The 57,127-nt window shown below is 72.2% G+C and carries 45 protein-coding genes and 13 pseudogenes (2 of these 58 only partly in view); 32 read left to right on the top strand and 26 right to left on the bottom strand.

The window, feature by feature from the left end:
- The 4 genes from DA06_RS07910 to DA06_RS07895 all read right to left on the bottom strand — a co-directional run.
- Positions 1 to 778: the 5' portion of a tripartite tricarboxylate transporter permease gene (locus tag DA06_RS07910; RefSeq protein ID WP_043498886.1), read on the bottom strand. Its footprint begins 740 nt before the window's first position; only the first 778 of its 1,518 coding nucleotides appear in the window; the start codon lies at positions 776 to 778; its stop codon lies beyond the left edge, outside the window.
- Positions 775 to 1,194 carry a tripartite tricarboxylate transporter TctB family protein gene (locus tag DA06_RS07905; protein WP_052436505.1) on the bottom strand — a complete coding sequence of 140 codons (420 nt, stop codon included), beginning with the start codon at positions 1,192 to 1,194 and terminating at the stop codon, positions 775 to 777. Before DA06_RS07905 ends, DA06_RS07910 begins: the two co-directional genes overlap by 4 nt.
- A 192-nt stretch (positions 1,195 to 1,386) precedes the next feature.
- Positions 1,387 to 2,373 (bottom strand): tripartite tricarboxylate transporter substrate binding protein, encoded by a 987-nt coding sequence (locus tag DA06_RS07900; RefSeq protein ID WP_043498884.1) that lies wholly within the window; start codon positions 2,371 to 2,373, stop codon positions 1,387 to 1,389.
- A 64-nt stretch (positions 2,374 to 2,437) separates the two neighbouring features.
- The gene (locus DA06_RS07895; protein ID WP_043498882.1) at positions 2,438 to 3,127 is read right to left on the bottom strand and encodes a GntR family transcriptional regulator; all 690 of its coding nucleotides are present in this window, start codon (positions 3,125 to 3,127) and stop codon (positions 2,438 to 2,440) included.
- A 158-nt stretch (positions 3,128 to 3,285) separates the two neighbouring features.
- Between DA06_RS07895 and DA06_RS07890 the strand changes: the two genes are divergently transcribed.
- From DA06_RS07890 to DA06_RS07840, 11 genes and pseudogenes are all read left to right on the top strand, one after another.
- On the top strand, positions 3,286 to 3,726 hold the full coding sequence (locus DA06_RS07890; protein ID WP_052436504.1) for an aldolase/citrate lyase family protein: 441 nt from the start codon (positions 3,286 to 3,288) through the stop codon (positions 3,724 to 3,726).
- Positions 3,726 to 4,103 (top strand): aldolase/citrate lyase family protein, encoded by a 378-nt coding sequence (locus DA06_RS07885; RefSeq protein ID WP_418607333.1) that lies wholly within the window; start codon positions 3,726 to 3,728, stop codon positions 4,101 to 4,103. Before DA06_RS07890 ends, DA06_RS07885 begins: the two co-directional genes overlap by 1 nt.
- Positions 4,104 to 4,141: 38 nt before the next feature.
- Positions 4,142 to 5,023 (top strand): annotated as a pseudogene (locus DA06_RS07880) (dihydroxyacetone kinase subunit DhaK); the annotation flags it as partial.
- A gap of 202 nt (positions 5,024 to 5,225) precedes the next feature.
- Complete coding sequence (locus tag DA06_RS07875; RefSeq protein ID WP_418607921.1) at positions 5,226 to 5,879, top strand: GNAT family N-acetyltransferase; 654 nt, start codon at positions 5,226 to 5,228, stop codon at positions 5,877 to 5,879.
- A 1,408-nt stretch (positions 5,880 to 7,287) separates the two neighbouring features.
- A pseudogene (locus DA06_RS07870) lies at positions 7,288 to 10,551 on the top strand (hydantoinase B/oxoprolinase family protein); the annotation flags it as partial.
- Positions 10,552 to 10,663: 112 nt separating this feature from the next.
- On the top strand, positions 10,664 to 10,795 hold the full coding sequence (locus DA06_RS07865) for a hypothetical protein (protein WP_418607919.1): 132 nt from the start codon (positions 10,664 to 10,666) through the stop codon (positions 10,793 to 10,795).
- A gap of 641 nt (positions 10,796 to 11,436) precedes the next feature.
- A complete protein-coding gene (locus tag DA06_RS07860) occupies positions 11,437 to 12,198 on the top strand; it encodes an ATP-binding protein (RefSeq protein ID WP_418607331.1) in 762 nt (253 codons plus the stop codon).
- An 18-nt stretch (positions 12,199 to 12,216) separates the two neighbouring features.
- Positions 12,217 to 13,323, top strand: a complete 1,107-nt coding sequence (locus tag DA06_RS07855) for a hypothetical protein (RefSeq protein WP_418607330.1) — start codon at positions 12,217 to 12,219, stop codon at positions 13,321 to 13,323.
- Positions 13,324 to 14,472: 1,149 nt separating this feature from the next.
- Complete coding sequence (locus DA06_RS07850) at positions 14,473 to 15,240, top strand: hypothetical protein (RefSeq protein WP_418607328.1); 768 nt, start codon at positions 14,473 to 14,475, stop codon at positions 15,238 to 15,240.
- A 9-nt stretch (positions 15,241 to 15,249) separates the two neighbouring features.
- Positions 15,250 to 16,308 (top strand): annotated as a pseudogene (gene nhaA / locus DA06_RS07845) (Na+/H+ antiporter NhaA); the annotation flags it as partial.
- Between the two features lie 16 nt (positions 16,309 to 16,324).
- Positions 16,325 to 16,639, top strand: a complete 315-nt coding sequence (locus DA06_RS07840; RefSeq protein WP_418607917.1) for a Na+/H+ antiporter NhaA — start codon at positions 16,325 to 16,327, stop codon at positions 16,637 to 16,639.
- On the opposite strand, the gene DA06_RS07835 is transcribed toward DA06_RS07840, so the two are convergent.
- From DA06_RS07835 to DA06_RS07815, 5 genes and pseudogenes are all read right to left on the bottom strand, one after another.
- On the bottom strand, positions 16,615 to 17,358 hold the full coding sequence (locus DA06_RS07835; protein ID WP_043498867.1) for a succinate dehydrogenase/fumarate reductase iron-sulfur subunit: 744 nt from the start codon (positions 17,356 to 17,358) through the stop codon (positions 16,615 to 16,617). The two genes, DA06_RS07840 and DA06_RS07835, sit on opposite strands and share 25 nt — an antisense overlap.
- Positions 17,355 to 19,338: pseudogene (locus tag DA06_RS07830) on the bottom strand (fumarate reductase/succinate dehydrogenase flavoprotein subunit). The gene DA06_RS07835 and the pseudogene DA06_RS07830 overlap by 4 nt, the downstream one beginning before the upstream one ends.
- Before the next feature lie 11 nt (positions 19,339 to 19,349).
- A complete protein-coding gene (locus DA06_RS07825) occupies positions 19,350 to 20,045 on the bottom strand; it encodes a succinate dehydrogenase cytochrome b subunit (protein WP_418607326.1) in 696 nt (231 codons plus the stop codon).
- A 204-nt stretch (positions 20,046 to 20,249) separates the two neighbouring features.
- A complete protein-coding gene (locus DA06_RS07820; RefSeq protein ID WP_418607325.1) occupies positions 20,250 to 20,687 on the bottom strand; it encodes a sulfurtransferase in 438 nt (145 codons plus the stop codon).
- Between the two features lie 94 nt (positions 20,688 to 20,781).
- Positions 20,782 to 21,585 carry a histidine phosphatase family protein gene (locus DA06_RS07815; RefSeq protein ID WP_052436501.1) on the bottom strand — a complete coding sequence of 268 codons (804 nt, stop codon included), beginning with the start codon at positions 21,583 to 21,585 and terminating at the stop codon, positions 20,782 to 20,784.
- 193 nt (positions 21,586 to 21,778) lie between these two features.
- Between DA06_RS07815 and DA06_RS07810 the strand changes: the two genes are divergently transcribed.
- Complete coding sequence (locus DA06_RS07810; protein WP_052436500.1) at positions 21,779 to 23,407, top strand: phytase; 1,629 nt, start codon at positions 21,779 to 21,781, stop codon at positions 23,405 to 23,407.
- 72 nt (positions 23,408 to 23,479) lie between these two features.
- Here the strand turns inward: DA06_RS07810 and DA06_RS07805 are convergent.
- Positions 23,480 to 25,887: pseudogene (locus tag DA06_RS07805) on the bottom strand (sodium-translocating pyrophosphatase).
- A 138-nt stretch (positions 25,888 to 26,025) separates the two neighbouring features.
- Complete coding sequence (locus DA06_RS07800; RefSeq protein WP_418607324.1) at positions 26,026 to 26,388, bottom strand: STAS domain-containing protein; 363 nt, start codon at positions 26,386 to 26,388, stop codon at positions 26,026 to 26,028.
- A gap of 191 nt (positions 26,389 to 26,579) precedes the next feature.
- Here DA06_RS07800 and DA06_RS07795 point away from each other — a divergent pair.
- The 8 genes and pseudogenes from DA06_RS07795 to sucD all read left to right on the top strand — a co-directional run.
- A pseudogene (locus DA06_RS07795) lies at positions 26,580 to 28,658 on the top strand (UvrD-helicase domain-containing protein); the annotation flags it as partial.
- A gap of 77 nt (positions 28,659 to 28,735) precedes the next feature.
- Positions 28,736 to 29,227, top strand: a complete 492-nt coding sequence (locus DA06_RS07790) for a hypothetical protein (protein ID WP_418607915.1) — start codon at positions 28,736 to 28,738, stop codon at positions 29,225 to 29,227.
- A 1,887-nt stretch (positions 29,228 to 31,114) separates the two neighbouring features.
- Positions 31,115 to 31,174 (top strand): annotated as a pseudogene (locus DA06_RS07785) (hypothetical protein); the annotation flags it as partial.
- A gap of 54 nt (positions 31,175 to 31,228) precedes the next feature.
- Complete coding sequence (locus DA06_RS07780) at positions 31,229 to 31,723, top strand: sensor histidine kinase (RefSeq protein WP_052436497.1); 495 nt, start codon at positions 31,229 to 31,231, stop codon at positions 31,721 to 31,723.
- A complete protein-coding gene (locus DA06_RS07775) occupies positions 31,720 to 32,373 on the top strand; it encodes a response regulator (protein ID WP_043498849.1) in 654 nt (217 codons plus the stop codon). The genes DA06_RS07780 and DA06_RS07775 overlap by 4 nt, the downstream gene beginning before the upstream one ends.
- A 126-nt stretch (positions 32,374 to 32,499) precedes the next feature.
- Positions 32,500 to 33,573 (top strand): annotated as a pseudogene (locus tag DA06_RS07770) (acyltransferase family protein); the annotation flags it as partial.
- A 1,242-nt stretch (positions 33,574 to 34,815) separates the two neighbouring features.
- Positions 34,816 to 35,982: pseudogene (sucC, locus tag DA06_RS07765) on the top strand (ADP-forming succinate--CoA ligase subunit beta).
- Between the two features lie 17 nt (positions 35,983 to 35,999).
- A pseudogene (gene sucD, locus DA06_RS07760) lies at positions 36,000 to 36,919 on the top strand (succinate--CoA ligase subunit alpha).
- Positions 36,920 to 37,028: 109 nt separating this feature from the next.
- On the opposite strand, the gene ppgK reads toward sucD, so the two are convergent.
- Positions 37,029 to 37,796, bottom strand: coding sequence for a polyphosphate--glucose phosphotransferase (gene ppgK / locus DA06_RS07755; protein WP_043498840.1), 768 nt, complete (start codon positions 37,794 to 37,796; stop codon positions 37,029 to 37,031).
- Between the two features lie 61 nt (positions 37,797 to 37,857).
- On the bottom strand, positions 37,858 to 38,673 hold the full coding sequence (map, locus tag DA06_RS07750; RefSeq protein ID WP_418607913.1) for a type I methionyl aminopeptidase: 816 nt from the start codon (positions 38,671 to 38,673) through the stop codon (positions 37,858 to 37,860).
- A 98-nt stretch (positions 38,674 to 38,771) separates the two neighbouring features.
- Between map and DA06_RS07745 the strand changes: the two genes are divergently transcribed.
- Complete coding sequence (locus tag DA06_RS07745) at positions 38,772 to 38,960, top strand: hypothetical protein (protein WP_043498844.1); 189 nt, start codon at positions 38,772 to 38,774, stop codon at positions 38,958 to 38,960.
- Between the two features lie 13 nt (positions 38,961 to 38,973).
- Here the strand turns inward: DA06_RS07745 and panB are convergent, their stop codons facing one another.
- On the bottom strand, positions 38,974 to 39,885 hold the full coding sequence (gene panB, locus DA06_RS07740) for a 3-methyl-2-oxobutanoate hydroxymethyltransferase (RefSeq protein ID WP_418607321.1): 912 nt from the start codon (positions 39,883 to 39,885) through the stop codon (positions 38,974 to 38,976).
- A 188-nt stretch (positions 39,886 to 40,073) separates the two neighbouring features.
- On the opposite strand from panB, the gene glnA reads away from it, so the two are divergent.
- Positions 40,074 to 41,411 carry a type I glutamate--ammonia ligase gene (gene glnA, locus DA06_RS07735; RefSeq protein WP_043498838.1) on the top strand — a complete coding sequence of 446 codons (1,338 nt, stop codon included), beginning with the start codon at positions 40,074 to 40,076 and terminating at the stop codon, positions 41,409 to 41,411.
- On the opposite strand, the gene DA06_RS07730 is transcribed toward glnA, so the two are convergent.
- The 4 genes and pseudogenes from DA06_RS07730 to DA06_RS07715 form a co-directional block, all read right to left on the bottom strand.
- Positions 41,395 to 41,748 carry a hypothetical protein gene (locus tag DA06_RS07730; protein ID WP_418607319.1) on the bottom strand — a complete coding sequence of 118 codons (354 nt, stop codon included), beginning with the start codon at positions 41,746 to 41,748 and terminating at the stop codon, positions 41,395 to 41,397. The genes glnA and DA06_RS07730 overlap by 17 nt on opposite strands.
- 182 nt (positions 41,749 to 41,930) lie before the next feature.
- Positions 41,931 to 42,674 carry a pseudouridine synthase gene (locus DA06_RS07725; protein ID WP_043498832.1) on the bottom strand — a complete coding sequence of 248 codons (744 nt, stop codon included), beginning with the start codon at positions 42,672 to 42,674 and terminating at the stop codon, positions 41,931 to 41,933.
- Positions 42,671 to 43,279, bottom strand: a complete 609-nt coding sequence (scpB, locus tag DA06_RS07720; RefSeq protein WP_043498833.1) for an SMC-Scp complex subunit ScpB — start codon at positions 43,277 to 43,279, stop codon at positions 42,671 to 42,673. The genes DA06_RS07725 and scpB overlap by 4 nt, the downstream gene beginning before the upstream one ends.
- A gap of 186 nt (positions 43,280 to 43,465) precedes the next feature.
- A pseudogene (locus DA06_RS07715) lies at positions 43,466 to 43,597 on the bottom strand (segregation/condensation protein A); the annotation flags it as partial.
- Between the two features lie 22 nt (positions 43,598 to 43,619).
- On the opposite strand from DA06_RS07715, the gene DA06_RS07710 reads away from it, so the two are divergent.
- Entirely contained in the window at positions 43,620 to 44,348 is a 729-nt protein-coding gene (locus tag DA06_RS07710) for an FGGY-family carbohydrate kinase (protein WP_418607317.1), read from the top strand.
- Positions 44,349 to 44,594: 246 nt separating this feature from the next.
- On the opposite strand, the gene DA06_RS07705 is transcribed toward DA06_RS07710, so the two are convergent.
- The gene (locus tag DA06_RS07705) at positions 44,595 to 45,263 is read right to left on the bottom strand and encodes a potassium channel family protein (RefSeq protein WP_418607315.1); all 669 of its coding nucleotides are present in this window, start codon (positions 45,261 to 45,263) and stop codon (positions 44,595 to 44,597) included.
- A 20-nt stretch (positions 45,264 to 45,283) separates the two neighbouring features.
- Positions 45,284 to 46,667, bottom strand: a pseudogene (locus DA06_RS07700) (TrkH family potassium uptake protein).
- 157 nt (positions 46,668 to 46,824) lie between these two features.
- On the opposite strand from DA06_RS07700, the gene DA06_RS07695 reads away from it, so the two are divergent.
- The 4 genes from DA06_RS07695 (at position 46,825) to DA06_RS07680 (ending at position 48,606) form a co-directional block, all read left to right on the top strand.
- Positions 46,825 to 47,187 carry a hypothetical protein gene (locus DA06_RS07695; RefSeq protein WP_418607313.1) on the top strand — a complete coding sequence of 121 codons (363 nt, stop codon included), beginning with the start codon at positions 46,825 to 46,827 and terminating at the stop codon, positions 47,185 to 47,187.
- Positions 47,103 to 47,993 (top strand): acetoin utilization protein AcuC, encoded by an 891-nt coding sequence (locus tag DA06_RS07690; protein ID WP_418607311.1) that lies wholly within the window; start codon positions 47,103 to 47,105, stop codon positions 47,991 to 47,993. The genes DA06_RS07695 and DA06_RS07690 overlap by 85 nt, the downstream gene beginning before the upstream one ends.
- 159 nt (positions 47,994 to 48,152) lie before the next feature.
- Positions 48,153 to 48,368 (top strand): helix-turn-helix domain-containing protein, encoded by a 216-nt coding sequence (locus tag DA06_RS07685; RefSeq protein ID WP_043498826.1) that lies wholly within the window; start codon positions 48,153 to 48,155, stop codon positions 48,366 to 48,368.
- Positions 48,369 to 48,507: 139 nt separating this feature from the next.
- Entirely contained in the window at positions 48,508 to 48,606 is a 99-nt protein-coding gene (locus DA06_RS07680; protein WP_005504750.1) for a 30S ribosomal protein bS22, read from the top strand.
- 154 nt (positions 48,607 to 48,760) lie between these two features.
- Here the strand turns inward: DA06_RS07680 and DA06_RS07675 are convergent, their stop codons facing one another.
- Complete coding sequence (locus DA06_RS07675) at positions 48,761 to 49,702, bottom strand: HAD family hydrolase (RefSeq protein ID WP_418607304.1); 942 nt, start codon at positions 49,700 to 49,702, stop codon at positions 48,761 to 48,763.
- A 317-nt stretch (positions 49,703 to 50,019) separates the two neighbouring features.
- On the opposite strand from DA06_RS07675, the gene groL reads away from it, so the two are divergent.
- Complete coding sequence (gene groL, locus DA06_RS07670; protein ID WP_043498818.1) at positions 50,020 to 51,645, top strand: chaperonin GroEL; 1,626 nt, start codon at positions 50,020 to 50,022, stop codon at positions 51,643 to 51,645.
- 337 nt (positions 51,646 to 51,982) lie between these two features.
- On the opposite strand, the gene DA06_RS07665 is transcribed toward groL, so the two are convergent.
- A complete protein-coding gene (locus tag DA06_RS07665) occupies positions 51,983 to 52,120 on the bottom strand; it encodes a hypothetical protein (RefSeq protein ID WP_418607302.1) in 138 nt (45 codons plus the stop codon).
- Positions 52,121 to 52,174: 54 nt separating this feature from the next.
- Here DA06_RS07665 and DA06_RS07660 point away from each other — a divergent pair, with 54 nt between their 5' ends.
- From DA06_RS07660 to DA06_RS07650, 3 genes and pseudogenes are all read left to right on the top strand, one after another.
- Entirely contained in the window at positions 52,175 to 53,179 is a 1,005-nt protein-coding gene (locus DA06_RS07660) for a sensor histidine kinase (protein ID WP_418607301.1), read from the top strand.
- Entirely contained in the window at positions 53,104 to 53,382 is a 279-nt protein-coding gene (locus tag DA06_RS07655; RefSeq protein WP_418607300.1) for an ATP-binding protein, read from the top strand. Before DA06_RS07660 ends, DA06_RS07655 begins: the two co-directional genes overlap by 76 nt.
- Positions 53,379 to 53,993, top strand: a pseudogene (locus DA06_RS07650) (response regulator transcription factor); the annotation flags it as partial. The gene DA06_RS07655 and the pseudogene DA06_RS07650, both read left to right, overlap by 4 nt.
- Before the next feature lie 177 nt (positions 53,994 to 54,170).
- On the opposite strand, the gene DA06_RS07645 reads toward DA06_RS07650, so the two are convergent.
- From DA06_RS07645 to DA06_RS07630, 4 genes are all read right to left on the bottom strand, one after another.
- Positions 54,171 to 54,452 carry a DUF1876 domain-containing protein gene (locus tag DA06_RS07645; protein WP_043498815.1) on the bottom strand — a complete coding sequence of 94 codons (282 nt, stop codon included), beginning with the start codon at positions 54,450 to 54,452 and terminating at the stop codon, positions 54,171 to 54,173.
- Between the two features lie 140 nt (positions 54,453 to 54,592).
- Complete coding sequence (locus DA06_RS07640) at positions 54,593 to 55,561, bottom strand: DUF4031 domain-containing protein (RefSeq protein WP_043498813.1); 969 nt, start codon at positions 55,559 to 55,561, stop codon at positions 54,593 to 54,595.
- A 72-nt stretch (positions 55,562 to 55,633) separates the two neighbouring features.
- Positions 55,634 to 55,924 (bottom strand): WXG100 family type VII secretion target, encoded by a 291-nt coding sequence (locus tag DA06_RS07635; protein ID WP_043498811.1) that lies wholly within the window; start codon positions 55,922 to 55,924, stop codon positions 55,634 to 55,636.
- 192 nt (positions 55,925 to 56,116) lie between these two features.
- Positions 56,117 to 56,248, bottom strand: a complete 132-nt coding sequence (locus tag DA06_RS07630; RefSeq protein ID WP_418607298.1) for a hypothetical protein — start codon at positions 56,246 to 56,248, stop codon at positions 56,117 to 56,119.
- Between the two features lie 315 nt (positions 56,249 to 56,563).
- On the opposite strand from DA06_RS07630, the gene DA06_RS07625 reads away from it, so the two are divergent.
- A protein-coding gene (locus tag DA06_RS07625; protein WP_418607910.1) for a phosphopantothenoylcysteine decarboxylase crosses the window boundary here: on the top strand, positions 56,564 to 57,127 show its 5' portion. The gene runs 129 nt beyond the window's last position; 564 of the gene's 693 nt are visible here — the first part of the coding sequence; the start codon lies at positions 56,564 to 56,566; the stop codon falls past the right edge of the window.

The raw sequence follows: 57,127 nt of genomic DNA, 5'->3' as shown, positions 1-57,127 counted from the left end.
TCATGCCGATGACGCTGCTGACTCCGAACGGCCTGGCCATCTGCCGGTACTCGGAGCGGTTCGGCCACCACCGGCCCAGACTGGAGATGGGCTTGACGTGGTGCTCCCGATGGGTGAGCAGCTGGTCGAAGAGCTCGGCGATGCCGAAGAGCCCGATGATGACGGCGATGAACGGCAGGCCGGAGTTGAGATCGTTGATCCCGAAGACGAATCGCGAGTCCCCGGTGATCGGGTCCCGGCCGACCGTGGCGATCGCGAGGCCCGCGATGCCGGCGAGCACGCCCTTGATGATCGACTTGGAGGAGATCGAGATCATGATCGTCAGGCCGAACACCACGAGGGCGAACATCTCGGCGGGACCGAACTCCAGGGCGATCTGCGCGACCGGGCGGGCCGCGACGAGGAACAGCGCCATCGACAGCAGGATGCCGCCCGTGGTCACCATGGACGAGCTCACCAGGGCGAGGCCCGCCTTGCCCTGCTTCGCGAGCGGGTACCCGTCGAGCGTTGTCGCGATGGCGGCGGGCGTGCCCGGCGTGTTGACGAGGATGGACGGGATCCGGTCGCCGTAGTTGGCCCCCACGTAGATGGTGAGCAGCACGGCGAGGCCCTGCACCGGCTCCAGGGTGAGGGTGAAGCCGGAGGCGAGGGCGACGGCCATCGAGCCGGTGACTCCCGGGAACGCCCCGACGAGGGTCCCGATGAGGAGGCCGGCGAGCAGGCAGACGGCGACGGTCGGGTCGAGCAGGGCCCCAAGGCCCTCGGCGACGGCGTTCACAGCGGCACCTTCAGAAGTGTGTGGAAGAGCAGATAGATGCCGGCGGTCATCAGGACGGGGAAGAGCACGAGCGTCTTCCATCCCCGGCCGCCGAAGACGTAGGTGGCCACGACGAGGAAGACCGGGGTGGCCACGAGGAAGCCGATGACCGGCCACAGCAGCACGAAGGCGATCGAGAGGCCGACGGCGATACCCACCCGCAACCAGCCCTGACGGGTGGCCGCCTCGAGGTCGTCCCGGTTGAACGGCGGGCGGAGGATCGCGACGACCAGCAGCAGCACACCCAGGGCGAGCCCGGCGGCGCCGAGCAGCTCGGGCCACCAGCGCGGGTCGATGCCGCCGGTCTCGTTGCGGACCTCGATGCGCGCGCCAGGAGGAGGAGTGCGCCCGAGCCGAGGACGGCGACCGCCGCGCACACGATCTCCAGGCGGCGCGACGGCCGGGCGAGCACGGCGTGGTCGCCCTCGGCGGTGTCGACCGCCTCGGCGGCGTCGTGCGCCAGCAGCTCGTCGGCCGGGGGAACCCGGTCGACGTGGGGAACGGGCGCGGGGAGGCCCCGTCCGGCTTTCCGGACGGGGCCGTCGGCGCACCCTTGCGGGAACGGATCATCAGCGGGCTCCGAGGATCTCTCCGAAGCGCTCGTACTCGGAGTTCACGAAGTCGGTGAACTCGGCCGAGTCGCGGTAGACGGGCAGGTTGCCGGCGTTGGTGATGGTCTCGGTGAAGCTGTCGGAGTTCGCCGCCTCCTCGATGGACGACTCGAGGGTCTCGCGGACGTCGTCCGGCAGCCCGGCCGGCGCGTAGATACCGCCCCAGCCGCCGAACTCGAGGTCGTAGCCGGCCTCGGCCGCGGTGGGGACGTCGGGCATGTCGGGGTGGCGCTCGTCGTGGAAGACGGCGAGCGGACGCACCTGTCCCTCGTTGTAGGCCGTGAGGGTCTCGCCCGCACCGCCGACGGCGGCGTCCACCTGGCCGCCGATCGCCGCGGCGAGCGCGGGAGCGCCGCCGTCGAACGGGACGGACGCGAGCTGGGCGCCCGTCTCGTCGGCGAGCCCGAACGCGGCCGCCTCCCAGATGGAGCCCGCGCCGGAGTTCGCGACGGAGAGCTCCTCGGACTTGGCCGCCTCGATGAAGTCCTCGAGCGTCTCGTACGGGCTGTCGACCGGGACGGACAGGACGCCCGGTGCCAGCATGATCTGGCCGAGGAAGTCGTAGTTCGCGGGGTCGACGTCGAAGTTCTGGTGGCCGAGCATGGAGATCTCGACGGGGACAAAGCCGATGGTGTAGCCGTCCGGCTCCTGCTCGGCGACGTACTGCATCGCCGTGGAGCCCGAGGCACCGGGGCGGTTCTCCACGATGATGGAGGTGTCCAGGATCGGCTCGAGCTCGGAGACGAGGGCGCGGGAGCTGAGGTCGGAGCCACCGCCCGCGGCGGCCTGGACGATGAAGTTGATGTCCTTCTCCGGGTAGCCGGACGCCGCACCGGTCTCCCCGCCGGCCGCGGTGTCGCCGTCGGTCGTTCCACCGCCGGAGCAGGCGGCGAGGACGAGGGCGAGGGACGAGGCCAGGCCGATCGTGGCGAGCTTGGTCTTCATGAGGGGGCAACTCCTTCGTTGGTATTCCAGGGGTACTACGGGGAACGGAGATCCTGAGTGGGGATCAGGAGCGGGCGACGAACTGCTCGTACGCCGTGAGCATCCGCCGGTGCGAGCCGTCGATGTGCTCGCGCAGCAGCGCGCCGGCCGCCGCCTCGTCGCCGGAGGCGATGCGCTCGAGGAGACGGACGTGGTCCTCGTAGATCGGGGTGAGGTCCCGGTCGGAGGCGTTGGTCACCGACAGCATGTCGGCGAAGGTCGGGCGGTACTGCTGCCAGATGCTCTCCAGCCGCCGGTGCCCGGAGAGGGCGTAGAACAGCGAGTGGAAGTCGAGATCGGCCTCCGCGAACCGGGTTGCGTCATTCTCGGCGGCGGCCGCCCTCATCCGGTCGACGACGGCATGCACCGAGGAGAGGTCGAGGCCCGGCCGCCGCATGCACAGGCGGACGACCTCGGTCTCGAGGATGTGGCGGAGCAGGTACAGCTCGTCGATGTCGTCGTTTGTCAGGCCGATGACGAACACACCGCGGCGGCGCGACTCGACAAGGCCCTCGGCGCGAAGCTGACGCAGCGCGTCACGGACCGGACCGCGGCTGACGTCGAAGGTCTCCGAGAGTTCCGCCTCCACGAGGTGCGTACCCGCGGGCAGCTCGCCCACGATGATCAGCCGGCGCAGGTGGTCGACGATGTGGTGGCCGAGGGCCGTGGGGCGGGCCGTCGTGACGGCGGAGCGCCAGCTGTGATCGGTCGTCATTGCTCGTTCACCTCCTTGTGCAAACGTTTACTGGTTAACCGTCGACGGTTAACGTAGGGTCTGGATCACATACTTGGCAAGTGCCTCTCGCGGACGTCTGCGTTCCTGGCGAGACGCACGCCGACCGCGACGCGTGGAAGAGTCCTCGAGGGAGAGCGATGTCAGAGGTCAGAACCGGACTGCGCGCCAGGCTGGCGGAGCGGCGCACCACGTACGGGGTGTGGAGCGCGCTCGACGACCCGGCGAGCGCGGAGATCGTCGCGAGAGCAGGCTTCGACCTCGTCTGCGTCGACCTGCAGCACGGCTTCGCGGACCTCGGCTCGCTGCCGCGCCTGCTGCACGCCGTCCACGCGGCGGGGAGCGCCAGCCTCGTGCGGGTCGCCTGGAACGCCCCCGACCAGATCATGCGCGCGCTCGACCTGGGGGCGGACGGTGTCCTCGTGCCGATGGTCGACGACGCCGAGCAGGCTCGCCGGGGCGGTCGCCGCCTGCCGGTACGCGCCCGCCGGATCGCGCTCGTGGGGGACCGCTGTGGGGCGACGTGCGCCGCGGCGCGCCAGAACCGGCCGCCGGCGACTCCGGCGCCGCCTGCGTCGTGATGGTCGAGACGGCCGCCGGGCTGGCCAACGTCGAGGAGATCGCGGCCGTCCCCGGCCTCGACGCCGTGTACGTCGGTCCCAACGACCTCGCCCTCGGCCTCGGGCGGGCCCGCACGGAGAACCTCGGCGCGCCGGAGTTCGACGAGATCGTCGGGCGAGTGGTCCACGCCGCACGGGCTGCGGGGATCGCCGCAGGGCTGGACTGCGCGGGCACCGACCTCGCGCGCCGCTGGACACGCCGCGGGGTGGATCTGACGATCTGCGCCCGCGACTCGGTCCTTCTGCGGGAGGCTGTAGACACCGCCGCGCGGCGGCTCCGTGCGGAGTCGGCCGACGACGTTCACACTGTGACTGCGAAGGAGCACACGATCCCGTGAAGAAGATCATCAACGACCCCGCCAGCTTCGTCGACGAGATGGTCGACGGCCTCCTGCTGGCCCACGGCGACGAGTTGCGGCCGGCCTCCGAGGACCGCCGCGCCCTCGTGCGCTCCGACGCGGGCACCGGCGGCAGGGTCGGCATCGTGACCGGCGGCGGTTCCGGCCACCTGCCCTTCTTCCTCGGCTACGTCGGCCGCGGGCTGGCCTCCGGCGTCGCCGTGGGCAACGTGTTCTCCTCCCCGTCGCCCGACCAGATCTACGCGGCGACCGCGGCCTCCGACGACGGCGCCGGCGTGCTGTACCTGTACGGCAACTACGGCGGCGACGTCTACAACTTCGACATCGCCGCCGACCTCGCGGCGGGGGAGGGTATCCGCACCACCACGGTGCTGGGCACCGACGACATCCTCTCGGCGCCGGCCGAGCGCGCCGACACCCGCCGCGGCGTCGCCGGGCTCATCCTCGCCTACAAGACCGCCGGCGCGGCCGCCGAGCGCGGCGACGACCTCGACGCCGTCACGGAGTTCGCCCGCCGCACCGTGGCCCGCACGCGCACCATGGGCGTGGGCCTGGCGCCGACGATCCTGCCCGCCGCCGGGGAACCGACCTTCACGCTCGCCGAGGGCGAGATGGAGATCGGGATCGGGATCCACGGCGAGCCGGGCCACCACCGCGGTCCGCTGGAGACCGCGGACCAGATCACCGACCGGTTCCTCGACGAGCTGCTCAAGGAGCTCGAGCTCGCCGAGGGCGAGCGGGTGGCCGTGCTGGTCAACGGGCTCGGCGCCACCCCGCTCGAGGAGCTCTACCTGATCTACCGGCGCACCCACCAGGTGCTGGCCGAGCGGGGCGTGTCCATCCACCGCCGCTACATCGGCGAGTACGCCACCAGCCTCGAGATGGCGGGCGCCTCGCTCTCCATCCTCCACCTCGACGACGAGCTCGCCGAGCTGATCGACGCCCCCGCGCGGTCCCCGTTCTTCAGCCAGGGAACCGTCGAGCCCGCCGTCGGCCCGGCCGCACCCGCCGCCTCCTCGCGCCGCCGGGTCCCGGCCGGCGGTGCGCGCTCACCTTGGCTGGGCCGCGGGCGCCGGGCGCCACGCGCTAGCGTGAGGCCCCATGGGAGATGCCGGCGATGCGACTCACGGAAGACCGGCACGGACGACGGCGTCGCCGGCCGGGGACGGGAGGTCGCCGATGAGCTTCGAGACCCACCCCGTGACCCCGGACCGCTTCGAGGACTTCGCCGACGTCATCAACCCCAACCGCCGGGAGAACCACTGCTGGTGCCTCTCGCACCGGCTGCGGGCCAAGGACATCGAGGAGCTCGGCGGCGGCGATCGCGAGCGGGCTATGCGGGCCCTGTGCGAGAGGGAGAACCCGCCCGGCGTGGTGGCCTACCTCGACGGCATCCCGGTCGGCTGGTGCAACGTCGGGCCGCGGGCGGAGATCCCGCGCCTGGCGGGTTCCAAGCTGATCCGCCCGGTCGACGACGTGCCGGTGTGGAGCATCATCTGCGTCGTCGTCCGCGGCGGGCACCGGAAGAAGGGCGTCACCGGGCACCTCATCGAGGCTGCGGCTCGGTACGCCTCCTCCCGCGGGGCACCGGCGGTCGAGGCCTACCCGGTCGACCCGCCCGGCCGCATGGACACGACGATGGCGTTCGTCGGCACGCGGGCGATGTTCGAGAGGGCGGGGTTCCGGGTCGTCGGGACCACCGACGCCGTGGCGAGCAGGATGCCGCGCATCGTGATGCGCAGAGACCTTCCCTGACGGCGGTCGGTGCACGTGCCCGGGGACGTCCGGTCCTGGACCCGGGCTTCCCGCGCCAGGATCGTGGTGCCGTGAGGTCTCGAAGCCGCCTGGCTCCCGTGGCGGTCGCCGTCGTGGCCGCCGTCGCCTACGCCCGGTACGTGCGGCCCTGGCAGCTCACCTGGGGCGCGACGCCGGACGAGATCTCCCGGGCCCTGCCCGGTGACGATCTCGTCCCGGCGCCGACCTTCAACGCCACGCGGGCGATCACGGTGGCGGCCCCGCCGGAGCGAATCTGGCCGTGGCTTCTCCAGACGGGCGTGACCCGCGCCGGCTGGTACAGCTACGACCTCCTCGACAACCTGGGCCGTCCCAGCGCCCGGGAGATCGTCCCGCAGCTGCAGCACCTTGCCGTGGGCGACATCGTGCCGATGAGCCCGGACGGCCGCCACGGCATCCGGGTGCACTCGATGGACCCGCCGTCCTCCATGATCTGGGGCACCCCGGGGGACACCACGTGGACGTGGCAGCTCGACCCGAGACAGGACGGGCGCACCCGGGTGATCACCCGGGTGCGCTCGCGCTACCGGTGGCTCTCCCCGGCCATCCTGTTCTCCGCGCTGCTCGAGTTCGGCGACATCTGGATGATGCGCAAGATGCTGCTCAACCTGCGTGACCGGGCCGAAGGCTCCACAACATCGACAGCACAACGGCCCTACGACACACCCGCTTCGGCCCGTGGACGGACCCGGGGGGTCGCGAGGGTCGAAGAGCATCCGGTAGATCCACGACCCGAGGCACCAGAGCGTCGTGGCGAGGATCGTCGCACCGACGATGACCGCCCCCGCCCAGGACGAACCCCAGCACCGGTAGCCCGTACTGGAAGGAGAGGGCCGCACCGGCCGTCAGGGATGTGGAGATCAGGTACGAGAACCGTCGGGGGGTCCGGCGTGGGCGGCAGCTTAGGGGCGTGGAAGAGGTGGCGGACGCCGAAGTTGTACACCACGTCGACCATCATGCCCCGGGGGAACAGCGCCCCGCTCAGACCGATGGGGACCAACCAGGCCAGCCAGGCGGGCGACTGCAGGATCAGTCCGATGGTGATCAGGATGACGCACACCGCCGGGGTGAACCGCAGCGGCAGCGCGTAGCGGGCTTTAGCTTCCTGGTCGAGGTAACCGAAGCCCTGGCCATTCAGGTTCCTGTCGGTGAATGCGCTGACAGTGGCCATCTCGGTATCTCTCTGTGGCAGTCCTACCCGCGCGAGGAGGGTTGACGCCGTCCCCCGGCTGGGTGCCTTGCGGGCCCCATTTCTGCCACTTTGGGGTGGTTCGACTTCCATGCTGGTACGCGCCGTACCCCTCCGCCAGGGACCATCGGCCCAACTTTGAGCGCCGACCCCCTCCGCCCGACTGGCTAGTGTCCACACATGACCGGGTGGCAGTTCTGGATCGACCGCGGCGGCACGTTCACGGACGTCGTCGCCCGCCGCCCCGACGGCACGCTCGTCACCCACAAGCTCCTCTCCGAGGACCCGGCGCGCTACCGCGACGCCGCCGTCGCCGGCATCCGCCACCTCCTCGGCGTCGAGCCGGGTGAACCCGTCCCGGTCGAGCAGATCGACGTCGTCCGCATGGGTACCACCGTTGCCACCAACGCCCTCCTCGAACGCAAGGGCGAGCCCACGCTCCTCGTCATCACCAAGGGCTTCGCCGACGCCCTGCGCATCGCGTACCAGGAGCGCCCGCGCATCTTCGACCGGCACATCGTCCTGCCCGAGATGCTCTACGAGCGGGTGATCGAGGTCGACGAGCGCGTCACCGCCCACGGCGAGATTCTCAAAGCCCCGGACCTTGACGCCCTCGAGCCCGAGCTTCGCAGGGCCAAGGACGACGGGATCGACGCCGTCGCCGTCCTCTGCCTCCACAGCCACCTCTACCCGGCGCACGAGAACGCCGTCGGTGACCTCGCCCGCCAGCTCGGCTTCAGCCAGGTCTCCCTCTCCTCCGAGGTCAGCCCGCTGATGAAGGTGGTCCCGCGCGGCGACACCACCGTTGTGGACGCCTACCTCAGCCCGATCCTGCGCCGCTACGTCGACCAGGTGGCCGCCGAGCTGCCCGGCGTGCGGCTGCTGTTCATGCAGTCCAACGGCGGCCTCACGGAGGCGCGGCACTTCCGCGGCAAGGACGCGATCCTCTCCGGCCCGGCGGGCGGCATCGTCGGCATGGCGGCGATGTCCGCCGCCGCCGGCCTTCGCGAGGTGATCGGCTTCGACATGGGCGGCACCTCCACGGACGTCTCCCACCACGCCGGCGAGCTCGAGCGCGTCTTCCACACCGAGATCGCGCGTCCGCCTGCGCGCCCCGATGCTCGCCATCCACACCGTCGCTGCGGGCGGCGGGTCGATACTGCACGTCGACGGCGACCGCTACGTCGTCGGGCCCGACTCCGCCGGCGCCGACCCCGGCCCCGCCTGCTACCGCCGCGGCGGCCCGCTGACCGTCACCGACGCCAACGTCATGCTCGGCCGCATCCAGCCCGCGCACTTCCCGGCCGTCTTCGGGCCCGACGGCGATCAGCCGCTCGACTCGGGCGTCGTCCGGGAGCGTTTCACCGCGCTCGCGGCCACGCTGCGCGAGCAGACCGGGGATGACCGCACGCCCGAGGAGGTCGCCGAGGGCTTCCTCGCCGTCGCCGTCGCCAACATGGCCAACGCCGTCAAGAAGATCTCCGTGGCCAAGGGGCACGACGTCACCACCTACGCGCTGACCACCTTCGGCGGCGCCGGCGGCCAGCACGCCTGCGCCGTCGCCGACGCCCTCGGCGTCCCCACCGTCCTCGTCCCGCCGCTGGCCGGTGTGCTCTCTGCCCTCGGCATGGGGCTGGCCGACGTCACCGCCATGCGCGAGCAGTCCGTCGAGGCCGAGCTCGACGACGCCGTCGTGCCCCGCCTCGAGGCCGTCGCCGCCGAGCTGGAGGGCGCCGCCCGCGCCGAGCTGGACGACGGCGCCGCCTCCCGCGGCATGGACATCGACGTGGTGCGCCGCGCGCACCTGCGCTACGAGCGCACCGACACCGCCGTCCAGGTCCTCCTCGCCGACCCCGCCGCGATGCGGAAGGAGTTCGAGGCCGCGTACCTGCGCACCTACTCCTTCCTCATGGACCGCCCGCTCGTCGTCGAAGCGGTCTCCGTGGAGGTCGTCGCCCGCGCGCCGCGGCCGGCGGTCGCCGTCGCCGCGGAGGAAGGGGACGACGGCGGGGCCGCGGTGACCGTCCACCTCGGCGGGCGGGCCCGAAAGGTCCCGCTGCGCCGTCGGGAGCACCTGCCCGCCGGGACCGAGGTGACCGGGCCGGCGATCGTGGCCGAGGCCAACGCGACGACGGTGGTGGAGGAGGGCTGGTCCGCCGTCGTCCTGCCCGACGGCGCCCTGCGGCTGGACCGCACCGGCGAGCGGGAGCGGCCCTCGGCGACCACCGCGGCGGACCCGGTGCTGCTGGAGATCTTCAACAACCTGTTCATGTCCGTGGCCGAGCAGATGGGCGCCCGGCTGGAGGCGACCGCGCAGTCGGTCAACATCAAGGAGCGGCTGGACTTCTCCTGCGCGCTGTTCGACGCCGGCGGGCACCTCATCGCCAACGCCCCGCACATGCCGGTGCACCTGGGCTCGATGGGCGCGACGGTGCAGGAGGTCATCCGCCGCCGCGGGGAGGAGATCCGCCCCGGCCAGGTGTACGCGGTGAACGACCCGTACCACGGCGGCACCCACCTGCCCGACGTCACCGTGGTCACGCCGGTCTTCGACGACGACGGCGCCCGGGTGCTCTTCTTCGTCGCCTCCCGCGGGCACCACGCCGAGATCGGCGGGCTCACGCCCGGCTCCATGCCGGCGTTCTCCACGACGCTGGCGGAGGAGGGCGTGCTGTTCGACAACTGGCTGCTCGTGGACGGTGGGCGGTTCCGCGAGGCGGAGACCGAGCACCTGCTGACCGCCGGGCCGTACCCGTCGCGCGACCCGGCGACGAATCTCGCCGACCTGCGCGCTCAGGTGGCGGCGAACGCGAAGGGCGTGGACGAGGTGCGGGCGATGATCGACCACTTCGGGCTCGACGTGGTGCAGGCGTACATGCGGCACGTGCAGGACAACGCCGAGGAGGCGGTCCGGCGGGTGATCGACCGGCTCGACGACGGCGCATACGACTACGAGACCGACGCCGGCGCGCACATCCGGGTACGGGTGGCGGTGGACCGGGAGGCGCGGTCGGCGACGATCGACTTCACCGGCACCTCCGGCCAGTTGCGCACGAACCTCAACGCGCCGTCGGCGGTGACGACGGCGGCGGTGCTGTACGTGTTCCGCACCCTGGTGGACGCCGACATCCCGCTGAACGACGGTTGCCTGCGGCCGCTGCGGATCGTGCTGCCCGAGCCGTCGATGCTCGCGCGGAGTACCCGGCGGCGGTGGTGGGCGGGAACGTGGAGACCTCGCAGGCGGTCACAGGGGCGCTGTACGCGGCGCTCAGGGTGATGGCCGAGGGGTCGGGGACGATGAACAACGTGACGTTCGGCAACGAGCGGCACCAGTACTACGAGACGGTCGCGTCGGGGTCGGGCGCCGGGCCGGGGTTCGACGGGACCGACGTGGTGCAGACGCACATGACGAACTCACGGCTGACCGACCCCGAGGTGCTCGAGTGGCGCCTGCCGGTGCTGCTGGAGTCCTACGCGATCCGCCGCGGCAGCGGGGGGTGCGGGCCGGTGGCGCGGCGGCGACGGCGGGGTCCGGCGGATCCGCTTCCGCGAGCCGATGACCGTCAGCCTCTTGACCAACCACCGGAGGGTGCCGCCGTACGGGGTGGCCGGTGGCGAGCCCGGGGGAGCTGGGACGGAACTCGATCGAGCGGGCCGACGGTGGTGCGGTCGAGCTCGGTGGGAGTGACGTGGCGGACGTCCGAGCCAGCGATGTGCTGGTGATCGAGACGCCAGGTGGCGGCGGGTACGGGCAGTTGGGGTGCAGTAGCGGCTGTCGATCCGTGGGACCACGCGCATATCGAGCGCCCGCCGGTACGATTCGCCGGGACAACGCGCTGACCGGCCTACGGGACTCCGACTAGTGGTCGGACGGCCCCAGCTCGAAGAAGGCGTCGCCCAGCGGTCCCGGCGTCTCGGTGACCTAGCTCGTCGGCTACAGGCGCTAGCCGTCCGAAACCTTACGGCCGACAGGGGCAGCGCGGCCGCGAGTATCTCGATCTCGGCGAGTCGCCCCCTAGTCGGCCACTTACCCGAACTCTCGGCTACCTTCGAGTGCGCGTCGAGCCGAGTAAAAGAGAGCTGAACATCGGGCGCCGAATAGTGAGCGATTTGGCGTAGTTACAAGCCATGACCCGAGCGCAACCCAAGACTAGATCAGCCTTCATGCACCAGCGCATCTAGAGGCGTCCGAGCAGAGGCGCCACTCCTCAATTGTCCACCGATGACTCGGACGACGCGTCGCCAGCGTCTAGAGTTACGACGACCAACCAGGGCACCGGGGTGACAACGGGTAGCTGCTGGAAGATGACTGACGTCTGGGGATAATTCGTGAGCGAGACGTTCGACCCGCTGGGTGCTGCCGATCCGGGCCTTATCGCCACTGCGATTAAGCAGCGGGTCCGTAACATCATCCGGAGCTACAACAACCCCTCGGACCTTCTCGCCGAGCCAATTCAGAATGCTGTGGACGAGGTTGATGAGGCGGCCCGTGTGGGCGCTATCGACCGGGGGGAAATCCGAATAACTATAGACTGCTCCACGGGAAAAGTGTCGGTCAGAGATAATGGTCGTGGAATATCTCAGCTCAATATCCGTCGTCTTCTAGCACCCGACGTAACGGACAAAGCGGATCTGTTCCGAAACGGGCGGTCCCGAGGTCACAAAGGTGTAGGGCTGACCTTCCTCGCATATGGATTCAATTTTTTCGAGCTTGAGTCGCGAACCGACGCTGAACACTTTCGTGTCCGGATCGAGAACTCGCGTCGATGGGTGGAGGACCCGACAATAACGCAGTTCCCCTCCGCTCGGCTGGACTTGCTATCTGACGATGAAGGTGAGCTCAAGGCGCCTGGGACTGTCGTCACTGTCCAGGTTGGTGACCAGACCGAGCCTAGAAACTTGTCGAGAACCTTCCCGAATGTCGAGTATGCGCGGACCGTTCTAGAAACCCAGACCGCCATCGGGGTGTATCCGAAGAACGGCAGGATCGAGGAGGGGCAATTCCATTCTCAGCTTGACTACCGCGAGAAAGACGGCACCCTTCGGAGCAAAGTCCTCTCGTCCACATACCGTTTCCACACCTTCACCTGAAGAAGGGCGTGAAAGTATTTGACGTCGGTTCATATCTGGCAGCGTCGCCTGGAGTGGTTCCCCCCGACTCGGCTTACGAAAAAGCACGAGGCTGGTTACCGGTTTTACAGTACCGACAAGCTGACCGAGCTTCTCAAGGGAAAGGCCGGAGGGGATCTCCTCATCGACGACGCTGACGTCGAAGGGCTCCTGCGGAAACACTCCGTTACAGCTTACGCGCTCGCTGGATATAGTGCGGCTTTCAAGGACACGCTTTCCACCAGCTGGGATGTGCCGAAGAACAGGCGCCTCGTGTCGCCGAGCATTCGTGTAGCCACAGATTCGATGATTTCATCATGGCAGAGAGACTTGAGCCTCAGTCATCGTGGGTTCAACGTTGAAAGAATATGGGTAGTCGTGCACTTCAACGGCGTGGAACCTGATCTCGGCAGGAAGGATTATCCGCCAGAAATTGTAGAGCTGCTAAACCTGCTCGAGGATCCTGTGGCTGACGATGTTGCCAAGCAGTCTGATCCCTTCCTGATCCCGACGAGCACGTCGGGCCGCGAGATAGACTACGAGGCACCCAACCTAAAAGCTCAGTCGCGGCTCGCGAACCCCTTCCCTATAAACTCGGAGGCTGTTCGACTGTCGTATTTGTCGGAGCCAATGGAAGAGCAGGATGTGGTCGCACTGTTCAATGAGCTGCGCGGCGAAGGGCTGCTTTCCCAGTTCGAGCCCGTTTTCTTCAGTGGTTCATACGTTTACGACTCCTATCTTCGTTACAATCCAGCGGCGGTCTCGGAAAGGATCGAGGCAGTGCTGCCGGGCAACACGGCCGCCCTCCCTAACCGGCTTCGAGAGGGTGTTGCTGAGTTCAAGTTTCGGGCGCACGATCTACTGCCCAATATTGTGCGTGAATTGAAGCAGTGGTCAGAAATCCGATGGCTCGTGTGCTGGACGGCTGCGACGACCAGCAGGACGCAGGGTGGCCTTACCATGCATGTTTCCGAGGTGGCTGAGGGTGACGACGCCTATGCTGGAGTCACGCATATTGCCACTCTTGACGCAGCAGGAGAAGCGGTTATACATGTGGTGGCTCTGAAGACACTTCTGCAAAAGCTAGGGGCCTGGCCTGTCATGTGACGTTACGCCGCTCATGAGTTTTCGCGCTTCTCTACAGGCGTGGCCTTTTTTGCAGTTGCTGCTGATATGTGAACGATTGGACCGAATGGCAGGTCTGGCCCAACGCTTGGCGCGGTGAAGGGGCTTCCTGCCGTGTCGTTGGGGGGCCGCCCCGGATGATGCGGTGTGCCGGCATGGCTCCGAGTTAGCGACTAGCTGCAACGTGTCCCGGATGCGAAGCTGCGAACATGTACGCGCGGCGAACGTTCACTAGGTCCGGCTTAAGTGGTGCGGAAAAGGAGGAGCTTGTCGTAGTGGATGGGATCGCATCCCAGCTACAGTCGTATCTGGCATCGAGCGCAGCAGAACTCAACGCAGTCCACATCCACGGTGCGGGTAGTGCCGCGGTGCAGGCGATCGTTTCGCGGCTGCTGAGGGACGAGCTTGGTTTCTCCGAGGAGGTGGTGATCGATCCTTCTGACGGGTTGGTCACCCGTGCTCGTCCAGATTTCTACTACCAGCTTCGCCCCCGGTCGAGGGATTATCGGCGAGGTCGAGCGGGGGAGGTACGACAACCAACAACCATGATCTCAAAGATTTCTGGAAAGCGCACATAGCGCCATTCGTGCAACATCTTTTTTCTTGTGGTCCCGATGGCAAATTGGCGCGCGGACGGCAGTCAGCGGGAGAAGCCGTTTCCTCTGGTGGCCCATCGCCTCTCTGCGTTCTTCGGTGACCCTCGACGTGAGGTCGATGTTCTTAGCGTGAACCTGTTCGGTTACGGCGGCCAAGAGATGGCGGTCCGCGCGGGAGTGTGAAAGGACCGCGCGGCCTGCTGGAGCACCCGTTGCAGCGGCGCGATCAGGGCCTTCGCGCGCGTCGTCAGTGACAGCGTGCTGCCGTGCCGTCGGCGACAGCGTGCTGCCCTGTTGCGCCGCGAGCGCGTCGCCGAGCAGCCCGCCGCATGTACCGGTGCGGCTGCCTGATCGCTCAGTCGAGAGATACCCACCGCGGCGGCCGCCAACCAGCAGTCCGAGGTAAGCAGCCCTGATCATGGAAGCAGTGATCTCCAGAGTGTGACCGGCGGACGTAGACGCACGATCCTCGCGAGCGCACACTGCCGGTGGCAGGCGCGGTCAACGCGGGCACGCGCCGTCGGGAGGTCCTGCCATGAGCAAGGCGCAGGCACGACCGGGTGAGGTGGGGCCGCGCCCCACGCGGGCGATGCCAGACGTGGGTGAGGACCGCTCGCTGCTCCGGCTCGGCGCGGTGTCGATCGTTGTCGGGCTCGTGCTGCAGGTCGTCATGGGGCTGCTGCACCCGTCGCGAGCGGACCCGAACGACTCGGCCGCCGCGTTCGCCGAGTACGCCCGGTCGGACGCCTGGACCGCCGTCCACATGGGCCAGTTCATCCGCACGCTGCTCATCGTGATCGGCCTCGTCGCGGTCAGCCGCCACCTGGCTCGGCAGGTCGGTGGTGCCGGCGCCGCCGCCGTCGTCGCGGGACTCGCCGCCGTGCTCGTCGCCGCGGTCTTCGCGGTGCAGATGGCCGTCGACGGCGTCGCGCTCAAGGGCGCCGTGGACACCTGGGTCGGCGCCGCCGAGGCGGACCGGCAGGCGGCCTTCCTCGCCGCCGAAGCCGTCCGGTGGACCGAGAAGGGGCTGAGCGCGTTCTTCCAGCTCCTCAACGGCATTGCCCTGCTCACGCTCGGCCTGGCCATGGTGCTCGGACGGCTCTTCCCGCGATGGCTCGGCTGGGTCGGGGTGATCGCGGGCCTCGGCGCACTCCCGGGCAGCGTCGTCGTCGCCTACACGGGCTTCTCCGCGACGGCGGCCCTCGTCCTGCAGCCGGCGGCCGTGCTCGGCGCGGTCTTCCTGATCGGGACGGCGGTGGTGATGTGGCGCAAAGGACGAGCGGTGACGACCGGCCGTGTCTAGCGTGATCCGGTGACCGCGATCGCCACAGGCACGCAGACCCGCCGGCGCGAGCTCTCGGGGCAGCTGTCCGTCCAGCTGCGACGGTTCCTCGCCACGGAGTCGGCCAGCGCGGTCCTGCTCGTCGGCGCGACCGTCGTCGCCCTCCTCTGGGCGAACTCCCCGTGGTCGGAGACGTATGAGAGCATCTGGAGCGCCACCGCGTCCGTCCGGATCGGCGACGCCGGCCTCTCGATGGACCTCGACCACTGGGTCAACGACGGCCTCATGGCCATCTTCTTTTTCGTCATCGGCCTCGAGGTGCGCCGCGACCTCGCGGTCGGTGAGCTGACCGACCGAAGACGCGTGGTGCTCCCCGTCCTCGCCGGCGTCGGCGGCATGGTCGTCCCCGCCCTGCTCTACCTGCTGATCGCGCCGTCCGACGCCGCGCACGGCTGGGGCGTCGTGATCGGCACCGACACGGCGTTCCTCCTCGGCACGCTCGCGCTCGTCGGCCCTAACTGCCCCACGCAGCTGCGGATCTTCCTGCTCTCCCTCACGGTCGTCGACGACTTCGTGGCCGTCAGCGTCATCGGCCTCGTCTACTCGGACGAGATCCACCTGCCCGCGGTGCTCGTCGCGGCCGCCGGGATCCTGGCACTGGTGGTGATCGGGCGCCTGGGCGTCTGGCGCACCTGGGCGTACGTGTGGATCGCCGTCGTCGTCTGGGTCGCCACCCTCGCCTCGGGGCTGCACGCCTCCATCGCAGGCATGCTGGCCGGCCTGCTCATCCCCGCCTTCCTGCCGCGCCGGCACGACGTCGAGGGCGCGGCCAAGCGGGTCCGCGCCTTCCGGCAGTCGCCGATGCCCGAGGTGGGCCGCTCCGCGCAGGAGGCGCTCACCCGCGCGGTGTCCGTCAACGAACGTCTCCAGCTCGTGCTGCACCCCTGGACGAGCTACGTCATCGTGCCGATCTTCGCCCTCGCCAACGCCGGGGTCGACCTGCGTGGAGGCGTGCTGGCCGACGCCCTCGCGTCCCCGCTGACGTGGGCGGTGGTGGTCGGGCTCGTGGTGGGCAAGTTCGCCGGCATCGGCAGCTTCACCCTCGGTGGCGCCCGGCTCGGGGCGGGACAGCTCCCGCAGGGCGTCGGGCCCGGGCAGACTCCTCGGCGGCGCCGCGCTGTCCGGCATCGGGTTCACCGTGGCGCTGCTGATCATCCACCTCGCGTTCGAGACGAACCGCGGGCGCGGGTGGCCGGCCAAACGCGCTCGCGGTGTCGACGAGCGCTCGGTGCACAACGGGCGGGCCGGACCGGTCGCGGGCGGTGGGCCGGGGTGCCCCGGGAACGGCTCAGGCCCCCGGTCGGAGGACCGGGGGCCTGAGCAGGTGCGACGGTTCTACCGGTTGCGCACCAGCGCGTGACCGAGGTCGGCGTTGAGGGTGCTGATGACGTCGAGCGGGATCTCCTTCGGGCACACCGCAGCGCACTCGCCGATGTTGGTGCACCCGCCGAAGCCCTCGGCGTCCTGCTGCTGGAGCATGTTGACCACGCGGGCCTCGCGCTCGGGCTGGCCCTGGGGCAGCAGGCCGAGGTGGGTGACCTTCGCGGCGGTGAACAGCATCGAGGACGCGTTCGGGCACGCGGCCACGCAGGCCCCGCAGCCGATGCAGGCGGCGGCCTCGAACGCGCGGTCCGCGTTCTCCTTGGGCACCGGGGTGGCGTGCGCGTCAGGGGCCGCACCGGTGTTGACGGAGATGTACCCGCCGGCCTGGATGATGCGGTCGAAGGCGGAACGGTCGACGACGAGGTCCTTGATGACCGGGAACGCGCTGGCGCGCCACGGCTCGAGGGTGATCGTGTCGCCGTCCTTGAACGAGCGCATGTGCAGCTGGCACGTGGTGGTGCGCTCCGGGCCGTGGGCCTGGCCGTTGATCATGATGCCGCACATGCCGCAGATGCCCTCGCGGCAGTCCGAGTCGAACGCCACGGGGTCCTCGCCGCGCGCGGTGAGCTCCTCGTTGAGGACGTCGAGCATCTCCAGGAACGACATGTCCTCCGTGACACCCAGAAGCTCGTAGGCCACCAGGCGCGGCTCGGCGTGCGGGCCGGCCTGGCGCATGACTTTGAGGGTGATCTTCACTTGTAGCTCCGCTGCTTCATCTCGACGTACTCGTAGTTCAGCTCTTCCTTGTGCAGGACCGGCGCCCCGTCGGTCCCGCCCCACTCCCACGCGGCGACGTAGGCGAACTCGTCGTCGTGACGCAGGGCCTCGCCGTCCTCGGTCTGCGACTCGGCACGGAAGTGCCCGCCGCAGGACTCCCGGCGGTGCAGGGCGTCGATGCACATCAGCTCGCCCAGCTCGATGAAGTCCGCCACGCGGCCGGCGCGCTCGAGCGCCTGGTTCAGCTCGTCGGCCTCGCCGAGGACCTTGACCTCGCGCCAGAACTCCTCGCGCAGCGCCCGGATGAGACCGATCGCCTTCTGCAGGCCCTCCTCGGTGCGCTCCATGCCGCAGTACTCCCACATGATGTGCCCGAGCTCCTTGTGGAAGGAGTCGACCGAGCGGGAGCCGTTGGTGCTGAGCAGGTGGTGGATGCGGGAACGCACGGACTCCCGCGCCTCGACGACGGCGGGGTGGTCGTCCGGGATCTTCTCGAACGGCGCGTCCGCCAGGTAGTCGTTGATCGTGTTGGGCAGCACGAAGTACCCGTCCGACAGTCCCTGCATCAGCGCGGACGCACCGAGCCGGTTGGCGCCGTGGTCGGAGAAGTTCGCCTCGCCGGTCACGAACAGCCCGGGGATGGACGACTGGAGGTCGTAGTCCACCCACAGCCCGCCCATCGTGTAGTGCACGGCCGGGTAGATGCGCATCGGGACCTCGTACGGGTCCTCGCCGGTGATGCGCTGGTACATGTCGAAGAGGTTGCCGTACTTCGAGGACACGGCCCCGCTGCCCATGCGCCGGACCGCCTCGGAGAAGTCCAGGTACACGCCGCGGCGCACGCCCTCGACCTCCGGGCCGACGCCGCGCCCCTCGTCGCACACGTACTTGGCCGCACGCGAGGCGATGTCGCGCGGGACGAGGTTGCCGAAGGCGGGGGTAGATGCGCTCGAGGTAGTAGTCGCGGTCCTCCTCGGGGATCTGCCGCGGGTCCTTGGTGCAGTCCTCAGGGCGCTTCGGCACCCAGATGCGTCCGTCGTTGCGGAGCGACTCGGACATGAGCGTCAGCTTCGACTGGTACTCGCCGACCGGGATGCACGTGGGGTGGATCTGCGTGTAGCAGGGGTTGCCGAAGTAGGCACCCTTGCGGTGGGCCCGCCAGGTGGCGGTGACGTTCGACCCCATCGCGTTGGTGGAGAGGAAGAAGACGTTGCCGTAGCCGCCGGTGGCGAGCACGACGACGTCGGCCATGTGGGTCTCGATCTCCCCGGTGACCATGTCGCGGACGATGATCCCGCGCGCCCGCCCGTCGACGACGACGAGCTCGAGCATCTCGTGCCGCGCGTACGTCTTCACCGTGCCGGCGGCCACCTGTCGCTCGAGGGCCTGGTACGCACCGATGAGCAGCTGCTGGCCGGTCTGCCCGCGGGCGTAGAAGGTGCGGGAGACCTGGACGCCGCCGAAGGAACGGTTGTCGAGGAGGCCGCCGTACTCGCGGGCGAACGGCACGCCCTGGGCGACGGCCTGGTCGATGATGTTCGCGCTGACCTCGGCCAGGCGGTAGACGTTGGACTCGCGGGAGCGGAAGTCCCCGCCCTTGACCGTGTCGTAGAACAGCCGGTAGACGGAGTCGTTGTCGTTCTTGTAGTTCTTCGCGGCGTTGATCCCGCCCTGCGCGGCGATGGAGTGCGCGCGCCGCGGGGAGTCCTGGTAGAAGAACGTGCTGACGTTGTAGCCCGCCTCGCCCAGGGTGGCCGCGGCCGAGGAGCCGGCGAGCCCGGTGCCGACGATGATGATGTGCATCTTGCGGCGGTTGGCCGGGTTGACCAGGCGGGCGGAGAACTTGCGCTGCTCCCAGCGGTTCTGCAGCGGGCCGGCCGGCGCCTTCGTGTCGGCGATGTTCGCGCCCTCGCGGTACAGGCCGGCGACGAGGTCGGTGCTCTCGATGGTGGAAGTCATCAGTTCAGTCCTCAGTTCACGAAGCCGAGCAGGATGGCGGTGGGCGGGGCCATGAACCCGATCAGCAGGGCCGCCGCGACGACGTACGCGAGGAGGTTGATCGCCCGCTGGCGGCTGCGGTCCGAGGCGCCCAGCGTCTGCAGGGCGCTCCACACGCCGTGCCGCACGTGCATGGTGAGCAGCACGATCGCGACGAGGTAGACGAGGTACAGCCACCAGTGCTGGAAGGCGGCCACGAGCCGCTCGTACGGGCTGTCGAACGTGCCGCCGACGTTGACGGTGAGGGTCGTGAACTGCAGCAGGTGGAAGACGATGAAGGCGAGCAGGATGAGGCCGCCCCACCGCACCGTGCGCGCCGAGTAGGTCTGGGCGGTCCGCCGGGAGACGACGTACCGCTGCGGCCGCGCGGCGCGGGCCCGCCGCCACAGCACGACGGCCGCCACCACGTGCACCACGACGGCAACCAGCAGCACCACTCGCTGGATCCACAGGAAGCCCTCGTGGGGAAGGTACGGGTACAGCAGCGTGCGCAGGCTGTGGGCGTAGCCGTCGAAGGCCTCCTGGCCGGAGAAGGCCTTGAGGTTGCCGTACATGTGGAGGAGGACGAAGAGGACGAAGAGGATGCCGGAGATAGCCATGGCCCACTTCAGGGCGACGGTGGTGTATCTGGCGCGGCGCGGCGTCGTCGGCACTGTGGACGTGACCATGAGTCCTGATCGTACCGAGTGCGGGCTCCCCGTCCGTTCACGGCCCCGCGCACATAGGGGCCGCGCACCGCGGGGCGCCCGGTCCACCTGCGGAAATGACGGCCCGTCAGTTCCGCCGCGTGTGGCTGACGTCACACGCGAGGCGGGGAACGGGACTGCCGCCCGGCAGGTTCCGGCCCGGCGGGTCCAGGAGGGCGGCCGGGCTTAGGGCCGGTCGCCGGTCGCGGCGGGCCGCGCCGGGTCGGCGGACCACTGGGACCACGAGCCGGGGTACAGCGTCGCGGCGACGCCGATGCTCGCCAGCGCCGCGATCTCGTGCGCGGCGGTCACGCCGGAGCCGCAGTAGACCGCGACGGCGGCTCCCTCCCCCGCACCCACCTGCTCGAGACGACGGCGCATCTCCGTCTCGGGCAGGAACGCGCCGCCGGGCCCGAGGTTCGCCGTCGTGGGGGCGCTGCGGGCGCCGGGCACGTGGCCGGCACGCGGATCCACGGGCTCGACCTCGCCGCGGTAGCGTTCCGGCGCCCGCGCGTCGAGGAGCACCCCGTCGCCCGGCCAGGCGGCCGCGCCGTCGGCGTCCGTGGTGGGCATCCCGGGACCCGCGGTGCCGGCGGCCAGCGGCAGCACCACGTCGCCCGGCACGGGGTCGACGTCGCCCGTCTCCAGCGTCCCGCCGGCGCCCCGCCACGCGGCGAGCGCTCCGTCGAGGATGCGGACGTCCTCCAGCCCGGCGTGCTCACCGGACCTCCCGCACGGCGCTGGTCTCGCCGTCGGGCGAGCCGTCGCCGCGCACCGCGTCGCGCCCGGCGTCGACGTTCTCCTGCACCGCGCTCGGCTCGTCGGTGCGCGGCGCGTGCTCCCGTTCGAGGTGGGCGTCCAGGTTGTAGTCGGCGAGGCGCCACCCCTCGCCCTCGCGCACGAGCCGGGTCACGGCGGCGTTCCGGACGCCGTCGGTGCGCCCGATCTCGAGGATGCGGGCCTCGTCGAGCTCCTCGCACACGTACCGGAAGACGAGGACGACGACGTCGTGGCAGGTGAGAAGGACCCGTTCGTGCCGGGTCTGGCGGTCGAGGTCCGCGAGGAAGCTGCGCACGCGCAGCGCGACGTCGGCCCACGACTCCCCGCCGGGCGGGCGGTGGTAGAACTTGCCCAGCCACTGGCGGCGCTGAGCCTCCTCCGGATGACGGGCCTGCACGCCGGCGGTGGTCAGGGTGTCGGTGATGCCGAGGTCACGGTCGCGGAGGCGCTCGTCCACGCGCAGCGGCACCTCGACGTCCGCCACGCGCAGCGCGGTGCGGGCGGTGTCCAGCGCGCGGCGGTACGGGGAGGACCACACGGCCTCCGGGCGCCGGTCGCCGGGCAGGTTCCGCAGCCAGGAGCCCAGCGCCGCCGCCTGCTCACGGCCCGCGGGCGAGAGCTCGACGTCGGCGTCGCGCGCCGGCACGTCGATGATCTCGGCGCCCGCGGCCTCGGCGCGGGACGCTGCGACGTTGGCGGCGCTCTCGCCGTGGCGGACGAGGACGATCTCGGTGACACCCATGAGCGCAAGGTAGGTTCCGGCGCCCTCCCGCGCGCGCGGAGGCGCGGCGGTGCACCGGCCGAACGGCACCGGCAGTTCCACCGCGGACACGGCCGGCTCGCTGTAGCGTGGCCAGTCCCGGGGGATCACCGACGACGGTGGCCGGGGTCACCACCCAGCCATCCACCGCTGCCGACCCGGAAGGCCTCCCCCCATGACCCACCGCTACTCGGCCCTGGCGTCCTCGCTCGTGCTCCTCGTCGCGTTCGGCGCGCTCGGCGCGCTGGGGGCGAGCGCGCCCGCCGTCGCGGCGGTCGCGGTCCCGGCGGCCGACGAGACGCAGGACTTCCCGGCAGGCTCGGACGACATCGCCGACGACCCCGCGATCTGGGTCGACCGCGGCGCCCCCGCCCGCTCCGTCGTCGTCGGATCCAGCAAGGACCCCGACCGGGGCGGGCTGGCCGTCTACGACCTCGCCGGCAACCAGCTTCAGTTCCTCCAGACGGGCGAGACGAACAACACGGACCTGCGCTCCGGGGTCCTGGGCGGGCGGACGCTGGTGGTCGCCAGCGACCGCACCAACGACGCCCTGGCGTACTTCTTCCTCGACCCGCGCACCCGGACCCTCTCGCCCGCGGGCCGCACCCCGCTCGGGTTCGAGCCGTACGGCACGTGCCTCTACGCCAGCCCGGACGGCACGCTGTACGCCTTCGCCACGCAGGCCACCGACGCCTCGGGCCAGTTCGACCAGTACCGGCTCAGCCTCTCGGGCGCCTCGGTCACCGGGACGAAGGTGCGCGACCTGAGCACCGGGTCCCAGGCGGAGGGGTGCGCGGTCGACGACAGGGCACGGCGGCTCTTCCTCGCGGAGGAGGACCTCGGCCTCTTCAGCTACGGCGCGGATCCCACGGCCTCGGCGTCCCGCACCACGATCGACGTCGTCTCCGGTCCCAACCTGCAGGCGGACGTGGAGGGCGTGACGGTCGCCCGCGGCGCCGGCGGTGGCCCCTCCTACCTCCTGGTCTCCTCGCAGGGAGACAGCACCTACCACGTGTACGACCTCGTCCCGCCGCACGCCCACCGTCGCGCGTACACCGTGACCGCCTCCGGAACGGTCGACGGCGCGACCCGCACGGACGGCCAGGCCGCCACGCTCGAGAACCTGGGTCCGCAGTTCCCCGGCGGCCTCGTCGTGGTGCACGACGAGGACAACACGGGCGGCACGGCCTCGAACTTCAAGTACGTCGACGCCCGGAAGGCTCTCGGACCGCTCCACCCGGGTTCCGGGGGCGCCCGGGTGACGGGCTTCTTCCTCAACGACTCGTGGGGCCCCGTCGCCAACCACGTGTTCCGGTACGGCAGGCTCACCGACCCGGTGCTGATCGGGGACTGGGACGGCGACGGCGCGGACACGATCATGGTGCGGCGCGGCAACGTCTTCCACGTGACCGACGAGCTGCGCGGGGGCCCTGCGGAGCGCGTGTTCGCGTACGGCCGGCCCGGGGAGTCGGTCCTCGTCGGGGACTGGGACGGGGACGGCAGGGACACCCTGGCGGTGCGGCGCGGCAACGTCTACCACCTGAAGAACACCGTCACCGGCGGCCCCGCCGACCGCGTCGTCCCCTACGGCCGCGCCCGGGACCAGGTGCTCGTCGGCGACTGGGACGGCGACGGTGACGACACCCTCGCGGTGCGGCGCGGCAACGTCTACCACCTGAAGAACACCGTCGCCGGCGGCCCCGCCGACCGAGTGGTCCACTACGGCCGCCCGGGCGACGAGGTCTACGTCGGCGACTGGAACGGCGACGGCTCCGACACGCTGGGCCTGCGCCGGCTCCGCTGAGCCTCCCGTCACTGGCCGGGCGCACGGGAGAAGGCCCGCACCTGGCGGGCCTTCTCCGTCGGGCGGGAGCCCTCAGCGGCGCTCGGCCGGCTCGGACGCTCCGGTGCTTCCGGAGGTGGTGCCGCGCTGCGTCCCCACCCTGGGCTCCGGGGCCACCTGGTCCAGGTCCTCCGTCACGTGCGGGCGGGTGGCGATCGTGTTGTCGATGTCCTCGGCCGTGTCCGCGCGTCCGGCCCGGCGGCGGGAGGCGAGGACTGCCCCCAGCGCGATGACCGCTGCGACCAGCGCGATACCGATGCGGACCGCGTGGTTGGCGTCGGCCGGCACGCTGAACTGCACCACGGCGGGCGCGATGAGCAGGGAGACGAGGTTCATCACCTTGATGAGCGGGTTGATCGCCGGGCCGGCGGTGTCCTTGAACGGGTCGCCGACGGTGTCGCCGATGACGACGGCGGCGTGGGCCTCCGAGCCCTTGCCCCCGTAGTGCCCGTCCTCGACGATCTTCTTGGCGTTGTCCCACGAGCCGCCCGAGTTGGCGAGGAACACGGCCATGAGGACACCGGCGCCGATGGCCCCCGCGAGGAACCCGGCGAGCGGGCCGACGCCGAGGCCGAAGCCGACCGCGATCGGCGCGAAGGCGGCCAGCAGGCCGGGAGTGGCGAGCTCGCGCAGGGAGTCCCGGGTGCAGATGTCGACCACGCGGCCGTACTCGGGGCGGGTCTGACCCGTCATGATGCCGGGCAGCTCGCGGAACTGGCGGCGGACCTCGAAGACGATGGCCCCGGCCGCGCGGGTGACGGCGTCGATGGCCAGGCCGGAGAAGAGGAACACGGTCGCGCCGCCGAGGATCACGCCCACCAGGGTGATCGGGGAGATGATCTCGTAGCTGACCATCGCGCCGACGATGCCGTCGGCCATCTGCCGGCCCGCCTCCTCGATCTCGGCGAGCGCCACGCGCACCGCGTCGGCGTAGGAGCCGAACAGGGCCGTCGCGGCCAGGACCGCCGTCGCGATCGCGATGCCCTTGGTGATGGCCTTGGTGGTGTTGCCGACGCGTCGAGGTCGGTGAGCACCTGCGCGCCCGCCTCGTCGACCTCGCCGGACATCTCCGCGATGCCCTGCGCGTTGTCGCTGACCGGGCCGAACGTGTCCATGGCGACGATGACGCCGACGGTGGTCAGCAGACCGCAGCCGGCGAGCGCGATGAGGAACAGCGAGAGACCGATGCTGCCGCCCGCGATGAGGAACGCGCCGCAGATGGCGGCCGCGATGATGCCGGCCGTGTACACGGCGGACTGGAAGCCGACGCCGATGCCCGAGAGGACCACGGTCGCCGCGCCGGTACGCGAGGTGGACGCCACGTGCACCGTGGGCCGGGACGTGGTTCCCGTGAAGTAGCCGGTGAGCCAGAGGATGACGCCGGCCAGGACCACGCCGATGATGACGGCGGCCGTCACCATGAGCCGCGGGTCGCCACCGTGGCCGGCCAGCTCCTCGCTGACGCCGGCGATCGCGCCGAAGGTGGACGGGAGGTAGACGAAGGCGGCGATCGCGGCCAGGACCACCCCGACGACGGCGGAGACGTAGAAGCCGCGGTAGATCGCCGTGAGGCCGGACTCCTCGCCCCGCACCCGCGTGATCACGACGCCGAGCAGGGCGACCAGGGCGCCGATCGCGGTGACGATCAGCGGGAGGATGAGGCCCTGCTCGCCCATGGCGGCCTTGCCGAGGATCAGGGAGGCCACGAGCATGACGGCGTAGGACTCGAACAGGTCCGCGGCCATGCCGGCGCAGTCGCCGACGTTGTCGCCGACGTTGTCGGCGATGGTGGCGGCGTTGCGCGGGTCGTCCTCGGGGATGCCCTGCTCGACCTTGCCGACCAGGTCCGCCCCGACGTCGGCCGCCTTGGTGAAGATCCCGCCGCCGACGCGCATGAACATGGCCAGCAGCGCGGCGCCGAAGCCGAAGCCCTCCAGCACCGCTGGGGCGTCGGCACGGTAGAAGATCACGACGCCGGCGGCGCCGAGCAGGCCGAGGCCGACCACCGCCATGCCGACGACGCCGCCGGTGCGGAAGGCGATCCGCGCCCCCTCGGAGCGGCCGCCGGAACGGGTCGCCGCCGCGGCGACCCGCACGTTCGCGCGCACGGCGAGCGACATGCCGAGGTAGCCGATGCTGGCGGAGAAGCCCGCGCCGAACAGGAAGGCGATCGCCCGCCCCACCTTGATCTCCGGCTCGGCGGGCAGCAGGAACAGGAGGCCGAAGACGACCACCGCGAAGATTCCCAGCGTGCGGAACTGGCGCCTGAGGTAGGCCTGCGCGCCCTCCTCGATCGCGCCCGCGATCTCCCGCATCCGTGGCGTCCCCGCGTCCGCGGCGAGCACCTGGCGGCGCAGCAGCACCGCGATGACGAGCGAGACGATCGCGACTCCCGCGATGATCCCGACGATGGCCAGGCTCGTGGCCCCCAGATCCAGCATCCGCCCTCCTCGGCAGCGCTTCCCACCTGCGACGACGCCGTCGCCGATGGCTGTTACCCGGGCGAGCCTACCGGTGCCTCGCCGCGACGCGGCAAGTTCCGCCGCAGCGGCCGGTGCGTGTCCGCCGGCGTCCGGATCTCACAGGGTCCCGCTCGCTCGTGGGGCGTCCCTCCCGAGCGCCTCGTCCAGCGTACGGTGCAGAACCGTCCCGTCCATGATCCCGGAGAGCGCGAAGACCGTCCGTACCCGCTCGCCGCCCGCGACGACGATGAGCCGCGCGTCCATCGCGCTCATCACTGCACGGCGGTCCAGCACCGCGCGCACGCCGGCGGAGTCTATGAAGGTGACCGCACCGAGGTCGACGACGACGACCGCGGGCAGGGCGTCGAGAGCCCGGTCGACGGCGGCACGCAGCTGGCACGCCGTGCCGCCGTCGAGCTCGCCGGCCGCGCTGACGACGTGCGTCGCGCCGATCACCTGCTCCTTCACCCGGAAAGCCATGCGCGCCACCCCCCTTGCAGGGATCGTGGCACCCGACGCACCGGACCCGGACGCGTCCGTGCGGGCACAAGTGCCCTTGGCAGCCACCTGCCACGGCGCGGAACGGTGCGGTCCCTGCCTCAGCGCGCACTCCCGGTTGGCGGGGCCGCCCAGCCGCCGTGCTCCGCCCCTCGTCCGCGGGTGTCGGCGCGATGGCGCAGACTGGTCCCGTGCCCCGCCCGGACCTCGTCGAGCTGCTGCGCGCGGCCGGTGCGCGTGACGGCCGGCTCGTCCACCTCGAGCAGCTGCCGGCGCGGGAGGGCCGGACGGCGGACTGGCCTTCCTGGGCCGACCCGGACCTCGTCGCCGGCTACCGGCGCCTGGGTGTGGAAGCGCCGGCGGGCCCCCGCCTCGGTGGCGACCCCGCCGCGCTTCTCGAAGGGCTCAACCCGCAGCAGCGCGCCGCCGTCGTCCACACCGGCGGCCCCCTGCTCATCGTGGCCGGCGCGGGCTCGGGCAAGACGCGGGTGCTCACCCACCGCATCGCCCACCTGCTGGCCACCGGGCAGGCGCGGCCCGGGGAGATCCTGGCCATCACGTTCACCAACAAGGCCGCTGCCGAGATGCGCGAGCGCGTGGCCCACCTGGTCGGCCCCGCAGGCAGCCGCATGTGGGTGTCGACGTTCCACTCCGCCTGCGTGCGCATCCTGCGCCGCGAGCACGAGGTGCTCGGCCTGCGCTCGAGCTTCTCGATCTACGACGCCGCCGACTCGCAGCGGCTCATGACCCTCGTGTGCCGCCAGCTCGACCTCGACCCCAAGCGCTACCCGCCCAAGACGTTCTCTCGGAAGGTCTCCGACCTCAAGAACGAGCTCGTCGACCCTGAGGAGTACGCGCGCTCCGTGAGCGAGTCGAACCCGTTCGACTCGGCGCTCGCGCGCGCCTACGCCCTGTACAACGAGCGGCTGCGCCAGGCGCACGCCCTGGACTTCGACGACCTCATCATGACCACGGTGAACCTGCTGCAGGCCTTCCCCGCCGTCGCGGAGCACTACCGGCGCCGGTTCCGGCACGTCCTGGTGGACGAGTACCAGGACACCAACCACGCGCAGTACGTCCTCGTGCGGGAGCTGGCCGGCGTGGACCGGGACCAGGACGGCCGGGCCGACGGCGACCGAGACCTCCCGCCGGCCGAGCTCACCGTCGTCGGCGACGCGGACCAGTCGATCTACGCCTTCCGCGGCGCCACGATCCGCAACATCCTCGAGTTCGAGGAGGACTACCCGCAGGCGAAGACGATCCTGCTCGAGCAGAACTACCGCTCCACCCAGAACATCCTCTCGGCGGCCAACGCGGTCATCGCCCACAACCCGGGGCGGCGGGCGAAGAACCTGTGGACCGAGTCGGGCGACGGCCCCAGCATCGTGGGCTACGTGGCCGACTCCGAGCACGAGGAGGCCCGGTTCATCGTCGAGGAGATCGACCGGCTCGGGGACGAGCACGGCGTCCGGCCCGGCGACGTCGCGGTCTTCTACCGCACCAACGCGCAGTCCCGGGCGCTGGAGGAGGTGCTCGTCCGCACCGGCATCCCGTACAAGGTGGTCGGCGGCACGCGCTTCTACGAGCGGCGGGAGATCAAGGACGCCGTCGCCTACCTGCGGGCGGTCGCGAACCCGGACGACGCCGTGAACCTGCGCCGCATCCTCAACGTGCCCAAGCGGGGGCTCGGCGACCGGGCCGAGGCGATGCTCGCCGGGCACGCCGAGCGCGAGCGCGTCTCCTTCGGGCAGGCGATCGCGGACGCCGCGGCCTCGGGCGAGGAGCGCGACACCGTCCCCGAGGTCATCGGGCTGACCACCCGCGCCCGCAACCAGGTCAGGGCCTTCCACGAGCTGCTCACCGAGCTGCGCGACATGGAGGCCTCCGGCGCCTCGCCCGCCGAGATCCTCGACGCCGCGCTCGACCGCTCCGGCTACCTCGCCGAGCTGCGCGCCAGCGAGGACCCGCAGGACGCCACCCGGGTGGAGAACCTCGCGGAGCTGCACGCCGTCGCCGCCGAGTTCGCCGAGCTGGACCCGGAGGGCGGGCTGGGCGACTTCCTCGAGCGCGTCTCGCTGGTGGCGGACACCGACCAGATCCCCGACTCCGACGGCGTCGACCAGGGGCAGGTGACGCTCATGACCGTGCACACCGCCAAGGGGCTGGAGTTCCCGGTCGTCTTCGTCACCGGCATGGAGGACGGCACCTTCCCCCATCAGCGCTCCCTGACGGAGTCCGACGAGCTCTCCGAGGAACGGCGGCTGGCCTACGTGGCCCTCACCCGGGCCCGTGAGCGGCTCTACGTCTCCCGCGCCGCCGTGCGCACCGCGTGGGGGATGCCCCAGGAGCTGCCCGCCTCCCGGTTCCTCGAGGACATCCCCTCCGAGCTGCTGGACTGGCGCCGTGCCGAGTCGTCCATGGAGACGCTGCGGCGGGGGCGTGGCGGCTCCGGCGGCTACGGTTCCCGGTCCTACGGCTCGGGCTCCTACGGGGCCGGGTCGTCCGGCGGCAGGGGCGGCGGCTTCGGCGGCCGCGACGCCCCCCGGGGGCGTCCGGCGCCCGCAGCGGGCCCGTGCGCACCGGAAAGCTGGGCGTCAAGGACCCAGCCGCAGCCGGGGCGAAGGCCGTGGAGGCGGCCCCGCGCCCCGCCGGCGAGGGCATCGGGCTCGACATCGGTGACAAGGTCACCCACGACAGCTACGGCCTCGGCACCGTCGTCGGCCTCGAGGGGGCCGGCTCCTCCGCCGTCGCGAAGATCGACTTCGGCGGCGGGCAGGTCAAACGGCTCCTCCTGCGGTACTCCCCGGTCACGAAGCTGTAGCGCTCGTGGGAGAGGCCGCCACCTGGGAAGCAGGCGCCGGGGAGCGGTGGCGGTGGGCAGCTCGTCCGAGGAGTGCGACGCCGAAGAACTGCGGCACCTCCGCGTACGCAGGGTGGGCGAAGTCCGAGCCGAGCGCGCCGAGGACGACGGTGAGCGCCAGCCCGCCGAGGACCGCGGTGAGCAGCAGAGCCGGCAGGCGTCGGCCGGGCGTGCGCAGCAGCAGGATCCCGAGCAAGGCGCTGACGGGGAAGTTCAGCAGGAAGGCGACGCCGGTCATCCCCGAGACCCAGGTTGGCAGGTCGTCGGCACTGACGGCGACGCCGAGCAGGAACGCGACGGCCTGCACGGCGAGCACGCCGATCAGCGCGCGCCGGACCCGGCGCACCGCGCGCCGGCCGGTGTCGATGTGCTCGGCGTGGGCGGCCAGCACGGCGGCGAGAAGCGCGTAGATGAGACCGTGTGCCGCGGTGGAGGAGTAGTAGGCCCATCCGGTGCCGCTCTCCGTGAAGGCGGAGTAGCTCCCGGTGAGGCCGTGCGTCACGGCATCGGTCAGCGCGATGGCGGCGACGACGGTGGCTGCGGCCAGGGCGGCCCAGGTCAGTCGGTTCATGTCAGCTCCAGGTGTCCGGGGGCGTCGGGATCGACGTCGGTGCCCCGGACGCTAGGAGTCCCGGCGGTGCGCCGGCGTCATGCTCGGCGGGCCCCGTTCCGGGGCGGGAGTACGTCCGCCGGCACGTCCGCCCCGTTCGTCCCGGACGACCCTGGGTCCTCCTCAGGAACGACGACGCTCCGGGACGGTGCGGGCTAGGGTCGCCCCGTGAACGCGAGGCGGCGCGGCAGCCGGGGCATCGTGCCGGGTGCGTCCGCCGCCGGGGTCGTCGCGCTCCTGCTGTGGCGGGGCCCCGGCGACGGGCGCCTTCCTCGCCTGCGTGACGGGAGCCTTCCTGGTGGCCGCCCGCCACGTCGTGATGTCGCTCCGGCGCTGGCTCGCGGAACGGCGCCGGCTGGCGGTCCTGACCGAGACCGGCGCCGCGGAACGCGTCCGGAGTGCCGTGGCCGCCGAGCAGACCCGGCTCGCCGCCGAGATCCAGGGCGTCGTGCGGGACGCGCTCGTCCGGATGCAGGACGCGGCCGGCCGAGCCGTGCGCAGCTGGGACACCGCGCCGACGGCGGATCTGCTGCAGGTGCAGAGCGAGGGCCGTGCCGCCATCACCGAGCTGCGTCGCCTGCTCGGCCTCCTCCGGCAGGAGGCCACCGTTGCGGCACCGTGCCCCGAGGAGGCGCTGCCGCTGGGCGGGCTCACCCGGTCAGACGTCGTCCTCGCCGCGGTGGCCGTCTCCGTCGCCGCCGTCGAGGCCGCCGTCGCCCACCTGCTCGGCTGGCCGGAGGCTCTGTTCGCCACCCCTGGGGCCGTCGTCCTGACACTGCTCGGCGCCCTCACCGTGGTCGGCCGCGGGCTCGCACCCGGCGCCGCGACGCTGCTGCTGGCGGTGCTGCACGTGGCGGGCACGACGGTGGGCGAGCCCGTCGTCGAGGGGCTGTGGCTGCTCCCGGTCGTCGGTCCGCTCGCCTGGGCCTGTGGGTCCGCCGAGAGACGAACCGCCTGGGCCGTCTGCGGACCGTTCGCGCTGGTGCTTGCGCTGATCCACAAGCACGCGGACCACCGGCCCGAGAACCTTCCGATCGCCCTGGCGATGGTGGGCGTCGGCGTGCTGGGCGGCGTGACCGTCCGGCTGGTGCGCAGGCACGCGGAGCACGTGCGCCGGGCGGCCGAGACACGGGGAGTCGGAGCTCGAGGTCACCTCCGCGGCGGCGGTCCGGGCCGCCCGCCTCACGTTGGCGCGCGAGCTGCACGACGCGGTCTCCGGCGCCGTCGGCGTCGCCGTCATGCAGGCCGGCGCGGCCGAGGTGCAGGTCCGGTCGAACCCACCCGCCGCCCGGCACGCGCTCGACGTGGTCGTCACCACGTGCAGCCGGGCGTTGTCGGACCTCGCCCGGCTGGTGGGCGCACAGAGCGTCGACGGCTTCCCGTCGGTGCCGGGAGGCGCTGAGGAGGTCACCGAGGACCTGAGGGCGCTCGCCGCCCGGGTGCGGGCCGCCGGCCTCGGGGTCGAGCTGGTTCTTCAGTGCGATCCCGGCCCCGTCGCGGCCACCGTGCACCGGGTCGTCCAGGAGGCGCTCACGAACGTCCTGCGGCACGCGCCCGGCGCCACGGCCGTCGTCACCGTCCGCACGGCCGACGGGGTCGTCCGCGTGGGCGTCATCGACGACGGGCCGGGACCTTCGCCGGTCGATCGTCCCGGCTACGGGCTCGTCGGACTCGCCGAACGCCTGGAGCAGGTCGGCGGGGCCTTCCACGCCGGACCGGGTCCGGACGGGAGAGGATTTGCCGTCAGGGCGGAGATACCGCTGCCGGAGCTCGCGCCGGTACCCGCCGAGGCGCGAACGTCCGGCCGGCTCGGACCGGATGACGGCACGAGGGGGAGCGGAGCATGACCGTGCGTGTGCTGCTGGCCGACGACCACGACCTCCTTCGGGAGGGGCTCGCGGCGATCCTCGCCGCGGACGCCACCGTCGAGGTCGTGGGCGAGGTCTCCGACGGGCCCTCGGCGGTACGACGGGCGGCGGTGCTGCGTCCGGACGTCGTGCTGATGGACGTGCAGATGCCCGGCGGCGACGGCATCACGGCAACTGCCGAGGTGCTCGCCGCCGCTCCCGGCACCCGGGTGGTCGTTCTCACCACCTTCGACCTCGACGAGTACGTGCTCGGTGCGCTGCGCGCGGGCGCCAGCGGCTTCCTCGTCAAGACGACTCCGCCCGCCCAGCTCGTCGCGGCGGTCAAGGCGTGCGCGGCCGGTGACTCGGTGCTCGGCCCCACGGTCGTCGCCCGTCTGGTCGAGACGTACCTCGCGTACGGGCAGGGCGCGGGCACGCCGGGTCTGGCGGACCTCACCGCGCGCGAGCAGGAGGTCCTCGTCGCCATGGCGCGCGGCTGGTCCAACGCGGAGATCGGTGCGCACCTGTTCCTCGCGGAGACCACGGTCAAGACGCACGTCACGCGCGTGCTCGCCAAGCTCGGGGTGCGGGACCGGGTGCAGGCGGTCGTCGTCGCGCACCGTGCGGGGCTCGTGCCTCGTGACGCCTGACCTACCGCGCACGCGAACGAGCGAGAACGGGTAGCGGGCACCGGGCCGGCGTCCCGCGCGCCTGCGCGGGAATGTCAGCGGCGGACCCTAGCCTCGTCGCAGGACAGGTCAGCCCGGGAGGCGCCCATGGCGACGCAGGTGCAGCAGCCACGCACCGGGTCCCGCACGGCCGACCGCCCCCGGAAGGTGCGCGCCGCGGACGGCAGGCCGGCTCGCGCCGGGTCACGGCCGGGCGGCGGGCGGGTCGAGGGGCTCGACGGGCTGCGCGCGCTCGCCGTCGTCGCCGTGCTGGTCTACCACCTGCGCCCCGAGTCCCTCCCCGGCGGGTTCCTCGGGGTCGACGTCTTCTTCGTCGTCTCGGGGTTCCTCATCACCACGCTCCTCGTCCGCGAGCTGGGCAGGCGCGGCCGCATCGACCTGCGGGGGTTCTGGATCAGGCGCGCCCGGCGCCTCCTGCCGGCACTGGCCCTCGTCGTCGTCGTCAGCGTCCCCACGGCCTGGGCGGTCAGCTCCGACCTGCTCGTCGGCATCGGTCGCCAGACGCTGGGGGCCCTGACGTTCTCCAGCAACTGGCTCGAGATCGCGGCGGGGTCCAGCTACTTCACCGCGACGTCGCCGCAGCTGTTCGTGAACTTCTGGTCCCTGGCGGTGGAGGAGCAGTTCTACCTGCTCTGGCCCGTCGTCCTCGTCGCCGTCATGGCAGCCACGGCGTCCGCGCGGCCCCGTGTACGCCTGGCGCTCGGGGCGGCCGCCGTCTCCGCCCTCCTCATGGCGGTGCTGTACGCGCCGGACGAGGACGCCACGCGGGTGTACTACGGCACGGACACCCACCTGTTCGGCCTGATGACCGGTGTCGCCCTGGCGTTCGCGTGGTCGGGACCGGGGGGCTACCTGGCGTCCGACGCCTGGCTGCGCTGGCGGCCGCTCGCGGCACCGGTCGCGCTCGGCGGCCTGGTCGCGCTGATGCTCACGGTCGAGCAGTCGAACCCGTGGACCTTCCGCGGCGGCATCCTGCTGGCCTCCCTGCTCACCGCCGTGCTGGTCGCGTCGCTGCTCGGCCGTCCTGGCGCCTTCCGGCGGGTGATTCGGCTGCGGCCGTTGGAGTGGCTCGGCCAGCGCTCCTACGGCATCTACCTGTGGCACTGGCCGGCCATCGTGATCCTCACCGAGGCGCTGCCGACGGCGCACGACTCACCGGCGCACTGGGCGGTTCGCGGCCTCGCGCTCGGCGTCACGCTCGTCGTGTCGGCCTTGTCCTACCGCTGGTGCGAGCAGCCCGTGCGGGAGCACGGGTTCCGCGGGGTGACGGTCCGGTGGCGCAAGGCCCTGCGCAGCCGGGTCCCGGCACGGCGAGGTCTCGCCAGGGCGGGTGTCGCGGTCTCCGTCGTGCTGGTGCTGCTCAGCGCCGCGGCCGTGACGCTGGCCCCCGAACGCTCCCGCACCCAGGAGCAGATCGAGGCCGCGCAGGCCGCGGTCGACGCCTCCGCCGACGACGCCGAGGCGGTCGACCTCGCCGCGGCGGCCGACTGGTCCATGCCGACGGGGGGAGGAGATCACCGGCTTCGGCGACTCCATCGTCGTCACGAGCGCCGACGGCCTGGAGTACCGCTTCCCGGGGGTCATGCTCGACGCGAAGTCGATCCGCCGGTGGTCCGACGGCGAGGCCGCCGTGGACGCCCGCCTCGCCGAGGGAACCGTCCGCCGGGCCGTCTTCCTGGACTTCGGCACGAACGCCGGCATCGAGGACGAGGCCGTGGTGCGCCGGGTGATGGACAAGCTCGGGCCGCAGCGCATGGTGGTGGTCGTGAACCTCTACGGCGGCAGCGACTGGATCCCCGAGGCGAACGCCACGCTCGCCGACATCGTCTCCGAGTACCCGAACGCCATCGTCGCGGACTGGCACGCCGCGATCTCCAGGCAGCCGGAGCTGCTGCAGTCGGACCGCATCCACCCGGGGATCGAGGGCGCGCACCTCTACGCCGAGGTCCTGGAGTCCGCCTTCGCGGCCCTGTCGGAGCGGCTCACGGGCAGCCCCGTCCTGTTCGCGGACCGGATCGGCGCAGGGCTGGGCGGGGCGGTCGCCGCCGGTGCCGGTCTGGGCGCCGGGGCAGCCGACGACGCAACCACCGACGACGCAGCCACCGACGACGCGAGCGACGGCGCCGCGGACGCAGCCAGCCGACGACGCGGGCGGCGCGGACGCAACCGCCACGGAGGCAGCCGCCGACGGCGCGGGCGGCGCTGCCGCGGAGGCGCTCGCCGGCGAGCAGTGACGCACGCGTGAAGCCGCGAGACGGCTCACCCGCACGCCCGGCGCCGCATCCTGAGAAGTGCGTCTCACCACCTGTCCGTCACGCGGTCACCGCGTCCGGCGCGATAGTCTCTCCGGCGAATGTCTCGATGTCGAAACATCGTGGTCAGACAACGGAAGGACGCAGCGGGGTGGACCTCTACGAGTACCAGGCTCGTGACGTACTGGAGAAGCACGGGGGTGCCCGTGCTCGGCGGTATCGTCGCGACGACACCGGCCGAGGCCAAGGCCGCGGCGGAGCAGCTCGGCGGCGGGACCGTCGTCGTCAAGGCACAGGTGAAGACCGGCGGCCGCGGCAAGGCGGGCGGCGTCAAGCTGGCCCACAGCCCGGAGGAGGCCGAGTCCCGCGCGAGGAGATCCTCGGCATGGACATCAAGGGGCACACCGTCCACCGGGTGATGATCGCCGAGGGCGCCAGGATCGCCGAGGAGTACTACTTCTCCGTCCTGCTGGACCGCTCCGAGCGGCGCTACCTGGCGATGGCCTCGGTCGAGGGCGGCATGGAGATCGAGCAGCTCGCCGTCGAGCGCCCCGAGGCGCTCGCCCGCGTCGCCGTCGACCCCACGGTCGGGATCGACGAGGCGAAGGCGAAGGAGATCGTCGACGCCGCGAACTTCGCGCCGGAGGTGGCCGACGAGGTCGCCGCGGTGATCCAGAAGCTCTGGACCGTCTACGACGCCGAGGACGCGACCCTCGTCGAGGTGAACCCGCTCGTGCGCACGGAGGACGGTGCCATCGTCGCCCTCGACGCCAAGGTGAGCCTCGACGCCAACGCCTCGTTCCGGCACCCCGAGCACGAGGAGCTCGAGGACAAGGCCGCGGCGGACCCGCTGGAGGCCAAGGCCAAGAGCCTGGACCTCAACTACGTCAAGCTCGACGGCGAGGTCGGCATCATCGGCAACGGCGCGGGCCTGGTCATGTCGACCCTCGACGTCGTCGCGTACGCCGGCGAGCAGCACGGCGTCAAGCCCGCCAACTTCCTCGACATCGGCGGCGGCGCCAACGCGGCGATCATGGCGAACGGCCTGGACGTCATCCTGGGCGACAGCCAGGTGAAGTCGGTGTTCGTCAACGTCTTCGGCGGCATCACGGCCTGCGACGAGGTCGCCAACGGCATCGTCAAGGCCCTCGAGATCCTCGGTGACGCCGCGTCCAAGCCGCTGGTCGTGCGCCTGGACGGCAACAACGTCGAGGCCGGCCGGAAGATCCTCGCCGAGGCGAACCACCCGCTCGTCACCGTGGTGCCCACGATGGACGAGGCCGCGGCCAAGGCCGCCGAGCTCGCGGCTGCGAAGTAAGGACGGACAGAACAACCATGTCGATCTTCCTCAACTCCTCCTCCAAGGTCGTCGTCCAGGGCATGACCGGGGCGATGGGCCAGATCCACACCTCGCGCATGCTCAACGCCGGCACCCAGATCGTCGGCGGCGTGAACCCCCGCAAGGCCGGGACCAGCGTGGACTTCGACGTCCAGCCGCTCGGCCCCGGCGCCGAGTCCCGCGAGGCCGGCAACGTCTCCGTCCCGGTGTTCGGCTCCGTCGCCGAGGCGCGCGAGGCCACCGGTGCCGACGTCTCGGTCATCTTCGTCCCGCCGGCCCACACGAAGGCCGCGGTGATCGAGGCCGTCGACGCCGGCATGCCGCTCGTCGTCATCATCACCGAGGGCGTCCCCGTGGCCGACACCGCGGAGTTCTTCACCTACGCCCAGTCCAAGGGCGTGCGCCTGATCGGCCCCAACTGCCCGGGCATCATCACCCCCGGCCAGTCCAACGTGGGCATCACCCCGGCCAACATCACCGGGCCCGGCCGCATCGGCCTCGTGTCGAAGTCCGGCACGCTGACCTACCAGATGATGTACGAGCTCTCCGACATCGGCTTCACCACCGCCATCGGCATCGGCGGCGACCCGATCATCGGTACCACGCACATCGACGCCCTCCAGGCCTTCCAGGACGACCCGGACACCGAGCTCATCGTCATGATCGGCGAGATCGGCGGAGACGCGAGGAGCGTGCCGCGGCGTACATCAAGGAGAACGTGACCAAGCCGGTCGTCGGCTACGTCGCGGGCTTCACCGCCCCGGAGGGCAAGACCATGGGCCACGCCGGCGCCATCGTGTCGGGCTCCTCCGGCACCGCGGAGGCCAAGAAGGTCGCCCTCGAGGCGGCCGGCGTCAAGGTCGGCAAGACGCCGTCCGAGACCGCGCGCCTCGCCCGCGAGCTGCTCGGGGCCTGATCCCGGCCCCCCGACGGCGGCCGCCCCCACCCGGGGGCGGCCGCCGTCGCCGTCGCGGTCAGGCCGCCTCGGGCCGAACCTCGAGGGCGGGGGCGCGGCGCCACCGTGCTCACCTGTGGCCGTGCGCCGCGAGGTGGGCGGCGCCCACGATGCCCGCCGAGTTGCGCAGCGCCGCGGGCACGAGCGGAGCGCTCGTGCGCAGCAGCGGCAGGAACTTCTCGTGCTTCTTGCTCACCCCGCCGCCCACGACGATCAGGTCGGGCGAGAACAGCATCTCGACCGTCTCGTAGTAGCGCTGGAGCCGCTCTGCCCACTCCTGCCAGCTCAGTCCCTCGTTCTCCCTGGCGGAGGAGGCGGCACGGTCCTCGGCGTCGTGGCCGTCGATCTCGAGGTGACCGAGCTCGGTGTTGGGCACCAGCGTGCCGTCGACGAACAGGGCCGAGCCGATGCCCGTGCCGAGGGTGGTGACGAGGACGACGCCGGCCGCGCCCCGCGCGGCGCCGAAGGCGACCTCGGCGACACCGGCGGCGTCGGCGTCGTTGACCGCGACCACCTGGCGCCCGATCGCCTCGCTCATCAGGGCGGGGACGTCGACGCCCTTCCACGACTGGTGGAGGTTCGCGATGAACGGCACCACGCCGTGCTTGATCGGCGCCGGGAACGTCAGCCCGACCGGCGTCGTGCCCGGGACGCCGAACGCGTCCACGAGCTCGGCGACCGTCTCGGCGACGGCGCGGGGCCGCGACGGGCTCGGCGTCGGGATGCGCAGCCGCTCGGCGGCGAGCTCGCCGGTGGACAGGTCCACCGGAGCGCCCTTGATGCCGGAGCCGCCGATGTCGATGCCGAACGCGACGGTGGGTGCGGCGGACTGGGTCATGGTTCTCCTCGTTGCGGGGCGGTGCCGGCACTGGACGGGGGTGGCCGGGCAGTGCACGGGGTCAGGGCAGGGTGAGGACCTCGGCGCCCTCGGTCACGACGATCGTGTGCTCCCACTGGGCGGTGCGCGAGCGGTCCTTGGTGAGCACGGTCCACCCGTCGTCCCACTGCTCCCACTCGATGTCGCCGAGAGTGAGCATGGGCTCGATGGTGAAGACCATCCCGGGCACCATCACGTCGTCGTAGCGGGGTGCCGAGTCGTAGTGCGGGATGACGAGGCCGGAGTGGAACGCCTCGCCCACGCCGTGACCGGTGAAGTCGCGCACGACGCCGTAGTCGAAGCGGCGCGCGTAGGCTTCGATGACGCGGCCGATGACGTTGACCGCCCGCCCGGGCCGCACGGCTCGGATGCCGCGCTCCATGGCCGCCTTCGTCCGTTCGACGAGCAGGTGCGACTCCTCGTCCACCTCCCCGACCTCGAACATGGCGTTGAGGTCGCCGTGCACGCCGTCGAGATAGGCGGTGACGTCCACGTTGAGGATGTCACCGTCTCGCAGCACGGTGGAGTCGGGGATGCCGTGGCAGATCACCTCGTTGACCGAGGTGCACAGCGACTTGGGGAAGCCCATGTACTCCAGCGTGGAGGGGTAGGCGCCGTGGTCGAGGAGGAACTCGTGGCCGATCCGGTCGAGCTCCTCCGTGGTCACCCCGGGCGCGACGTGCCTTCCGACCTCCTCCAGGGCCTGCGCGGCGAGCCGGGAGGCGCGGCGGATGCGTTCGACGGTCTCCGGGCTCTTCACGTCGGAGGCCGTGACGCGCTCGGGACCGGTGCGGCCGACGTACTCTGGTCGCGGGATCGACGCCGGGACGCCGCGGATCGGGGAGACGGTGCCCTTGGTCAAGGTGCCCCGGGGGGGCGCGATCGGCGAGCATGGTGGCAGTGTACGGACCGTCGTCGTCGGCCCTTGGAGGAGCGATGAGGGACAAGCCCGAGTTCTACTACAACCTCGCGACCGGGCAGGTCGAGGAGGGCAAGGTCCACGGGGCGACCAACCGCATGGGCCCGTACGGGAGCGCCGAGGAGGCCGCGCAGGCCTTCGCACGCGCGCAGGCCCGCAACGAGAAGTGGGCCGAGGAGGACGAGGCCTGGGCGGACGAGCAGTAGGCGCGCCGGGCGCTCAGGACTCGTACACGTGCTCCGCGGCCGGGAAGCTCCGGTCGCGCACCGCCGAGGCGTAGGCACGGGTGGCCGCGGCCAGCTCGGCGCCGACCTCCCCGAAGCGACGGGCGAAGCGCGGGGACCAGGAGCTCATGCCGGCCATGTCGGTCCAGACCAGCACCTGCCCGTCGACCTCGGGGCCCGCGCCGATACCGATCGTGGGGATGGGGAGCACCTCGGTCACCCGCGCGGCCACCGGGCCCGGCACCATCTCCAGGACGACGGCGATCGCACCTGCGTCCGCCAGCGCCAGCGCGTCCGCGACGAGCCTGTCGGCCGCCTCGTGGCCGCGCCCCTGGACCCGCTTGCCGCCCAGGATGTTCTCCGCCTGAGGGGTGAAGCCGAGGTGCCCCACCACGGGGATGCCCGAGCGGGTCAGCAGCCGGACGTGCTCGGCCAGGTGCTCCCCGCCCTCGAACTTGACGGCGTGGGCGCCGGCCTCCTTGAGCATGCGCACGGCGGAGGCGTGGCACTGGGCCGGGGAGGCCTCGTAGGAGCCGAAGGGCAGGTCGGCCACCACCAGAGCACGCCGGGCCGTCCGGGCGACGGCCCGGACGGCGGGGATCATGTCGTCCACCGTCACGGGGATCGTGGTCGCGTGGGCGTGCATGTTGTCGCCGATGGAGTCACCCACCAGCAGGATGTCGATCCCCGCCTCGTCGAAGATCCGCGCGGTGACGGCGTCGTACGCCGTCAGCATCGTCAGCGGCTCGCCCCGCTCCTTCGCCTGCCGGAGGTGATGGACCCGCACCTTCCGCGGGCTGTGCACCTGCTCCGGACTCGCGGAGCCGGGGGCGCCCCCGGACGGTGTGCCCGCCGCGGCGGTGCCGGCGCTCGCGGACCGCTGTTCCGGGGGGAGGCTGCTGGTCATCTCTTCTCCTGCTCGGCTTGCGGGGAGGCCGACGACGGCCGTGGCCGGCGGCGTCGGAGGTCCCGTGACAAGCACTCACCCTAGAGGCGTCCCGGTGCCGCCGCGGAGTTGCGCCATGATGGGACCGTGCGGACACCTGCCGCACGCCGCCTCGCCGCGGTCAGCCACGCCGAACCAGGAGCCGACACATGGACAAGCAGCAGGAGTACGTCCTCAGGGCGATCGAGGAGCGGGACGTCCGCTTCATCCGGCTCTGGTTCACAGACGTCCTCGGCGTGCTCAAGTCCGTGGCGATCGCCCCCGCCGAGCTCGAGGGCGCCTTCGCGGAGGGCATCGGCTTCGACGGCTCCTCGATCGAGGGCCTCTCCAGGGTCTACGAGTCGGACATGCTCGCCAAGCCGGACCCCTCCACGTTCCAGGTGCTCCCGTGGCGGGGCGACGAGAACGGCGTCGCCCGCATGTTCTGCGACGTGCTGACCCCCACCGGCGACCCCGCCCGTTCCGACCCGCGCGGCGTCCTCAAGCGGGCGATGAACAAGGCGGCCGACGCCGGCTTCACCTTCTACACCCATCCGGAGATCGAGTTCTACCTCTTCCAGAACGTCTCCTCGCCGAAGGACCCGCTGGTGCCGATCGACACCGGCGGGTACTTCGACCACGTCGCCCGCGGCACCGCCCACGACTTCCGCCGCGACGCCATCACCACCCTGGAGTCCATGGGGATCTCGGTGGAGTTCTCCCACCACGAGGCCGGGCCCGGCCAGAACGAGATCGACCTGCGGTACGCCGACGCGCTGAGCATGGCCGACAACATCCAGACCTTCCGGACGGTCATCAAGGAGGTGGCGCTGCAGCAGAACGTGCTGGCGACCTTCATGCCGAAGCCGCTGGCGGACGCGCCGGGCTCCGGCATGCACACGCACATGTCGCTGTTCGAGGGCGACCAGAACGCCTTCTACGACCCGGCGGGGAACTACCAGCTCTCCGCGACCGCCCGGTCCTTCATCGCCGGGCTGCTGCACCACGCCGCCGAGATCACGGCCGTGTGCAACCAGCACGTCAACTCCTACAAGCGCCTGTGGGGCGGCGACGAGGCACCGGCCTACGTCTCCTGGGGCCACAACAACCGCTCTGCGCTGGTGCGCGTGCCGATGTACAAGCCCGAGAAGGGCGGGTCCGCGCGCGTGGAGTACCGCGCGCTGGACTCCGCCGCCAACCCGTACCTGGCCTTCGCGGTGCTGCTCAACGCGGGCCTGAAGGGCATCGAGGAGGGGTACGAGCTGCCCGAGGGGGCGGCGGAGGACGTCGCCGCGATGTCGCGCGCGGAGCGCAAGGCTCTCGGTATCCGCTCGCTTCCCGCGTCGCTGCGCGAGGCGATCGAGATCATGGAGTCCTCCGAGCTGGTGGCCGAGACGCTGGGGGAGGACACCTTCGAGTTCTTCCTGCGCAACAAGCGCACGGAGTGGCAGGAGTACCGCGCCCAGGTCACCCCGTACGAGCTGCAGCGGTTCATCCCGGCACTGTGAGCGCGGCCGCATGACCCGGGCGGTCTCCCGCACCACGACGCTGCGCCGGCTCGGTTTCGCCGAGCCGGCCACCGCCGCGGCGCGCCTCGAGTCGGTCGCGCTGCAGCCGTATCTCGACGCCGCCGACGCGGCGGGTGCGCCGCTGCCCGAGGCGCTCGGCGAGGTCGCGGACCCCGACAGCGCGCTCCTCACCCTGCTGCGGCTCGTCGAGGCCGCCGCGGGCACCCCCGACGAGCCGGCTGTCGCCGAGGTGCTCGCCGACGGGCCCGCGCGCCGTCGTCTTCTGGCCGTGCTCGGTGCCTCCGCCGCCCTGGGCGACGCGCTGGTCTGCCGGCACCGACGTCGCGGGCCAGGGCGAGGGCGGTGGGCGAGGCGTCGGCCAGCTGCACGGGGACGCCGGCGGCGCGCAGCGCCAGTCCGAGGCTCGCCCCGAGGAGTCCGGTGCCGACCACCTTCACCGGTCCCGTCGTGGAGACGGGGCTGGTGGGGGCGTTCTCGGGCACCAGGCGAGGGTACCGCCTACAGGTCGACGGCCTTCATCAGGGCGCCCAGCTCCGCGCCGGCGATGACCCGCGTGCGTCCCGGGCGCAGGTTCCCCAGGGCCACCGGCCCGATCCGGGTGCGGGTGAGCTTCAGGACGGGGTGGCCCACCTCGGCCAGCAGCCGCCGGACGATGTGGTTGCGCCCCTCGTGGAGCACGACCTCGACGAGCGACTGGTCGGGGAGGACCTCCTTCACCGAGAACGAGTCAACCTGCACGGGCCCGTCGTCGAGCTCGACGCCGGCCTGGAGGCGCTTGCCGAGCCCCCGGGGGACCCGGCCCTCGACGGTGGCCAGGTAGGTCTTCAGCACCTCGTAGCTGGGGTGGGTGAGCCGGTGCGCGAGCTCACCGTCGTTGGTCAGCAGCAGCAGGCCGGACGTCTCCGCGTCGAGGCGCCCGACGTGGAAGAGCCGCTCGGGGCGGTCGGCGACGTACTGGGCCAGCGACGGGCGGCCGAGCTCGTCGTCCATGGTGGAGACCACGCCCTCGGGCTTGTTCAGCGCGAGGGTGACGATCGAGTCGTCGAGCTGGACGCGCAGCCCGTCGACGTGGATGACGGCGGTGCGGGGGTCCACCCGGGTGCCGAGCTCGCGGACCTTCTCGCCGTTCACGGTCACGCGGCCGGCGGCGATGATCTCCTCGCACGCGCGCCGCGAGCCGAGGCCCGCACCCGCCAGGACCTTCTGCAGGCGGACGCCCTCGGGCACGTGCTGGTCGGTCATCCGATCACTCCGTCGATGTCGTCGAGGCTGCCCGCGTCGGGCAGGTAGGGGGCGAGCGGGGGCAGGTCGTCCAGGGAGGTCAGACCCAGCCGCTCGAGGAAGTACGTGCTGGTGCGGTACCGCATGGCACCGCCCTCCTCGTCGGGCCCGGCCTCCTCGACCAGACCCCTCGCCAGCAGGGTACGCACCACGCCGTCGACGTTCACGCCGCGGATCGCGGAGATGCGTCCGCGGGTGACGGGCTGGCGGTAGGCGACGACGGCCAGGGTCTCGAGGGAGGCCTGGGTCAGCCTGGCCGTCTGCCCGTCCAGGACGAAGCGGCCGACGACGTCGGCGTGGGCCGGGGCGGAGAAGATGCGCCAGCCGCCGCCCACCTCACGCAGCTCGAAGCCCCGGGCGCGTCCGCCCCGCTCGCCGCGGTACTCCGCCGCGAGCTCGGCGAGAAGCTCGGCGATCTGCCCGGCGGGAAGGCCCATGACGCTCGCGAGGTCCGCGGCGGGCACCGGTTCGTCGACGACCATGAGCACCGCCTCGAGGGCGGTGAGGTGCTGCTCGGGCAGGGCGTCGTCGGTGACCGTCTCGTAGCGCGTCCCCTGCTCGCTCATCGCTCCTCCTCGCTCGCGGGGGCGCCGTCGCCGCGCTCCGCCCTGTCGGATCCCTCGTCCGCCGTCCCGGCGGGCGGGTCGTCGAAGTCGTCCCCGACGGCGACCTCCCCCCTCCTCCGAGCCCGACCACCTCACGGTCAGCTCGCCGAGCGCCTCGGCCTGCTCGAACGCGACCGCGCCCTCGCGGAAGAGCTCCAGCAGCGCCAGGAAGCGCGAGACGACGACGGCGGTGCCCGCCGCGTCCTCGGTCAGGGTGCGGAAGGTGGCGCTGCGCAGCCGGCGCAGCCGGCCGACGATGATCGCGGCCTGCTCCCGCACGGGCACCACGGGGGTTGTGGAGGTGGGTCAGCTCGACGGCGGGGGGGGCCGGGGCCGCGGCGCGAGAGCCCGCGCGGCGAGCCGGGGCGCCTCCGGCGTGGTCTCCGCCGTCTCGCGGGAGCCGGTGGCGGACCCCTCCGGCCTCGTCGCCGGGTTCGCGGACGCGACGGGGGAGTACCTGCCCCTCGCGGTGACGCTCAACGGCTCACGGGTGCTCGACGCCGCCGCCCGCCTCCTCGGCGTCGACCACGCGGGCCTCGCCGAGCTGGCGCTCGCCGCCCGCCCCGGCGCGGACGGGCTCACGCTCGTGCCCTACCTCGAGGGGGAGCGCACGCCCAACCTGCCGGACGCGACGGGCTCGTTCCTGGGGCTCTCGCTGGCGTCCATGACGCGGGAGAACGTCGCGCGCGCCGCCGTCGAGGGGCTGCTGTGCGGCCTCGCCGACGGACTCGCCGCGATGCAGGACCAGGGCGTGCCCGTCGAGACCGTGCGCCTTGTTGGTGGCGGCGCCCGCTCCGAGGCCGTGCGGCGCATCGCGCCGGCCGTGCTCGGTATGCCCGTGCAGGTACCCGACCCGGGGGAGTACGTGGCCGACGGCGCCGCCCGCCAGGCCGCCTGGACCCTGGCGGGCACGGCGGAGCCGCCCGGGTGGTCCGCGTTCCGGGTCCGCACCTACGAGGCCGAGCCGACTCCCGAGGTCAGGGAGCGCTACGCCGCCCGGCGGCACCTGATCGCCGGGCGGGGAGCCTGACCGCCCGTCCCGCCTGGTCCGGCCCCTGAGCTCCGACGCCGACCGTGAGTCTGGCAGGCGTTCGCGGGCGGGACGGAGTCCTCGGCGCGCGGTGCGTGCCGGGGGCCCTGCGCTTCCTTCCCCGGGCCACGGACTCCGCCGCGGCCAGCACGGAGATGGACGTGGGCTGACCGAGAAGGTCAGGGCGTACCGCGCCGACCCCAAGGTCGATGAGCCCCCAGGCGGCCACGGAGGCCGCCGGCATCCTCAGGGGCGGTGCGCGAAGGCCTCCAGCAGGCCCGAGTCGCCGCTGACGATGAGCAGGTCCTCACCGCCGATCCTGGTCGACTCGGTGGCGTACTCGAACGGCTCACCGGGCGGCTTGACGCCGATGACCGTGACGCCGTAGCGCTCCCGGATCTTCGTCTCCCCGACGGTGAAGCCGTGCGTCTCGCGCGGTGGCCGCATCTTCACGATCGTGAAGCCGTCCTCCATCTCGATGTAGTCGAGCATGCGGCCGGAGACCATGTGGGCCACCCGGGCTCCGGCGTCGTACTCGGGGTAGACCACGTGGTGCGCGCCGATGCGCCGCAGGATCCGGCCGTGCTCGGCGCTGATCGCCTTGGCCCAGATCTGCGGGATCTCGAGGTCGACGAGGTTGGCGGTGATGAGCACCGACGCCTCGAGGGAGGTGCCCACCCCGACCACGGCCACCTGGAACTCCTCGGCACCGAGCTGCTCGAGCGCGTCGGGGTTGGAGGCGTCCGCCTCGACCAGGGGGAGGCGGTGCGACCACTGCTGGACCAGGTCAGGGTCCTTCTCGACGGCGAGCACCTCCCGTCCCAGCTTCTCTAGGGTCGCCGCCATGGCGGCGCCGAACCGGCCGAGGCCGATGACGAGCACCCCGGTGTTCCGGGACACCTGCTTCTCACTCATGAACACTCCTTGGTCGAGCCTCACCCGATGACCGGGCGCTCGTTGGGCATGCGGATGACCCGGCGCCGCTCCCGCAGGGCCAGGGCGGCGGCCATCGTCATGGTGCCGGTGCGGCCGGCGAACATCAGCGCGCTGAGCACGTACTTGCCCGCGTCCGGCAGGTCGGGGGGTGATGCCGGTGCTCAGCCCCACCGTGGCGAAGGCGGAGATCACCTCGTACAGGATCACGTCGAGGTGGAGGTCGGTGAGCGTGAGCAGCGCCAGCGTGGCGATGCCCACGAGCGTGGAGCCGAGGAACGCCACGGACACGGCGAGCCGGACGGTGGTGGAGCCGATCCGCCGGCCGAAGGCCTCGACGTCACGGTCGCCGCGCGCCTCGGCGACGATCGCGAGCACGAGCACCGCGAACGTCGTGACCTTGATGCCGCCCGCCGTCGAGGCGGAGCCGCCGCCCACGAACATCAGCGCGTCGGAGAGGAACCAGGTGGCCTCACGCGCCTGCCCGATGTCGACGGTCGCGAGCCCGGACGACCGCACGTTCGTGCCCTGGACGAGGCTGGCGAGGACCTTCTCGTCAAACTGCAGCGGCCCGAAGGTGGCCGGGTTGGTCCACTCGAACGCGCCGATCGCCAGGATGGACCCGGCCATGAGCAGGCCGTACGTGGTCAGCGTCAGCTTGGTGTGCAGGTTCCACCTGGTCCACGGGGGGCGGCGGCGCCGCTCCCGGAAGCTGCGGGCGACGTCGAGGATCACGGGGAACCCGATGGCCCCGACCGCGGTGCCGACGACGATCGGCAGCCCCAGCCACCAGTCGCCGACGAACGGGAGGAGACCACCCTCGATGATGACGAAGCCGGCGTTGTTGAAGATGCTCAGCGCCATGAACAGCCCGTGCCACAGCGCCGCGCCGAACGACTCCCCGAGCGCGAGGAAGCGCGGCACGAGCACCACGGTCAGGGCGGCCTCGATGACGAGCGAGGCGACGATGACGGCCCGCACCAGCGAACCCACCTCGCCGAGCCGGGTTGTCCTGGTCTCGGAGGCGGCGAGCATCCGCTGGGTCAGTCCGATCCGGCGGGAGACGGCGAGGCCGAGGATCGACGCCAGCGTCATCACACCCAGCCCGCCGATCTTGATCCCGACGAGGATCACGGCCTGACCGAACGGCGACCAGTACGTCGCCGTGTCCACGGTGACGAGGCCGGTGACGCACACCGCCGACGTCGCGGTGAACAGGGCGTCGGCGAAAGGCGCCCGGACGCCGTCGGCCGTGGCCGCCGGGAGCGAGAGCAGGACGGTGACGACGGCGACGATCGAGGCGAAGACCAGGAGCGCGAGCCGGGCGGGAGAGCTGCGGGCCACGTGGTCCAGCCAGTCCCGGCCGGTCCGGAGCACACCGGAGATCCGTGTCTCCTGCACGCGCCCTCCCGATCGTCGCCCCCGCGCGTCCGCGCAGGTCGGGAACACTCTGGCACAGGGCGGGGCCGTCGGCCCTGCGGCACGGCGCCGGCGCGCGGAGCCGGGTGCCCCCGGGCACTACGGTGGCGCTATGGCTGGGACGGTGTTGATCTGGTCCGACGAGCTCGTCGGCTACGACTTCGGTGTCGGGCACCCCATGGCGCCGATCCGGCTGGTTCTCACGCACGAGCTGCTGTCCGACCTGGGCCTGCTGGACCTGCCCGGTCTCGAGATCCTCCCGGCGCCGCTCGCCTCGGACGACGACCTCCGGCTCGTCCACACCGCCGACTACGTCGCCGCCGTCCGTGAGGCCGAGGAGGACGGACGCGCCAGGCCCGAGCGGGGGGCTGGGCGACGGCGACACCCCCGGTCTTCGGTCGTGTGCACACCGCGTCGGCGCGCATCGTCGGTTCCACCCTGGCGGCCGCACGCGCCGTGTGGAACGGCGACGCCCCGCGCGCGGTGAGCCTGGCCGGCGGCATGCACCACGCGATGGCGCAGCGTGCCTCGGGTTTCTGCGTCTACAACGACGTCGCCGTCTCGATCGCGTGGCTGCTGCAGGCGGGTGCGCGCCGGGTCGCCTACGTCGATCTCGACGCCCATCACGGCGACGGCGTCGAGCGCGCCTTCTGGGACGACGACCGGGTCCTCACGATCTCCGTGCACCAGCACCCCGGCACGCTCTTCCCCGGCACCGGCTACCCGCAGGACGTGGGATCGGCCGCCGCCCGCGGCACCGCCGTGAACGTGGCGCTGCCGGCGGGCACCTCCGACGACGGGTGGCTGCGTGCGGTCGAGGCGCTCGCCGCCCCGCTCGTCCGCGAGCATGCGCCCGACGTGCTGGTGACGCAGCACGGCTGCGACTGCCACCGCAGCGACCCGCTCGCCCAGCTCGACGTCTCCGTCGACGCCCAGCGCCGCTCCGCGCTGCTCATGGCGGAGCTCGCCGACGCCCATGCGGGTGGCCGGTGGCTGGCGACCGGCGGTGGTGGGTACGAGGTCGTGGGGGTCGTGCCGCGCGCCTGGTCCCACCTCGTGGGCGTGGTGGCGGGGCATCCGGTCGACCCCGCCACGCCGGTGCCGGAGTCGTGGCGGCAGATGGTCCGCGACCTCGCGGACGTCACCGCGCCGGACACGATGTCGGACGGCCGGGACGCCGTCGTCCGGCGCTTCTCCGAGGGGTACAACCCCGACGACGGCGCGGACCGCGCCATCATGGCGACCCGCCAGGCGGTCTTCCCCTGGTACGGGCTGGACCCGTACCTGGACTGAGGAGCCACCCCCGCCGGCCGGTGTCCGCGACCGCGGACCTGTGGACGTGAACCGGCGGATGTCTTGCGGCGCGAAGCATTTCCGCCCGGGCGCACTTACCCCTATATTTCGTCCAAGAGAGGCCGCCCGCCTGGGCGGTACCGACAAGAACGGGTGGACATGGCCGAGCAGCTGGGAGCGCCGCGGTTCCTCACCGTCGCCGAGGTCGCCGAGCTCATGCGGGTGTCCAAGATGACGGTCTACCGCATGGTGCACTCCGGGGAGATCCCCGCGGTGCGGATGGGCCGCTCGTTCCGTGTGCCCGAGGCCGCCGTCGAGAAGATGATCTCGGACGGGCTCGGCGACCACTGGGGCGCCGTCGGGGAGGCCCGGTAGGGCCTCGGACCTCCCACCCGACAGGTCACCTCCCGCTCGGTAGGGCGTACGCCCGCCGAACGGGTAGACTCCCCCTGTTCTGCGCGCGGCCGGGGCCGCGTGCGTCCGACGTCCGTGCCGATCACCAGTGAGGTCCCCTATGGGCTCTGTCATCAAGAAGCGCCGCAAGCGCATGTCGAAGAAGAAGCACCGCAAGCTGCTCCGCAAGACCCGCCACCAGCGTCGCAACAAGAAGTGACGTCCGCGCCCGCCGAGAGGGCGCACTGACCCCAGGCCCGGCCGAGTGCCGGGCCTGAGTCGTACCTGGTCGAAAAGCCGTCCGGACGACCCGCGCGACCGCGGCGCCGAGAGGCTGGACGGGCGGGACGGTGCGCAGGTGGGACGTGCGCGGGTCAGACCCGCGCGCGGGCTCTGATCTGCCGGACCGTGGCGCGGACGACGACGGTCCCGGCCCACACCGCGCCCGCCCAGCGGGCGGACCGCGCGCCGGCGCGCAGGTCGTCCCGCACCGAGCGCCGGCGACGGCGGAAGTCCCGGACCGGCCAGCCCGCCTCGGCGGCGTGCGCCCGCAGCCGAGGCTCGGGGTTGATCGCGCACGGGTGACCGACGGCGGAGAGGATCGGCACGTCGTTGACGGAGTCGCCGTAGGCGTAGGACGCGGCGAGGTCGATGCCACGTTCGGCGGCGAGGGTCCGGACCGCCAGCTCCTTGCCGGCGCCGTGCAGCATCGTGCCCTCGAGGCGGCCCGTGTAGTAGCCGTCGACCGCCTCGACACGGGTGCCGAGCGCACCCGTCGCACCGAGCCTGCGGGCGAGGAGGTCGGAGATCTCGGTGGGTGTGGCGGTCACCAGCCAGACCTCGTGGCCCGCGTCGAGGTGGGACTGCAGCAGCGCGCGGGTGCCCGGGAAGATCCGCAGCCCGAGCATCTCGTCGTAGACCTCCTCGCCGACGGAGATGATCTCGGCCACCGAGCGCCCGACCATCAGCCGCAGCGCCCGTTCCTTGATGGCCGCGATGCGCCGCAGGTTCTCGCCGAAGAGTGCGTACGCCAGCGCGTGGCGCATGGCGAAGAGGATGTCGCGCAGCCCGAAGAACCTCCGCCGGCGCAGCTCGCGCGCCAGGTGGTAGGCGCTGGCCCCACGCACGATCGTGTTGTCGACGTCGAAGAACGCGGCGAGCCGCGAGGCCCCGGCAGGCCCGTCGGGCGCGTCCCGGGGGGCGTCGGGCGCGGCGGACGGCACCGAGGTCCCGCTCGGGGCGTGGACCGTCGGCCCCGAGCGGGCGGCCACCTGGGTGGTGCCCGACCCCGGTGCGACCGCCGTGCGACTCGTCACGGACGCGGGGAAGGTCTGGGCCGACGCGGCCCTGTGACCGTGGCCTCCCCGGGGCGGCCCCGGTGCGCCGTCGTCCCGACGCCGTGGTCTCGCGCGCCGTCGTCCCGACGCGGTCGCCTCCCGCGCCGACCGTGGACAGCGTCTTGCACTCGGGCGGTGAGAGTGCCAATATCGAGTTAGCACTCTCGTCGTGAGAGTGACAAGACAGACCGGCTGGCCGGTGAGGCCCGGTGCGAGGCGGGACGTGACCGTCCTCGGGCCGGGTCGTCCGTCGCGGGCACCCGTCAGCCACACCACCACACCGTGGAGGAACCAGCATGGCCAAGACCATCGCCTTCGACGAGGAGGCCCGTCGCGGCATGGAGCGGGGTCTCAACACCCTCGCCGACACCGTCAAGGTCACCCTCGGCCCCAAGGGCCGCAACGTCGTCCTGGAGAAGAAGTGGGGCGCCCCCACGATCACCAACGACGGCGTGTCCATCGCCAAGGAGATCGAGCTCGAGGAGCCGTACGAGAAGATCGGCGCCGAGCTCGTCAAGGAGGTCGCCAAGAAGACGGACGACGTCGCGGGTGACGGCACCACCACCGCCACCGTGCTCGCCCAGGCTCTCGTCCGCGAGGGCCTGCGCAACGTCGCCGCCGGCGCCAACCCGATCGCCCTGAAGAAGGGCATCGACAAGGCCGTCGAGGTCGTCATCGAGAAGCTCTTCGAGCAGGCTCGCGAGATCGAGACCAAGGAGCAGATCGCCGCGACCGCCGCGATCTCCGCCGGCGACCAGGCCATCGGCGAGCTCATCGCCGAGGCCCTCGACAAGGTCGGCAAGGAGGGCGTGGTCACCGTCGAGGAGTCCAACACCTTCGGCCTCGAGCTCGAGCTCACCGAGGGCATGCGCTTCGACAAGGGCTACCTCTCGCCGTACTTCGTCACCGACGCCGAGCGCCAGGAGGTCGTCCTCGAGGACGCCTACGTGCTGCTCGTCGAGTCGAAGATCTCCAACGTCAAGGACCTGCTGCCGCTGCTGGAGAAGGTCATCCAGTCCGGCAAGCCGCTGGCGATCATCGCCGAGGACGTCGAGGGCGAGGCCCTGGCCACCCTCGTCGTCAACAAGATCCGCGGCACCTTCAAGTCGGCCGCCGTCAAGGCCCCCGGCTTCGGCGACCGCCGCAAGGCGATGCTGCAGGACATGGCGATCCTCACCGGTGGCCAGGTCATCTCCGAGACCGTCGGCCTCAAGCTCGAGAACGCCGACCTCGACCTGCTCGGCCGCGCCCGCAAGGTCGTCATGACCAAGGACGAGACCACCATCGTCGAGGGCGCCGGCGCCGCGGACCAGATCGAGGGCCGCGTCGCGCAGATCCGCGCCGAGATCGAGAACTCCGACAGCGACTACGACCGCGAGAAGCTGCAGGAGCGTCTGGCCAAGCTGGCCGGCGGCGTCGCCGTCATCAAGGCCGGTGCCGCCACCGAGGTGGAGCTCAAGGAGCGCAAGCACCGCATCGAGGACGCCGTCCGCAACGCGAAGGCTGCCGTCGAGGAGGGCATCGTCGCCGGTGGTGGCGTCGCCCTCATCCAGGCCGCCAAGGACGCGTTCGAGGGCCTCGAGCTCCAGGGCGACGAGGCGACCGGTGCGGCCATCGTGAAGGTCGCGGTGGACGCCCCGCTCAAGCAGATCGCCGTCAACGCCGGCCTCGAGGGCGGCGTCGTGGCGGAGAAGGTCCGCTCCCTCCCCGCCGGCCAGGGCCTCAACGCCGCGACCGGCGTGTACGAGGACCTCCTCGCCGCGGGCGTCAACGACCCGGTGAAGGTGACCCGCTCTGCCCTGCAGAACGCGGCCTCCATCGCGGGCCTGTTCCTCACCACCGAGGCCGTCGTGGCCGACAAGCCGGAGAAGGCCCCTGCGGCCGCCGGCGGTGAGCCCGACATGGGCGGCATGGGCTTCTGATCCCGCCCCGCTGACCGGCGGACGACGCCGGAGAGCGACCACCGAAGGGCGGCATCCCGCAAGGGGTGCCGCCCTTCGTCGTGTCCGGGGCCGGTCCGTCGCTCCGGTGCGGGCGTTCCCGTCTGGCGCGGGGGGCCGGTTCGCCGAGTGCGGTGTTTTGTGCTGCGTGCGGGCGGCCGGTGTGGTCTAGTGCGGTGTTTCGCGCTGCGTGCGGGCGTTTCCGCCGAGTGCCCCCGTGAGTACGCCCGCACTCGGCGGAGAAGGCCGCGCTCGGCGGGAAGGGGTGCACTCGGCGCAGAAGGCCGCGCTCGGCGGGAAGGGGTGCACTCGGCGCACATCAGTGATCGCCGCGCCCTCGACCGTCTCGCAGGCTCCGAACCGCCATGGCGAGCAGGCCCGCGACGGCGCCCCAGAGAGCGTTGGTCGCCAGGACGGGCACGACGGCGAACGGCACGATCGCTCCGGGGCGACCCACCCTGCCGACCACAGACGGACTCCACGAGGAACCCCGGGTCCCTAGCCTGGGAGGATGCAGCGGTCCGGTGGCGCGCTCCCCGAGGTGGACCCGCGGCTGGTCGACGGCGTCCTCGCCGTCGGCATGGCGCTCGCGGTGGCCGTCCTCGTCGCCGCCGAGCTGGAGGGCACCGAGCGCACCGGACCCGGCGCGTACCTCTTCGCCGCCGGGTTCGGCGGGCTGATGCTCCTGCGCCGGCGCTTCCCGGTGGGGGTGCTCGCCGTGACCGTGCCGGGCGTCTTCGTCTACTACATCCTCGGCTTCCCGCCGATCGGCATCGCCCTGCCCGCGGTGGCGGCGCTCTACTCGGCCGCCGAGCAGGACCGCACGCGGTGGGCCGTGGGGGCCGGCGCGGTGCTGGTGGTGGTGGCGGCGTACTACCGGATCGAGGAGGGCCAGCCCGCCGAGTACCTCTACGGGTACGAGCTGCTGACGAACGTCGCGCTCGTGGCGGCCGCCGTGGCGCTCGGCGTGGCGGTGCGGGTGGGGCGCGAGTCGCGCCAGCGGGCGGAGCAGGTCCGGGTCCTCACGGCCGCGGAGCAGGCGCGCGTCGTCGAGTCACAGCTCCAGGCGGAGCGGATGCGTATCGCCCGGGACCTGCACGACGTCGTCGGCCACACGATGTCGGTCATCTCCGTGCACTCCGCTGTCGCGGCCGAGGCGGTCGGGAGGGACGACGGCGCAGCCCGCGAGGCGCTCGAACGAGTGCGCGAGGCCGCGTCCTCCACCATGCGCGAGCTGCGCGCGACGGTGAAGGTGCTGCGCGGCCCTGCGGCCGCGGAGCCGGGGCGCGGCACCACCGGGCTGGCCGGCGTGGGGGACCTCGCCCGGGCGGCCGGGCAGGCCGGGCTCGAGGTCGACGTGGCGTCCGGGTCCCGCCGGGTGTCCTCGACGGCGCCGTCGACGCCGCGGCCTACCGCATCGTCCAGGAGTCGCTCACCAACGTGCTCCGCCACGCCTCCGCCCGCCGCGCCGAGATCGTGGCGAGCGTGGCGGACGGGCGGCTCCGCCTGCGGGTGACGGACGACGGCGTCGGCACCGGCCGGCACGGACGCCCGACCACCGTCGTGCCTGCCCGGGACGGTGCTCCGGCCGGCGGCGGTCAGGGCATCCCCGGCATGCGGGAACGCGCCGCCGCCGTGGGTGGCACCCTCGAGGCACGGGACAGACCCGACGGCGGTTTCGCCGTCGTCGCCGACCTACCGGTCAGACTGGACCCATGATCGAGATCGTGCTCGTCGACGACCAGGAGCTGGTCAGGACCGGGCTGCGCGCGCTCGCCGAGCACGACGGCGACATCGCCGTGGTGGCGGAGGCCTCCACCGGACGTTCGGGCCTGGCCCGCGTGCGAGAGCACCGGCCGGACGTGGTGCTGATGGACATCCGCATGCCCGACATGGACGGGCTCGAGGCGACCCGCGCGATCGTCGCCGACCCGCACCTGCGCGAGGTGCGCGTCCTGGTGCTGACGACGTTCGACGAGGACGAGCACGTCCTCGAGGCCGTCCGGTCGGGCGCGGCGGGGTACCTGCTCAAGGATGTCTCGCCGGCAGAGCTGCGTCACGCCGTGCGCGTGGTGGCGGCGGGGGAGTCGCTGCTCTCGCCCTCGGTGACGTCGACGGTCATGCGGTCCCTCGCCACCGCCCGCGTGGCCCGGGTCGACGAGGGGAGGCTCGCCGCCCTGACGGCGCGCGAGCGGGAGGTGCTCGAGCAGGTCGGACGCGGGCTGACGAACGACGAGATCGCGGCGGCGCTGTACCTCAGCCCTGCGACGGCCCGCACCTACGTCAGCAGGATCCTGGGCAAGCTGGACGCCCGCGACCGCGCCCAGCTGGTCGTCCTCGCCTACGAGACGGGGCTCGTCGGACCCGGCCGGCAGCGGACCGGCGGCGCACCGGGCGGGCAGCAGCCGGGAGGCGCGTCGGGCCGGCAGCAGCCGGGAGGCGCGCCGGACCGGATGGTGGACCGGCAGAGCGAGCGACGCCCGCCGGGGCGGACGGGGCCGGTGAGGTCAGCGCCGGAGATGGATCTTGTGGTGCTCGATGGCGGCGAGGTCGTCGGACGTCGCCCTCAGCAGCCGGTCCGCGAGGTCCCGCAGCGCACGAGCGGTGGCGAGCTCCTCGCCGATCTCGGGCACGTCCTGGTCCTCGGGGTTGCGGCGGGCGCGGCCGTAGCCGTGCATCGGTGTCGGTGCCGACGTGGTCAGGACCGCGTGCGCGGTGGTGACGGCCTCGTCGGAGCGCACCTCCTCGGCGTCGAAGATCTCGATCCGCACGTTCCACGTCTTCGTCATGACGGCTCCTCGGGAGGCACCCTGGCGCGCGACGGTGCAGCGCCGGGATCGTGCCTCCATGGTCCGCCGCTCGGGGTGGGGGCGTCCAGGGGGACGCCCGGTGGACGGACGGCCTGCCGTGGCCGTCACCCGACCTCCGCTCAGCCCGCCGGTCCGCCGAGCCGCGCGAGCTCGCCGCGGAGATTCTGCCGGGCCGGCGCCTCCCACCGGGCACGGCCGGACGCGGTGGCGAAGAGGTGCTCGTGCGCGAGGAGGCCGCTCAGCACGGCGGCACGCCCGCGCCGGAAGTCGTGTTCGGGCACCCGCTGGTACTCGGCGCGGACCGCAGCCGCGTACCGCCCGTAGCGGCCCGGCGAGGAGCCCAGGATAGCGAGGTCGGCGTCGCACAGGACGGCGCCGGCGGCATCGCCCGCAGCGGGCGCGTGGCCCGCGGTCACCAGCACGAGCCGCTGCACCTCGGCGACCGTCGAGGGGTCGGCGCCCAGACGGGTCAGGTGTTCTCGCGCCAGCTCGGCGGACCGCCGCTCGTCTGTGCCGGGTGCGAGGTCGTAGACGGCGTCGTGGAACCAGGCGGCGAGCTCCACCGTGACCGGCACCGCCTCGCCGTCCTCGCGAAGGAGATCGAGGTGGTGCAGGACGTCCTCCAGGTGCGTGAGGTCGTGGTACCGGCGGGGCGGCTCGTCCCACCGGCGGAGCAGCTCGACGCCCACCTCGGTCCACCCGGCAGAGACGGGGGTGCGCTCGGGGGCGCCCCGGTCACGTCCTCCGCCCGCTGCCACGGTCCGCGCGGCGAGCGCCGCCCAGCGTCGGGTGAGGTCCGCGGCGCGCCGGCGGTGCTTCTCCTCGCGCCGGTCGGCTCCGCGGACCCGCAGGCCGGACGCCCGCAGCCGGGCCACCAGCTCCCGCCCGGGGACGAGCTGGGCGCCCGCCGCCACGAGGGACTCGAGGCGTTCGGCCGGGACGTCGTAGTGGTCCAGGTCGAACGAGCGGGACGGCAGCCCGTTGGCGCGGGCGAAGCTGTGCAGCTCGTCCAGCGACCGGTCGGAGACGAGGTGGGCCCAGACCGTCCCGTGGGCGGGCCAGCGGGGCTGGTCGACGAGGATGGCCACCCGGCCGATGCTACGGCGGGAGGCCCGCGTCGAGGGGAGCGCCGTCGGTAGGCAGGTGCGCCCGGGAGGCGCTCAGCGGGCGAACAGGCCCTGGGCCGAGGTCTCCGCGTCGGCGTAGGTGCGCGACGCGGTGTCGAGGGCGATCGTGATCTGCTCCAGCGACGCCTCCACCTGCGCCTGGGTGGCGCGCCACTGGTCCGCGCACGAGCCGAACGCCGCCGAGGCCGCGCCCGTCCAGGAACCCTGGAGCTGGACCAGATGGTTCATCATGGCGGTCACCTCCGCCCGGATGGTCGAGGTCGTCGTGCGGGTCTGCGCGGCGGCGAGCGCCACCTCGGCGCTGTCGACCTGGAACCGGGCCATGGGTCTGCTCCTCCCCTCCGCGCCACCGTGGCGCGGGTACGACGAGGACGCTACGAGCAGGTGCCGGGGCGCCGGCGGCGCGCGACGCGGTGCTGTGGACGCGGTGGCGGCTGGGCGCCGCTGTGGACGCGGCGGCTGGGCACCGCCGTGGACGCGGCGGCTGGGCACCCCCTGTGCACACTGCGGCGGCGGCTACTTCTTCCTGTCCTTCTTCCGGCGCGGCCGGTGGAAGAAGTCGGGCTCGCGCTCCATGCCGTGCTGCGGGGCACCGCCGTCCCTGCGCGTCCTTCCGGCCGCGGGCTGCGCGTCGACGAGCGGCGGCACCTCCTCGGCGGCGTGCCGGGGGCTCGACCGCGGCGGGGCGGGCCGCCGAGTCCGGAGTCCCCGGGCTCGACGCAGTCGACGAGCTGGGCGGCGTCGGCGGCGTGAGCGTGGACGCGGCACTCGCCCGGCGCTCGCGCAGCGGTGAGAGCAGGTGCTCCCGCTCCGCCCGGGCCGCCAGTCGTCGCTCACGCTGCAGCCGGTCGCGTTCCGCCTGCTCGCGGCGCTCACGGGCCGCCTGCTCGATGAGCTCGCGCGAGGAGCGGGCGACCGCCGTGCCGGGCCCCGCCCTGGAGCGGATCGCGGAGCTGATCGTCAATCTCAAGCGGCCGCTCCGTCGTCGTCTCCGCCGGCGGTACGCGCGAGCCGCTCGACCCGGTGCGCTTCCTGGGCAACCGGTCCTCCGGCCGCCAGGGTGTCGCCCTCGCCCGTGCCGCGGCGCGGCGCGGCGCCACGGTGACGCTCGTCGCCGCCAACATCGACGACGGACTCGTCCCGGACCACCCCGCGATCGCGGTCCGGCGCGTCGAGACGACGCTGGAGCTGCGCGACGCCGTCCGTGACGCGGGAACCCGGGCCGACGTCGTCGTCATGGCGGCCGCCGTGGCCGACTTCCGCCCGGCCACGACGACGGCGCACAAGATCAAGAAGACCACGTCCGGGCCCGCTCCGATCGAGCTCGAGACGAACCCCGACATCCTGGCCGAGCTCGCCGCCGATCGGCTCCGTGACGGGCAAGTGGTCGTCGGCTTCGCCGCCGAGACCGGCGACGAGGCCGGGGACGTGCTCGCCCACGGGCGTCAGAAGGCGCGCCGCAAGGGCGCCGACCTGCTCGCCGTCAACGAGGTCGGCGTCGGCCGCGGCTTCGGTGACGTCCCGAAC

Source organism: Georgenia sp. SUBG003, from assembly GCF_000715355.2.
In the GTDB taxonomy this organism is placed as follows: domain Bacteria; phylum Actinomycetota; class Actinomycetes; order Actinomycetales; family Actinomycetaceae; genus Georgenia.
This window is presented reverse-complemented; position numbering and strand designations above follow the sequence as displayed.

Bases quoted from the DNA above. Each gene is read 5' to 3' on its own strand.
- DA06_RS07725 (WP_043498832.1), bottom strand. From the start codon at position 42,674: ATGACCGACCAGCACGTGCCCGAGGGCGTCCGCCTGCAGAAGGTCCTG.
- DA06_RS07745 (WP_043498844.1), top strand. From the start codon at position 38,772: ATGAGGGACAAGCCCGAGTTCTACTACAACCTCGCGACCGGGCAGGTC.
- DA06_RS07680 (WP_005504750.1), top strand. From the start codon at position 48,508: ATGGGCTCTGTCATCAAGAAGCGCCGCAAGCGCATGTCGAAGAAGAAG.
- DA06_RS07875 (WP_418607921.1), top strand. From the start codon at position 5,226: ATGGGAGATGCCGGCGATGCGACTCACGGAAGACCGGCACGGACGACG.
- DA06_RS07815 (WP_052436501.1), bottom strand. From the start codon at position 21,585: ATGGGTGTCACCGAGATCGTCCTCGTCCGCCACGGCGAGAGCGCCGCC.
- DA06_RS07865 (WP_418607919.1), top strand. From the start codon at position 10,664: ATGACCGTCAGCCTCTTGACCAACCACCGGAGGGTGCCGCCGTACGGG.
- DA06_RS07685 (WP_043498826.1), top strand. From the start codon at position 48,153: ATGGCCGAGCAGCTGGGAGCGCCGCGGTTCCTCACCGTCGCCGAGGTC.
- DA06_RS07645 (WP_043498815.1), bottom strand. From the start codon at position 54,452: ATGACGAAGACGTGGAACGTGCGGATCGAGATCTTCGACGCCGAGGAG.
- DA06_RS07660 (WP_418607301.1), top strand. From the start codon at position 52,175: ATGCAGCGGTCCGGTGGCGCGCTCCCCGAGGTGGACCCGCGGCTGGTC.
- groL (WP_043498818.1), top strand. From the start codon at position 50,020: ATGGCCAAGACCATCGCCTTCGACGAGGAGGCCCGTCGCGGCATGGAG.
- DA06_RS07705 (WP_418607315.1), bottom strand. From the start codon at position 45,263: ATGAGTGAGAAGCAGGTGTCCCGGAACACCGGGGTGCTCGTCATCGGC.
- DA06_RS07900 (WP_043498884.1), bottom strand. From the start codon at position 2,373: ATGAAGACCAAGCTCGCCACGATCGGCCTGGCCTCGTCCCTCGCCCTC.
- scpB (WP_043498833.1), bottom strand. From the start codon at position 43,279: ATGAGCGAGCAGGGGACGCGCTACGAGACGGTCACCGACGACGCCCTG.
- DA06_RS07635 (WP_043498811.1), bottom strand. From the start codon at position 55,924: ATGGCCCGGTTCCAGGTCGACAGCGCCGAGGTGGCGCTCGCCGCCGCG.
- DA06_RS07775 (WP_043498849.1), top strand. From the start codon at position 31,720: ATGACCGTGCGTGTGCTGCTGGCCGACGACCACGACCTCCTTCGGGAG.
- DA06_RS07850 (WP_418607328.1), top strand. From the start codon at position 14,473: ATGAGCAAGGCGCAGGCACGACCGGGTGAGGTGGGGCCGCGCCCCACG.
- DA06_RS07885 (WP_418607333.1), top strand. From the start codon at position 3,726: ATGGTCGAGACGGCCGCCGGGCTGGCCAACGTCGAGGAGATCGCGGCC.
- DA06_RS07810 (WP_052436500.1), top strand. From the start codon at position 21,779: ATGACCCACCGCTACTCGGCCCTGGCGTCCTCGCTCGTGCTCCTCGTC.
- DA06_RS07825 (WP_418607326.1), bottom strand. From the start codon at position 20,045: ATGGTCACGTCCACAGTGCCGACGACGCCGCGCCGCGCCAGATACACC.
- DA06_RS07890 (WP_052436504.1), top strand. From the start codon at position 3,286: ATGTCAGAGGTCAGAACCGGACTGCGCGCCAGGCTGGCGGAGCGGCGC.
- glnA (WP_043498838.1), top strand. From the start codon at position 40,074: ATGGACAAGCAGCAGGAGTACGTCCTCAGGGCGATCGAGGAGCGGGAC.
- panB (WP_418607321.1), bottom strand. From the start codon at position 39,885: ATGACCAGCAGCCTCCCCCCGGAACAGCGGTCCGCGAGCGCCGGCACC.
- DA06_RS07800 (WP_418607324.1), bottom strand. From the start codon at position 26,388: ATGGCTTTCCGGGTGAAGGAGCAGGTGATCGGCGCGACGCACGTCGTC.
- ppgK (WP_043498840.1), bottom strand. From the start codon at position 37,796: ATGACCCAGTCCGCCGCACCCACCGTCGCGTTCGGCATCGACATCGGC.
- DA06_RS07895 (WP_043498882.1), bottom strand. From the start codon at position 3,127: ATGACGACCGATCACAGCTGGCGCTCCGCCGTCACGACGGCCCGCCCC.